Consider the following 57,671-nt stretch of genomic DNA (forward strand, 5'->3'; position numbering starts at 1 on the left):
GGAACACCGTGTTGGCGCCCATGTCAGCCATGCGCTGGATCAGTTTGCCGAGGTTGATTTCCTGCTGCGCCGGGTCCGGGTCGTAGACGTTGTCCAGATCGACGTGGACCACGCGCATGGTGAAATCCGATTGCACGCCGACCACGCTGTTGGCGAAGTGCTCGCCGTCAGGGTCAGAGGCGACCAGGAAACGCGGCCCGCTCATCAGGTTGTCGAGGGCATCGAGGCCGTCATCGAGGGTCAGGGCCATTTCATAGCCCTCTTCGCTGACCACGGTCAGCGACGTGCCGTCCGCCGTGCCGTAAGGCCAGACCCAGACGCGCGGTTTCTTACCGGTGTTCTTGCGGATCTTCTCCGAGATCGCCTGCACGTCGGCGCGGATCCGCGCCTGGAAATCGGCCTCGGATTCGTAGCGTTTGCTCACCGGATCGTAGCGGCGGGTCGCGGCCGCCGGCTGCAGGTTGCCTTGCGGGTTGGCGAGAATGCCTTTGTGATTGGCATCGGTGTGAGCGGCGATTTCCACCAGACCCGATTGCGAGATTTCCCGCACCTGAGCCCAGGTCAGGAAGTCGGAGCGCGCACGCGGTGTACCGGCGAAATCCACCGGCTGGTTCAGCGGCGTGTCGATCCAGGTGCCGACCGGCGCCAGCAGCGCATGCCAGTTGTAGGCGCGCAACACCGGCAACACGCGGGTGTAGAAGCTTGAGTAACCGTCGTCGAAGCTGAGCAGGATCGCCTTGGGCGGCAGTTCCGGCCCGCCTTTGCGCGCGGCCATGATCTGGTCGACCGTCACCGGTTTGTAGTTGTTTTCCCGCAGCCAGGCGAGTTGCTCAAGCAGGCGCTCGGTGCGCACCGCCACCACCGCCTGATCGGGGTCACGATCTTCGACGTCATGGTAGGCAATGCCCAGCACGTGGTTTTTCGGCCAGGGCTTTTCATTGGCTGCCAGCGGTCGCTCGGACGGCGGCACGAAGGCCGGGGCTTGCTGGGCGCAGGCGCTGACCAGCAGCACTCCCAGCAGAAGGAAGAAACGCGAAATCAAAGGCATCTTCAAACTCTTCTAGAAGCGGAAAGTGAGGTCGACGAGCAGACGCAGATCGGTTTCCCGGTCACCGTCGTAGGGCCGGTTGATCACGCTGAACAAACCGCCCACCTCGAACACGTCGTTCCAGGCGTAGCGCTGGCCGTAACCGAGCAATGCCATGCCGCCGGTGCCGTGATCACGCTGGCTGTAAGTGCCCGCTCCGGCCTGGAACTGCTGGCTCCAGACGGTTTCGTAGCGGTGGTACAGCACGTGATTGACGTTGAGCAGCGGCATGACGCTGAAGTCCGACTTCGGGTTGAAGTACGGCACGTCATCGGACTTGGAGTTGTGGCTGGTGCCCACTTCCAGGCCCGCATCGACTTGCAGGTTCGGCGCGCTGTAGACGCCCTCTTTTCCGGTCAGCAAGGCTTCGACACGGTTGTTGCCGTCGCTGAAGTGCGACGGGCTGACCGCCAGCCGCCACTCGCGGCTCTCGTTGGCGCGCCAGCGGATGAAACCGCTGCCGCCGTTGGCCTTGATGTCGCTGTTCAATGCCCGCAGCGGGGTTTCGGCCGAGAGGTATTCGAGGCTGCCGCCGTATTGCCAGTGATCGTCGATGTCGCGGGCAATCGCCAGGCGCGCACCCTGCTTGTCGCCGAAACCATAGGAATGGTTCGACACTTCGGCTTCGAGGGTCATGTCGCGGGTGCGACGCTCCAGACCGACACGCTGGAAGCGATGGTGGCCGGTGCCTTCGGCAAAATCGCCGGTGGCGTAACCGGCCCCGGCGAACACTCGCCAGTCTTCATCGATTGGCGGGCTGTAGAGGGTGGTCTGGATGCCGAAATCCCGGCTGCCGGTGACCGCGCCGGCATCGCCACCGCTGCCACCGTTGGCCTTGCCGCCATAGGCCTCGACGCGCAGCTCGGACATGTCGTGCACTTCACGTTCACGGGCCAGACGCTGGACCTGACGGTTGTCGGGAAAACGCGCCACCACGTCATCGGTCAGCGCATCCATCTGCCGCCATTCCTGCAAGTCCATGGCGGTGCGGGCCTGCGCGACTTCCAGGCCCATGTCGCGCGGCGCGATGCTCTCGGTTTCCTTGAGCTGGTTTTCCGCGCGGCGCGGCCAATTGCGAGCCAGGTACAGGTCGGCCTGGGCCAGGCGCAGGCCGATGTTGCCCGGCGCCTGGTCCACCAGGGTCTGCAAGCGCTCTTCGCCGTGAGGCAGGTCGGAACCGTAGGTGCCGGCCTGTGCCGCCAGTTGCTGGGCGTCCATCCATTCATCGTTGGGGTTGCCGATCGGCAAGCCCTTGAGTTCGACACGCGGCTTCTGCGCCTTGGCCTGATCCTCAGCGACCTTGCGCGCCTCTTCGGCGCGGTCGCTTTCCAGCAGCGCGTAATACAGCGCCGTGGTGTCTTCGAGTCGGTCGCCGACATCGGCGTCCGGCGCCGCCAGCACCTGACGGTAGAGATCGGTGGCGATTTCCGGCTGGCGCTGATCCAGATAGGACGCTGCCACCCAGCGCAGGGCGTAGGTCGGGATCTTCACGCCTTCGGCTTGCAGCTTCTGGTATTCGCTGATGACTTCGGCGGTGCGCGCCCGGGCCTTGAGTGCGCCCATGCGGTCGATGCGCCAGCGGGTCACGTCATCGTGGGCGCTGGCGTCCGGGGTCCAGGTGGCGAGCAACTGGTCGTAGTCGGCCAGGGCGCGGTCGGCGATCACGTAGCGTTCTTTTTCGCTGCGGGTGGCCAGTTCGGCCAGGCGCACGCGTTCGGCGGCCAGATCACCTTCCAGTCGACGCAAGGTAACGGGATCGATCAACCCCGGACGCTGCCTGGCAAGCCGCAGCGCCGGTTCCGGCAGACGCGCCTTTTGCAGGGCGACCACGTATTCGCGGGCGACCTCCGGTTTGTTGCCGGCGCGCATGAAGGCCTGGTCGTATTCGAACAGCGCGTCGTACGGCTTGCCGGCGCGATTCAGGGCGTAGCCCAGCGCCAGTCGGCGGGAGGGATCATCGGGTTTGGCGGCGACCAGCGAACGGGCGCGGATCACCCCTTCGTCGGGCTTGCCGGAGTCGGCCTGGGTCAGCGCCAGACCGAGTTGCAGGTCGGCGTTGTCCGGCTCCAGCGTCAGGGCCTTGTTGTAGACCTGGATCGCCTGATCCCAGCGCTTGAGGTTGCGATAGGCCCGGGCGGTGGCGGTCAGTGCCTGGATCGGCAGCACGCGGCCACGACCCTGGGTCTCGTAGACCTGCACCACTTCGGCGTCGAGCCCGGCCCAACTGGCGATTTGCAGGTGATCGCTGACCTGGCCGGTGGTGGCCTGGGCCGGCGGCACCTGACGCAAAACGGTCAGCGCGGGCGTGTAATGCCCGGCCCGGGCGTCGAGCACCATTTGATCGTAGGCCGTATCGGCGAACGCGAACGCCGGCCAGAGCAACTGGCTGCACAGCGCGACTCGAAACAAAGGGCGTAAACCACGATGTAATACAGGACCATCAATACGCGGCATTCGTCAGCATCCTTACATGGCCAGCCGGGTAGCAGTGCCCCCCCTTGCCCAATTCGTAACGGAGGCCAGGTAGATCACCTGGCCAAGCTATCCAAGCAGTCTTGCACGCAAGCGTAGATCAATATTCAGAACACAATAATTGTTCAGATTCGTGACGATGACTGGCCCCGGCTAACCGTTGACCCGGATGCCAGACAGCAAAACGCCCGGCGTCTGCGGGTGCAGAGGCCGGGCGTTTCGGTGAAGCGCGGGGCGTTTACTGAGGCTGTTCGATACTGCCGAACTTGCTCATCAGGAAGCCCACGAACTGCTCGACGGTCATCTTCTGGCCGTTGAATTCAACCTGATTGGCGGCGTAATGCAGCTTGGTGACAACGTTGGTGCCATCCAGTGTCGCCAACTGCGAACCAACGGCCATGCCGGCGAACATGTCAGCGCCAGCGCTGGCCTGGTCGACGATGGCCTTGGCATCGGTCTGGCCATCGATTTGCGCCTGCACGCTGAGCAGGTCGACCAGCATCGGCTTGGACACCAACACATTGATGTCCAGCAGCGCGATCAACTGTTTGCCCAGTTGATCCGGTGGCAGGTCCATCGACGCAGGCTTGGTCAGATCAAGCACCAGATTCGCCCGGCTTTCGCCGTTGGCGGTTTTCAGCGACAGGTCTTCCAGCGCCAGTTGCGGCCCGGCCGCCAGCAGTTTCTGCAGGTCGGCCTTGACCTGGGTCGACTCGGCCTCGGTCAGGTTCAGCTCCGGTGCCGGCAGGCCGGCGGCGGTGGCTTCGGCAGCGGCTTTTTCGTAAGGCTGCAGCTTGGTCTGGTAGATCTGCATCAGCGACATCGCCGACGGAATGTCGAGGTTTTTCAGGCTCATGGCCAGGTTGGCCGAACCGATTTTCTTGTCGTTGAGGGTCACTTCAGCGACCTTGTAGTCGGCACGGCCGGAGGCGTTGCTGCCGTTCTCTTCGGTACGGTTCTTCATTTCGAAGTTCTTCACGCCCAGCACCGACTGCTTGGCGCCGAAGGTGGTCTTGCTGCTGGTCAGCTCCAGGGTGTTCTCGCCGGTGTAGTAGCCGTAGGTGCTCTTGGCGAGGTTGCTGGCCAGGGTCAGGCCATTGAGTTCGATCTGCACCGGCGTCTGGTCTTCGGCGACCGTGGTCAGGCGCAGGCTGTCCATGTAGCCGTCGGCCTTGACTTTCTGGGCCTGGGCGCTGGCGGAAATATCCATGTTCAAGCCGGAAAACTTCAGGTTCGACTTGTCATCCAGCGCAGCTTCCAGTGGCAGCAGTTCGAGGTTGCCGGTGGTGGACTGGTCGTAGCCGATGTTGACCACACCTTTGAGCGGCGCCGCGCCCTTGGTGGCGGCAAACCATTTTTCGGTGATCGGGGTCTTTTCCAGCTCAAAGTGACTGGTGGCCATGACCGGAAGCCATTTCAGCGAAACCAGACGCGAGAACGGCAGCGGGCCATGTTCGATGCGGTCGACGAACAGCAGCTCGACCGGCGCTTCGCCGAACATTTCACCCTCGCCCTTGAGGCGATAGTGCGCGGTGCTGCTGAAGGTGTTGCGCTCCAGCGACACCAGTTCCAGCGACGCACTGCCGTTGGAGCCGGCCATGGCGGTCTGCAACTCGCTGTTGGCATTGGCGACGGCATTGTTCAACACGCCTTCGATTTTGGTGCCGGTGTACCAGGCCCCGCCTACGCTGATGGCGCCAATGGCCACAACAATTCCGAGAAGCACGCCTGCTGATTTATTCATGAATGACCTGATCGATTTCCGTGGCTGAAAGTGTGGTCGTCTTCCCTGAACCCGTGACCGGGCCGTGGCGCGACTCCGCTGAATTTAGCGGTGGAGATTAGCACCGGGCGCGCCTGGCAGCCCAATGTTTAAAGGTTAAAGAATGTCGACAAGACATGGACAAACAAAAAGATCGCCGGGTTCGGCGATCTTTTCGGGATCAGGAATATTGCACCTCGATCTCGTCGAGCTGATGGTCGAAGCTTTTCAGCCGCGCGGTCCAGGTGTACACCAGCACTTCGAAATCCCGGTCGATCACTGCTCCGCCCGGCCCGTCGCTGCGCGGGTCGCAGAAATCCAGTTGATAACGCTCGCGGGCCATGGCCGTGGCGACGTCCGACAGTTCGCGGGCGTTGTTGAGCCAGTGCCAGCCATCGCCGGCGACTTGTCGGTCGAGGGCCAGACATTGTTTTTTCAGGGCTTCGAGGCTTTTTTCCAGCGGCGTGCCGGTGAGCTCGCCCATGACTTCGGCGAAGGTACGCCCCGGCTGCCAGTAGCCGCCCCAGAAGTAGCGGTCGAATACGGTTTCGACTTTACGCAGCGCGACCTTGGTGTCCCAGATCAGCAGCAGCGTCTTGCTTTGCTCAAGCTGGCGTTTTTTGAGTCGCTGGGTCTGCACCAGCGCCGACGCCACGACCACGATCGCCATGACCGCGATCAGCGCCACGGTGCTGTCGAGGAAGACCATTGCCTTGTCAATCTGATGAGCCAGCATGATGCCGTAGAAATAGGTGGCCGACAGCAGCACCAGGGCTACGAGGGCGCACCAGAAGCCAAGAGCGTAAGGGTTTTTCATTATTGGTTTCCCCTAGACCTGCGCTAGCGATGTGCACTGAAAAGGCGCCTGGTTCGGGGCGCCCTTTCAATACTTCAAAGCATAGCAACGGCCTCAGGGTTTGCTGGCGCTCGAGGCTTGCGTTCGTCCGCTTTCCCAACCGCCGCCCAGGGCGAGGAACAAATCGATCTGGCTCATGGCAACCTGGGTGTTGGCGGCGGCCAGTTGCGCGGTGACGTCGGTGTAGGTGCGGGTGGCCTGGAGATCGGCGAGAAACGACTCGCGGCCGGCCTGGAAGAAGCGGTGCGTCTGGTCCGCCGCCAGTTTCGCCGACTGCTCGGCATCGGCCAGCGCATCGCGGCGTTGCAGCAGCGCGGAGTACTGGGACAGGCCGGTCTGGGTTTCGCGGATGGCGTTGAGCACCACGCCGTCAAAGTGCGCCAGCGCACCCTGGGTGGTGGCTTCGGCTTCGCGGATCCGGGCCCGGGCGCCGTTGGTCGGCACGCTCCAGCTCAGCGACGGGCCGAAGCCCCAGCGGTTGGTGGACGGTTTGCCAAGGTTGTCCAGAATGCCGACGGTGCCGATGGTTGCGCCGAAACTGATGTCCGGGTACAGCTCGCCGGTGGCGATGCCGATCCCGGCGGTCGCGGCCGCCAGACGCCGCTCGGCCTGGCGGATGTCCGGCCGGCGCTTGAGCAGCGCGGCGCCATCGCCCACCGGCACCAGTTGAGCGATTTTCGGCAGTTCGGCACAGGTCGCGGTGCCGGCCGGCAGTTGATCGACAGGCTTGGCCAGCAACATCGACAGACGGAACAACCCGGCCTGCCGCGCCGCTTCATAGCGCGGCATGTCGGCGCGCAGGGATTTGAACTGGGTCTGCGAACGGGTGACCTGGGTTTCGTCGCCACGGCCGGCATCGCGCAGGCGCTGGATCAGGGTGGTGCTCTGGGATTGCAGGTCGAGGGAATGCTGGGCGATTTCCCGCTCCTCGTTCGCCGCGCAGACCTGGGTGTAAGCCCGCACCACGTCGGCGACCAGAGTGATGCGCGCGGTATCGGCAGCGGCCTGGGTCGCGTCGGCGTTGGCCTTCGCCGCTTCAATCCCGCGTTGCAGGGTGCCCCACAGGTCGAACTGGTAGGACGCGCTGATGCCGATATCGCCGATGTTGGCCACCGGCACTTTCTCCGGCAGCAGGAATGCCTCGCCGGATTCCTGCAAGCGTTGCGCGCCCATCTTCACGCCGCCGCTCCAGCCACCGGCCGCCTCGGCTTCATCGACCTGGGCACGGGCCCGCGACAGGTTCGCCGCCGCCACCCTCAGATCGGTGTTGGATGCCATGGCCTGCTGCACCAGTTGATCCAGACGCGGATCCTGATACAGCCGCCACCAGTCCGCCGGCACCGGGGCCGACACCACCGGTTTGCCGGCCACCGCCAGGTCGCCCTGGAAATCCTTGCGCTGGATCGCCGCGTCTTCGGGCACGTGGTAGTCCGGCCCGACCATCGAGCAGGCCGACAGCATCATGCCCAGCCCGGCGACCATCAGGGCCCTGTTCATTGCGCGGGCTCCTGCGGTTGATCGTCGATGATCGACACGGTGGCGGTACGCCCGGCGATCATGCGGAAGTCATCCGGCACGTCGTCGAAGGCAATGCGCACCGGAATCCGTTGCGCCAGACGTACCCAGCTGAACGCCGGATTGACGTTGGGCAGCAGGTTGCTGCCGCTCGAACGGTCACGGTCTTCGATACCGGCGACGATGCTTTCGACGTGCCCGCGCAAGCGGGCGCGGTCGCCGATCACGCGGATATCCACCGACTGCCCGATGTGGATGCCGTCGAGTTTGGTCTCTTCGAAATAGCCATCGATGTGGAACGAATTGCTGTCGACCACCGACAACACCGGACGCCCGGCGGTGACGAACTCCTGCGAACGCGGCGCACGGTCGTTGACGTAGCCGTCCACCGGACTGCGGATCACCGAGCGGTCGAGGTTGAGCTGAGCGCTGTCCACCGCCACCAGCGCTTCGGCCAGGGCCGATTGCGCGCGGGCCACTTTCGACAGGCTTTCTTCCAGCTGTTCGGCCGGCACCAGATTGCCCAGACCACGGTTACGCTTGGCTTCACGCTGCGCCTGAGCCAGGGTTTCTTCGCGATCGGCTACCGCGGCCTTAGCCTGGCGCAGCGCCAGTTTGAAACGGTCCTGGTCGATGCTGAACAGCACCTGGCCGCGTTTCACCAACTGGTTGTCCTTCACTTCGACCTGCTGGATCAGCCCGGACACGTCCGGGGCGATCTGCACGATGTCGGCGCGAATGTGGCCGTCGCGGGTCCAGGGCGCGAACATGTAATACATCACCATGCGCCAGACCACGACGACGGCGAAAGTCACGATCAGCAGCGTCAGGACGACGCGACCGAGGGTCAGAAACGGTTTTTTCATGTCATCAGGTATCGACTGAGTGAATCCACGCCGTACAGCATCACGGCGTAGAGAGCCACGTTGAACAATGCCCGGTGCCAGACCAGACGGTAGAAATGCAGGCGTGTGAGCACGCCGTGTACCAACACAAACAGCACATAAGTGATGCCCATCAACACCAACAGGGTCGGCAGGAAAATGCCGCTGATATCCAGATCACCGATCATAGGGGCGCTCCTTCGGGCAGCGGTTCTTCGGGCTCTGCATTGGAAACGAATTCCACGCCGGGCAACAGCGCCAGGCGCAAACCGCTCAAGGCGTGCAACAGGTTGAGCCGGGTTTCTTCATCGCCGTGGCCGTTGAGCGCACGGCGGGTGCGATCCATGGTCATCAGCAAGGCGCTTGGCGCCGGCAGGCGTTCGCCAGCCTTGAGGCAGGCCCGGAAATATTCGCCGACCTCTGCCACCACTTGCTTGAGCAGCGCGTTCGGCGCGCCCGTCACTCGCGGTGTGTAGGCGAGCAGGTCGAGCAGGTTCAGCCCCACGCGCACTTCGCGCATGGCGATGCCAGTGTCCTGGCCGGTCAGCGCCAGACGCGGCAGGTGCTGCATCAGGCGGTCGAGCAGTTGCACGCCCAGCTGTCGATGTTCGGCAAGGTTCGCTGGCTCGGTCATGCTGACGATGTCTTTCCAGCTGAAACGGGTCAGACGCTTGGCCGCCAGTTCGGCGCCGAACGGCCGGGCGATCAGGGTCCAGATAAACGCGAACAACAACCCAATCGGGCCCGCCAGGTTGGAATTGACGAAGGCAAAGAAGTCCGCGTCGTAAGCACCGGAAATGCTGATGAACGACGAGGTGTTGACCAGCGTCAGCAGCATGCCGAGGTAGAAGCGTGGCTGCACCGTCAGGGTGCCGACACAGATGAACGGCACCGCGAACGCCAGCACCAGCATCGGAAAGTCATGCAGGTTTGGCAGCACCAGAAACAGGTACAGACTGGCAAACAGCACCGACATTCCGGTCCAGAAAAAGAACCGGTAAATCTGCGGCGCCGGGTCGTCCATCGAGGCGAAGAAGCTGCACGACACCGCCGCCAGAATCACCGCGCTGCCACCGTCGGTCCAGCCCAGCAGGATCCACAACACCGAGGCAACGATGATCGCCAGAATGGTCGAGGCCACCGAATACAGCATCAGCCCGCGGTCGATGAATGGCGTCAGGCGACCGAGGCGCCAGTGACGATACACCGCGCGCCAGCTGTCCTGGCGCTCGCACAGGATTGCGTCCTGCAGACTGCGGCAGTCCTGCCACAGATCGATGAATTCGCCGAGGCGATACAGCGCGTTGGAAAACAGCAACTGCTTGCGATCTTCCAGGGCTTCGGCGCTCGGTTGCAGTGCTTCGAGCTGATCCCGCAGCGCTTGCCAGCGTTCCAGATCGGCGTCTTTGTGGCCGAGCCATTCGCGGGTCGCGGTGAGCAGTGGTGCGAACTTTTCCACTAGCTCGGGCGTGCGCCGTTCGAGGGCGTACAGCGAATCTTCAAGGGCATCGATCACCGGCAGCAGGTGAATCATCCGGCCGCGCAGTTCCTTGGTGTTGCGTACGGTTTGCGGCCGCGCACCTTCGTGCGGCAACTGGCCGATCATCAATTCCAGGCTGTTGAAACTGCCGACCATCGCCATGCGCAGGGCGGTGACTTCTTCAGGCTGGACGTCGCGGCTGAGGAATTTCAGGCTGTAAGTCGTGGCGTCGGCGAACCATTTGCCCACGGCATCGTTGAACACCGGTGCCAGGCGTCGTGGCCAGAACATCGCGCCGACCACCGCCGCCACGGCGATGCCGAGAAAGATCTCTTCAGTCCGCGACTCGGCCACGTCCCACACCGCCAACGGGTTATCCACCACCGGCAGGGCGATCAACGGCAAGGTGTAGCCGGCCAGCATCAGCGCGTAGTTGTTGGCGGTGCGCAAATGCAGGGACAGGAACAGCAGAATCCCCGTCCACAAGGCGATGACCACCACCAGCACATAAGGGCTCTGGACGAACATCGGCACGAACAGCACCGCCGCCGCTGCACCGAGAAACGTGCCGATCGCCCGATACAGCGCCTTGGAACTGGTCGGGCCGAGGAACGGGCTGGAAACGATGTACACCGTGGCCATCGCCCAGTACGGACGCGGCATCTGCATGAGCAAGGCGATATACAGCGCGGTCATCGAAGCCGCAAACGTGCGGATCCCGTAGAACCAGTCCCGCGCCGGGGGCATGCCGGAAAAGAACCCGTTCACGGATTGATCACCGTTGGCGGAGTGGCCGCCTCAAAAGCTCTCAGTACTCGAAGCGTAGCCTCCAGATCGCGCTGGTCGATGCCTTCGAGCACTTCATGACGCAGACGCACCAGTTGCGCCTCCACCGCTTGCACCAGCTCACGGCCGGCGTCGGTCAGGCTCAGGCATTTGGCGCGACGGTCCTGGGCATCTTCGGTGCGGCAGACAAACCCGGCGTGACACAACTGATCGAGCAGGCGCACCAGCGACGGCGACTCCATCCCCGCCGCCTGCGCCACCTGCACCTGGCGCACACCCTCGCCCAACCGCCCGATCATCAACAACGGGACGGCGCAGGCTTCGGAAATTCCATAGTTGACCAGCGTGGTCTGGCAGATCTTCCGCCAATGCCTGGCGGCCACCACCATGGCACTGCTGATGTTCATCTGGAGAGCGTCGAGGTTATTCGGCACGAGGGAATGCACACACTGTTAGTTTGCTAACTATCAATATCGCATTGGAGGGGAAATTCAGTCAAGTTTTGAAACAAATCTCCTCGAAGGTTTTTTACAGTTGATCCAGCTCGATGGGTTTTCCAATTTCATTGCGTCGCGAGTGAATGATCAACGCCAAATACTGATCGTCCAGCCGTTCAATAACCGCCTCATACAATGATGCGGAAAGCAGGACAGCTAAAACTTGACTGTGCTTTTGTAAAACGACTGGCTCATATTTGACATCCTTGATTACCGCATCAAAATTTTCTTTAAAAGCCTCGACACTGATCATTTTTACCGGGGGGAATCTTTGCATTTTTCAGCTTCCAGTCTTCTTTGAAATCGGAAGCTACCCCAGATAGAGAGGGCGATTGAGGATATCCTGTGACGAAATTTTACGCTGACTAAGCGCCCCGCCCCTTCCTCAACATCACATCCAGCTGATCCACCACCTCCGCCCAATCCGCATCATCGAGAATCTCGTCCCGCAGGAAATCCGCCTGGCTCTTGCTCCAGAAAAACGCGTCGCACAAGTGCAGTTCGGGTTTGAGCGGGGAATGGGTGGCGATGAACTGGTCGATGCTGACCGGGTCGTTGTCCAGACCGAGTTGCTTGAACAGGGATGGGAGGCTGTGCGTCGGGTTTTCCATGTCGGAACTCCTGCGAGATTTATAGGGTGGGAAAGATTTTTCGCGAGCAAGCCCGCTCCCACAGGCTCAGTGCAAAACCCGTGGGAGCGAGCCTGCTCGCGATTGGCGTCCTCATAAACGCCACAAAGCTACTGACTCAACTCCCGCACCTGCGCATGCGGCACCATTTTCAGGAATTCGGGCATGCTCATGTGCAGCAGGTTGTTGTGGTTGCCGGCTTCCAGGTAGACGTCTTTCTGCCGGGTCAGCAGCGGGTCGATGACCATGTCCAGTCCGTAGGAATCCCCCAGTGGCGGTACGGCGCCGCGTTCGCAGTCGTCGAAAATGTGCGCCAGATTGCTTTCGCGGGTGATTTGCCATTCGCCGCTGCTGCGCACCTTGCTCAAGTCCAGGTGGCGGCTGGCGGGCAGCACCGCCATCAGGTAGTGCCCGTGGCGGTCGTCCAGAATCACCGATTTGGCCACCCGTTCTGCGGCAATCCCGGAGACCCGCGCCGTTTCCAGGCTGCTGGACGAGTGCGGGTGGGTGACGATGTCATATTCGCATTGCGCCCGGTTGAGGCTGCTCTGCACTTTCTTGGCCATACGCATGATGCACCTCGGTGCCCGCCGACGCTGCGCGGCGGACGGTAATGAAACGCTGTGGCTGTCCTTCAAAGTCTAGTCCCGTCGGCCGCGCACACAGGGAAATCCGCCCACTGGCGGGGCGGGGAGAATTGATCAAAATTCATCCAGCCACAGCCTCAACTAGACTGTAAGAACAACCCCTGACTCTCGCGGAGGGTCACGTGAACATCCGTTGCTGTGCGTTTGCCCTGGTGCTGCTGAGTGGAACGGTGGTTGCGGCAGACACCCCGTTTACCGCTGTCAGCCCGGTCGGTCTTTGGCTGATCACCCTGGGCATCGCGTTTCTGATCGCCGAAGCCGCGCTGCCCAACTACGGGGTGATCGGCCTCGGCGGCATCGTCATGTTCGTGATCGGCGCGCTGATTCTGAGCAACGCCGAACTGCCGGTACCGATGATGATCGGCCTCGGCCTGGTCAGCGCCCTGTTGCTGATCGCGCTGCTGGTCCGCGCCCTGAAAACCCGACCGCGCCAACCGGTCAGCGGCGATGCCGGCCTGCTCGGCAGTGTCACGGCGGTGACCGTGGTGCAACCGGAAGACAGCCGCAACGGCTGGGTGCAGTTGCAGGGAGAACGCTGGCAGGTGCTGAGCGCCACGCCGCTGCACACCGGGCAACCGGTGCGGGTGGTCGGGCGCAAGGGTCTGTTGCTGCAAGTGGCCGCGACTGACGCGGCACCGCTCGGAGAGTGATCATGGGTCTGCAAATCGGTTTTGTCGCGCTGCTGCTGTTGCTGATCGCCCTGGCTGGCTCGACGTTCCGCATCCTGCGCGAATACGAACGCGGCGTGGTGTTCCAGCTCGGACGCTTCTGGCAGGTCAAGGGGCCGGGGCTGATCCTGCTGATTCCGGTGGTGCAGCAAATGGTCCGGGTCGATCTGCGCACCATCGTCCTCGACGTGCCGCCGCAGGACGTGATCACCCGCGACAACGTGTCGGTAAAGGTCAACGCGGTGCTGTACTTTCGCGTGCTCGACCCGCAGAAAGCGATCATCCAGGTCGAGGATTTCCTCATGGCCACCAGCCAACTGGCCCAGACCACCCTGCGCGCGGTCCTCGGCAAACATGAGCTGGACGAACTGCTGGCAGAACGCGAACGCCTGAACATCGACATCCAGCAAGTGCTCGACGCCCAGACCGACGCCTGGGGCATCAAGGTCGCCAACGTCGAAATCAAGCACGTTGACCTCAACGAGTCGATGGTGCGCGCCATCGCCAAGCAGGCCGAAGCCGAGCGCGAACGGCGAGCCAAGGTGATCCACGCCGAAGGCGAATTGCAGGCCTCGGAAAAACTCATGCAGGCCGCCGAAATGCTCGGCCGCCAGCCCGGCGCCATGCAGCTGCGCTACATGCAGACCTTGAGTTCGATTGCCGGCGACAAGAGCTCGACCATCGTGTTTCCGTTGCCGATCGAACTGCTCAAGGGGATGGCAGATTTGTCAGGTAAATCCTGAGGCAAAAGCTCGCAGTCGACAGCGGCGTTTATAGAGGTGCGGTTTTAGTCGAGTGGTGGCTGGGGGATGAACAGGCGTGCCTTGGCGCCGCCGGCATGGATTTCGGCGCCGGGCTGCCAGGTTGCGGGTAAGGGTGAGAATTCTTCCGCAGCGCCAAACGTCCCGACCAGCCAGACCCGTCCATGCCCCGGCAATTGCGCGAGGCTGTCCAGATAGACCTCGCGGCTCACCAGTGTGCCGAAGCCGTACTCATTCGGTTGTGTCGAACGGCCGTCCGCTGTCGGCGGAGTAAAGAGGCGCACCTGCGCACCGCTGCGGTCGTAATAGACGTAGCTCAAGTACCAGAGCATGTCGCTGGTGACGATACGATCGCCTGGCAGGAAATGCTGATTGACGTAATTCACCACGCGATCGAACTGATCATCGCTGTCGACGTTGGCGTTGTTGTTCACGCCGAGCAGTTCCACGCCGATCAGTGAGACCAACACCGCCAAAGCGAGCAACCGTGCGTGGCTGTACAAACGGTCAATGGCAGACGCCGCCAGCATCGGCAACCCCAGGGCGTACGCCGTCAAATAGCGCTCGACGAAGACCGGCGTGATGAACGACACCGCAAATACCAGCAGCAGCGGCAGTCCGGTGTACAGCGCCAACAGCATACTGCCGCGCGACACGCTGCGATCGCGCATCACCGCGACAGCCGCCAGTGCCAGCAATGCCAGGGGCAACGCTGCGAACGTCAGCAGCGGTAACGTATCGCCATCGTCCTGCATCAACCACGACCAGATCATCGACGGCAGCGAACTCAAGGTGACGGCCGGCTCCCAGCCGACATCGCCGCCGGCCCTGAGCTGTTCCATGTGCTGCATCAAGTCGAGCAGATTGGGCAGCCAGGGCAGGTACAGCACGATGATGGCCAGGTTCGCCAGCCACCAGTTCCAGCGCTGGATATGGCGGAATCGATAACCGCGCTGTACGCGGATCGCGATCAGGTAGAGCCAGTGACACAAAACCGCGAGAACGGCGAAGTAGTGGGTGTAGAAGGCCGCGCTCATCAACAACGCGTAAATCACCAGATAGCGGTTTCGCTGGGGGCGCCTGATCCAGTAAACCAGCGCCAGGCTCGCGGCGAGCAACAGCCCTCCGAGCAACGCGTACATGCGCACTTCCTGGCTGTAGCGCACCGCTGTCGGCAGCAGCGCCAGCAACAGACCGGCGATGAAGGCCGCCCGGCGTGTGGCCAGGCGATCCACCAGCCAGACGCCCAACCCGACCGCCGCGATGCCGGCCAGCGCACTCAGGCAGCGGATCGCGAAGATGCCGTCACCGAACAGCTCGATCCAGCCATGCAGCAGTATGAAGTACAGCGGCGGATGCACATCGAAGGCCGCGTGCTTCCAGATTTCGCTCAACGGATAGCGCGCCAACAGCAGACTGGACCCTTCATCGCCCCAGATCGCCGCCGCCGTCAGGTCATAAAAACGCACGAACGCCGCCAGCGCGAGGATCGGCCACAGCCAATGATGTTTTACCCAGCGCACCCAGCGCAGACTGCCGAACCAGGAGCCGGGTGCGGCAAAGGGATCTTGCGTGTCGCCCATTGGCGTGACTCTGTTAACCGCCATCGCTTCCTCTTGCCGCGCCGTTGCGCCACGAGAGTATGACGCGCCAACCTGCTCATCACTTTAGGTCAGCCACAGCAGAATCGTCGACGCCGGCTGGCGCTTTCGCGACATCCGGCAACACGGCGGTCCGGTTCTCGTCTGGGTACACCGACTCCCATCCCCCACCCAGCGCCCGGTACAGCCCGACCATCGCCAGTGAAACGCCGGTGGAGCTTTCCACCCATTGTTCCTGGGTGGCGAGCAGTGCGCCTTGCACGGTGAGGACGTTGACGAAGTCGACCACGCCTTCGACGTATTGCTGTTGCGCAGTGCGCAGGGCGATCTGGTTCTGGCGCACGGCTTCGGCGAGGCTGTCGCGGCGGCGCTGGCTGGCGTTGTAGGCGGTCAGTTGGTCGTCGATTTCGTGCCAGGCGCGCAGGACGGTCTGTTGATAACCGATCGCCGCTTCCTGCTGCTGGGCTTCGCGCAGTTGCAGCACGCCGCGCAAGCGGCCGCCGTCGAACAGCGGCAGGCTGAATTGCGGGCCGATGCCGAAGGCGCGTGAGCCCCAGGAACCGAAATCGCTGAGCTGCATGGCTTGCGAGCCGAGATTGCCGGACAGGGTGATGCGCGGATAGAAATCGCCCTTGGCCACGCCGATGTTGGCGGTGGCGGCATGCAGACGAGCTTCGGCCTGGCGAATGTCCGGGCGGCGTTCGGCCAGTTGCGACGGCAGGCCGATGGCGACGGTCAATGGCGACTGCGGCACCGGCGCGTCTGTGGATAACTCTTGAGCCAAGGCCTGTGGCGGTTCGCCCATCAACAGGCTGATGGCGTTGATCAGTTGCGCCTGACGTTGCTCCAGCGCCGGCAGGCGCGATTCGATGGCCGCCACTTGCGCGGCGGCTTCGGCGACGTCGAGATCAGTGGCCACGCCATCGTTGAGGCGCAGTTGCGAGAGCTTCAGGCTGTGCCGCGCCACGTCGAGGTTCTGCTCGGTGACCGCGCGGGTGTTCTGCACACCACGCAGTTGGATGTAGTTCTGCGCGGTGTCCGCGAGCACCGCCAGCAGCACACCGCGACGGTCGTTTTCCGCGACTTCGAGGTTGGCATCGGCCGCTTCGGTTTCCCGGCGCACACGGCCCCAGAAATCCAGTTCCCAGGAGGCGGAGAAACCGGCGTCCCACAGGTTGAACGCGGAATCGCCATTGTGCCCGGACGGGTCGTTCAAGCCTTCGCCGCTGTTGCGTTTGCGGGCGTAGCTGCCGGTGGCGGCGGTCGTCGGATAGCGGTCGGCGCTGATCACCTGACGGGCAGCGCGGCTTTGTTGCAGACGGCTGCTGGCCAGTTGCAGGTCAAGGTTGCTGCGCAAGGCGCGCTGGGTCAGGGCCGAGAGCTGCGCGTCGTGAAAGACTTCCCACCAGCGCTCGTTCAACGGTTCGCTGACGGCCTGGCTGGGGGCACTTTTTGACGGTTTTGCCCACTCGGCAATCCGGGTGGTTTCGGGTTTCTGGAAGTCCGGGCCGACGGTGCACGCCGCCAACGCCGACAGACTCAGGACAACCGTCATGGACTGAAAGCGCTTCATCGCTGCGTCACCTCACGCACCGATGTCATCGAGCTTTCGGTATCGATGCTCGCTTCCACCGACATCCCGACCCGCAAGCGTTCGGCCAGCGGCTGCCCCGGATCCAGCAAAACCTTCACCGGAATCCGCTGCACGACTTTGGTGAAGTTGCCGGTGGCGTTGTCCGGTTTGACCGCCGCGAAGGTCACGCCGGTAGCCGGGGCGATGCTTTCGACACGGCCGGTGAGGGCTTCGCCGCCGAGGCTGTCGACCCGCACGACCACATCCTGCCCCGGCTGCACGTCGGTGAGCTGGGTTTCCTGGAAGTTGGCGACCACATAGGCCTGTTTCAGCGGCACCACCGCCAGCAGTTTGCTGCCCGGCGTCACATAGGCGCCGACCCGTACGGCGCGCTCGCCGATCATGCCGTCCTGGGGCGCGGTGATGCGCGTGTAGGACAGCTCGAAACTGGCGATTTCCAGCGCGGCCTGAGCGTGCTTCAAACTGCCTTCGGCAGCATCGCGCTGCGCCGTCAGAATCTCGACCTGCTTACGTTCCGCTGCCAGTTTCGCGGTGGCCGTGTCCAGCCGCGCAGAAGCCTGATCGATCCGGGTGCGCGCCTGCTGCGCGTTCTGCACGGTGCCGGCACCGACGCCGGCCAAGTGGTTGTAGCGGTTCAATTCCTGCTGGGCGAAGGCCATTTCAGCCTTGGCCGATACCACCGACGCCTGCGCCTGTGCGATCACCGAAGTTTGGCGCTCCAGAGTGGCCTTGGCGTTCTGCAACTGCGCGCGGGCCACCAGGGTTTGCGCATCGGCGGCTTCGGCGGCGGCGCGCAGGTCGCGGTCATCGATCAGCGCCAGCAACTGCCCGGCCTTGACCTGCTGGTTGTCTTCCACCAGCACCTCTTTGATGAATCCGGCCACACGCGGCACCACCAGGGTGAAGTCGGCAGAAACGAATGCATCGTTGGTGTTCTGCTGGGTGCGTTTGCCGAACAGGCCGGGCATCGCCAGATACACCAGCACACCAACCGCCAGCGCAGCGGCTACGGCCACCGCGAGTTTTTGCTTTGCTTGAGTCGTCATAAAAACCTTCTGTTTCAGTCAGGTCGGCGCGCGCGGCGGAAAGATCCGCGTCGGCAGCCAGAAAATCAGCAGGATCAGCGCCACCGCGACGCCGGCCATGCACAGATAAAGATCCGAGGAAGTCAGCACCACCGCCTGTTCGTGCAGACGATGGGCGAGGCCGGGGTCATTGCTTGCGGCCAGCGGTGAGTTGCCGAGGCGATCGACCAGCATCGTCGAATGAAAATGCAGGCGCGAAGTGGTCAGCGCTTCGATCACGCCGGTGGCGACCACCGCCGCCAAGCCTTTCACGGTGTTGAACCAGGCCGAGGCGAACGGCCCGTCCTGGGGCTGGATGCTGCCGGTCGACAACATCAACAGCGGCAGCACCGCCATCGGCTGGCCGAAAATCTGCAGCCATTGCAGGACGTAGAAATCGTCGCGAATCCATTCCGAGGTCAGCTGCGAGCCACCGAGGCATGACAGCGTCAACATGCTCAAACCGATGCCGAGCACCCAGCGGCAATCGACCCAGCGCAGGTTGCACAGCGCCGCCACCAGCGGCAGCGCGATCAACTGCGGCAACGCCGCGATCAGCATGATCGGCGCAGTCTGTACCGGCCGGTAACCCTGCACCTGAGCCAGATAACTCGATGGAATCAGCACCACCGCCAGCAGCACCACCAGCACGCCGGCCAATGTCATCAGCGCGAACGACAGGTTGCGGATGCCGAGCATCTGCAACTTGAAAAACGGGATTGGCTGCGACCATTCATTGATCAGAAACGCCACCAGCAACAGCGAACCGGCGCCGAGCAAAGCGCAGATCAGGTTGGATTCGAACCAGTCCAGGCGATTGCCCTGCAACAGGCCGATCACCAGCATGCAGATCGCCGGAAAGCCCAGCAGCAGGCCTTTCCAGTTGAACGATTTGAGGCGCTCCAGACGCAGCGGATCCTGTGGAATGCCCCAGGCAACCATCGCCATGGCAATCAGGCACGGCACGATGATTTGCCAGAACGTCCATTGCCAGCCGACGTACTCGGTCCACAACCCCGCCAGCGGCGTGCCGAGACCGGGGCCGAACGTCGCGGTCAGGGCGTAACCGGCCAGACCGTAAAGCTTGATGTTGGCCGGCAGGAATCGGAGCGCGACGGTCATCAGCATCGGCGGCAACGCGCCGCCAGCCAGGCCTTGCAGGATGCGCATCAGCAACAGGCTTTCGTAGTTCGGGGCGAACGGACAGAGCACCCCAAGCAGGGTGAACACGCCGATGGCGCACAGGGTGAAGCGACGCAGGGAAAAGGTCACCGAGCACCACGGCGCGAATGCCATGGCCGCCACCGAGGTCGCGGTGTAGCTGGCGACCAGCCAGGTGCCTTCGTCGTAGCCGATGCTCAGGGCGCCGCGAATGTCGGCCAGGGCGACCTTGGTCACCATCTCGTTGAGACCCGACACCAGCACCGCCAGCAGCACGCCGACCAGACCGATGATGATCCGCGCCCCGAACACCGGTGGCGCGGCTGCCATCGGAGCGGTTGCGGCGATCGGCGCCGTGACCGTCAGGGATGTCATGCAAGCAAACTCCGGAGGGAAAAATACCGGAGCATGTTAGTAGGGCTTAGTGCTGACGAAAATTGACTTATTGGCAGTTTATAAGTGCACCAGACGCAATTGTCAGGGCTGTGCCGCCAGCCAGGTTTCGTCGCAGCAGGTCTTGAGGGTTTCCCGCAGCCAGCGGTGGGCCGGGTCCTTGTCGAAACGCGGGTGCCAGGCCTGGGTCAGCATCAGGGTCGGAAGCGGAATCGGCAGGTCGAACGAGCGCAGCTTCAAGCCCAGCCGCCGCACGCTGAGCAGCGCTTCCTTGGGCACCGGCAAAATCAGGTCGGAGTCTGGCAGGGCGAACATCGCCGCGTGAAAACTCGGCGCTATCACTGCCACCCGCCGCTCCAGCCCCAGAGCATTCAAAGCGGTGTCGATGGGCCCACGGGCGATGCCCCGGCGGGACATGCTGATGTGGGAAAAACCGGCGTAACGTTCGGCCGTGATCTCGCCATCCAGCAGCGGATGATCCTCGCGCACCAGACCGACAAAGTGGGTGGAAAACAGGTTCTGCACTTTGACTTCCGGCGTCACCGGGCGGGTGTTGCTCACGCTCAGATCGATCCGCCCTTCGCGCAGGGCTTCATCGTCACCGTCACCTTCGGGCACGAAGCGCAGCTCACAGTGCGGCGCCAGTTGATCGAGGGTGTCGAACAGCTTGCCGCCGTACACGCCGACGAAAAAATCGTTGGCACGAATGCTGAAGCGCCGGCGCAACGTGCCCAGCTCCACCGCATCGGCCGAGCGAAACAGCAACGCCGCCTGCTCGACCACATCGCGCACCTGCTCGCGCAGCTCCAGTGCCTTGGGCGTCGGCACCAGACCGCGACCGGCGCGCACCAGAATCGGATCGCCAATGGCTTCGCGGATCCGCGTCAGCGTGCGGCTCATGGCCGCCGGGCTGAGGTTCATCCGCCGCGCGGCGCCGACCACGCTGCCCTCGTCGAGCAAGGCGTCGAGGGCGACCAACAGGTTCATGTCCGGGAGTTGCATGCTGAGCACTCGTGGCCGATCAGGATTGATTCGCACGCAATGCTAGCAGATCAGAAAATCAGCGCTGCATGCCCCAGCGCTTCACCGTCACCCGCTCCAGCGTGTCGAACACCAGGTTCTCCACCAGCAGACCGATGAGGATCACCACGGCCAGACCGGCAAACACCTTGTCGGTGTACAACTCATTGCGGTTCTGGAAGATGTACCAGCCCAAACCACCCTTACCGCTGGTGGCACCGAACACCAGCTCGGCGGCGATCAGGGTACGCCAGGCGAAAGCCCAGCCGATTTTCAGCCCGGCGAGGATTGATGGCAGCGCCGCCGGAATCAGGATGAACAGCACGAAGCGCATGCCCTTCAAACCGTAGTTGCGCCCGGCCATGCGCAGGGTTTCCGAGACGCCGAGGAACCCGGCGTAAGTGTTCAGCGCCAGCGCCCACAGCACCGAATGCACCAGCACGAAAATCAGGCTGTTCTGGCCCAGGCCGAACCACAGCAACGCCAGCGGCAACAGGGCAATCGCCGGCAGCGGGTTGAACATCGAGGTCAGGGTGCTGAGCAAGTCCCGACCAACCTGGGTCGAAACCGCCAGCGTGGTCAGGGCGAAGGCCAGGACAATGCCGATCAGGTAACCCTTGATCAGCACCACCAGCGAGATCCACACCTTGCCCAGCAGTTCGCCGCTGAGCAGGCCGTCATACAGCGCGTGACTGGTCTGCAAGAAGCTCGGCAGCAGCAGGTCGTTGTTCTGCACCCGGGCCACAACCTCCCAGAGCACGGCGAGCAAAATCAGAATCACGCTTTTGCGCAACCAGCCCTGTTGCCACAAGCGCTGGCCCAGCGGCAGCTCGCGCTCCACCGGAACGCTGGTCAGCGGTTGCAGATCGTTTTCGAATTCTTGACGTACGGATGATGAATGGCTCATCGGGCAATCCTCCAGGCGGCTCAATAAGCGATGCGGATATCAGTGAAATCCAGTTCGCGCTCGGTTTCCGGCGACTGTCCTTCATCGAACAGCAACCGGTGAATGCGCCGCGCCGATTCCTGAAACGCTACACCGCCGAGGCTGTGCAAATCGTATTGATGACTGTGCACTTCCGCCCTCACCCGCCCCGGATGCGGCGACAACAGCAGGATCCGATTGCCGACCACCAGCGCTTCTTCAATCGAGTGGGTGACGAACAGCAAGGTGAACCGCACCTCCTCCCAGAGCAGCAGCAATTCCTCCTGCATCTTGCGCCGGGTCAGGGCATCCAGCGCGGCGAACGGCTCGTCCATCAGCAGGATTTTCGGCTGCATCGCCAGCGCCCGGGCAATCGCCACCCGCGCTTTCATGCCGCCGGACAAGGTGTGCGGGTAGGCATCGGCGAACGCCGCCAGACCGACTTTCTCCAGGTAATGCAGCGCACGCTCTTCAGCTTCCTTTTTCTTCAGCGTGCGCGAAGCCAGCAGCGGAAACATCACGTTCTGTTTGACGGTTTTCCACGGTGGCAGTTGATCGAACTCCTGAAACACCACGATCCGGTCCGGTCCCGGCGCGTCGACGCGCTGGCCCTGCAGACGGATCTCGCCCTCACACGGCGCAATGAACCCCGCGACAGCTTTGAGCAAGGTGGATTTACCGCAGCCGGACGGGCCGAGCAGCACGAAGCGATCCTGTTGATCGACTTCGAAACTGACCTGGTGGGTGGCGCGCACGACGCGCTGCGGCGTGCGGTATTCGAGGCTGACCTGATCGACCGCCAACAGCGCTTGCGCGGTGGCGATCGGGTTGCTGGCCGCGTGGCCTTGCAAAGGGGCGTTCATGTCGATCAGCTCCCCTGCAACGGTTTGGCGTCCTGGAAGAAGTAGTCCTTCCACGATTCCGGTTTGTTCTTGATCGCGCCGACGCGGTAGAGGAATTCGGCGAGCGGGTAGGTGTTTTTCGGCGTAACGCTGAATTCAAACTGCGGGTTGTCGATGATTTTCAGCAACGCGGCGCGGTCGATCTTGGCCTTGGTCACGCGGATATAAGTGTCCGCCGCCGCGCCTTTATCGTTCTGCGCAAATTGCGCGGCTTCGGTCAGCGCTTCGACGAACGCCTTGTAGGTTTTCGGGTTCTCGTTGCGGAATTTCTCGGTGGCGAACAGCACGGTCGGCGAGTTCGGGCCGAGCACGTCATAGGAGTTGAGCACCACGTGCACATTCGGATTTTCCAGCGCCTGATCCTGGAACGGCGGGTTGGAGAAGTGCCCGGTCAGCTCGGTGCCGCCGGCAATCAGCGCAGCGGTGGCGTCCGGGTGCGGAACGGCGATGGTGTACTTGTCGAGGCGATTGAATTCCTTGTCGCCCCACTGCTTGGCCGCCGCGTATTGCAGGAAGCGCGACTGCACGGAAACGCCCACTGCCGGCACCGCAATGCGGTCCTTCTCGGTGAAGTCGGCGATGGTTTTGACCTTGGGATTGTTGCTGACGAGGTAGTACGGGAAGTTGCCCAGCGAGGCCACGGCTTTGACGTTCTGCTTGCCGTGGGTGCGATCCCAGATGGTCAGCAGCGGCCCGACACCGGCGCCGGCAATGTCGATGGAGCCGGAGAGCAGTGCATCGTTGACCGCCGCGCCGCCGGACAACTGGGTCCAGTCGACCTTGATGTCGAGGCCTTCCTGCTTGCCGTACTTCTCGATCAGACCCTGATCGCGCACCACATTGAGCAATAAATAGACAATGCCGAACTGCTCGGCGATGCGGATTTCACCTTCGGCGTGGGCCACAGTCGGCGCCACCAGGCTGCCGGCGATCAGGCTGAACCCGAGGCCGATGGCCGCCGCCAGCGGCGCGAATGGAAGACGTTTGGACATGATCGGATCTCCGGCAAATCAGAAAGGCGCGTCGCCCTGAATGGTGGTGCGATACAGCTTGCGGCGCAGGTGCGCAGGGCAACCGGCGGCAAGGTGGATCAGCGAGCGGTTGTCCCAGAACACCAGATCGTGGGGCTGCCATTGATGGCGATAGATGTTCTGCGGCAGCACGCTGTGGGCGTAGAGCTCGTCGAGCAGTTGTTTGCTCTCGTCCTCCGGCAGACCGACGATGCGGGTGGTGAAGCCTTCGCTGACGAACAACGCCTTGCGGCCGTTTTCCGGATGGGTGCGGACCACCGGGTGCACGACCTCGGCGACCTGGGCCAGTTGCTCCGGGGTCAGGGTCGGGCGCCAGTTGCCTTCGAATTTGGTTTCGCTGTAGCGCGCGGTGTAGGAATGCGCAGCCGAGCGGCCTTCAACGGCTTTGCGCAGCGCGTCGGGCAGGCTGTCCCAGGCTTTGTGCATGTCGGCGAACAGGGTGTCGCCGCCTTCGGACGGCAGCTCTTGGGCGTGCAGCATCGAGCCAAGGCTCGGCAGCTCTTTATAGGAAAGGTCCGAGTGCCAGAACTTGCCGGCATCGCCGAGGCCGATGTTCTGGCCGTTTTCGACAATGTTGGAAACGATGAGGATTTCCGGGTGATTGGCCAGCAGGAACTGCTTGAGCACGTGGATCTGCAACACGCCGAAGCGGCGGCTGAAGTCGATCTGCTGTTGCGGGGTGATGCGCTGGTCGCGGAACACCACGACGTGGTGATCGAGGTGCGCGCGGTGGATGCGGGCGAAGTCTTCGTCGTTGACCGGACGGGTCAGGTCGAGGCCGATGATCTCGGCGCCGACGGCACCGCTGAACGGGCGGACTTCGAAGGTTTGCGGCGCGGCAGTCGCGGCGCTTGGGGTAGCAGTAGCTGCGGACATCAATCAATCTCCCACGCACGGCGCGCTCGATGGCGCGCGCGTCGATCAGAAACTCACGCTGGATTGCGTGTTGGTTCGTGTCGTGCGGCGCGCCGATTGGTCGGCAGGTACGCAGGAGGCTGACTTTATAGCTATAAGAAGCGGAATTTAAATACTGTTAACGAATAACGATATGGCGAATGCTTAGGAATGGACTGGATGGTGAGTGACCATTTGTGTCACTTCTGGACGGAATGTGTTGTTCCGACAGACGCCTTCGTCGGATCGCCGCCCGGAGCAAGCCCGCTCCCGCACTCGATCGCGTGTCTCTGGAAAAACGCAGTCGAGTGTGGGAGCGGGCTTGCTCGCGAAGAGGCCGGAAAGGCCAATAAAGATCTAGCGTTCGTGCAACGCCTCGGCGCGGGCCCGGATGATCGGCTTGAGCAGATAGCTCAGCACGGTCTTCTTGCCGGTGATGATGTCCACCGACGCCACCATCCCCGGGATGATCAGCAACGGCTTCTCGTCAGTGCCGAGATGGCTGCGCTCGGTGCGCAGCTTGATGACGTAGTAGGTGGTTTTCTTGTCTTCGTCGGTGATGGTGTCGGCGCCGATCTGTTCCAGCTTGGCCTTGAGACCACCGTAGATGGTGTAGTCGTACGCGGTGAATTTCACCGTGGCCTCCTGGCCCGGATGCAGGAACGCGATGTCCTGCGGGCGGATCTTCGCTTCGACCAGCAGGGTGTCGTCCAGCGGCACGATTTCCAGCAGGTCGCTGCCCGGCTGGATCACGCCGCCGATGGTGTTGACCAGCATCTTGTTAACGATGCCCCGTACCGGCGAGGTGACGAGCGTACGGCTGACCCGGTCTTCCAGCGCCTTGCCGGTGGCCTGGGCCTTGTTCAGGTCGGTGCGCGCCTCGTTCAACTGAGTCAGGGCTTCGCTGCGGAATTTGCCGCGGGTCTCGTCGATCTTGCGCTGTACTTCCTTGATCGCCGATTCGGCGCGCGGGATCGCCAGGGTGGTGGCGTCGAGCTGACCACGGGTTTCCACTTCGGCACGCTTGAGTCGCAGCACTTCCACCGGCGATACCGCGCCCTGAGCCACCAGCGGCTCGGACATGTTGATTTCCTGGCGTTGCAGACCCAGTTGCTGACGGTACTGCGCCTGCTTCGAGGTGAACTCGCGCAGCTCTTGCTGGCGCTGAATCAACTGTTCCTGCAGGCCACCGACCTCGTCGTGCAATTGCTGACGACGGCTGATGTACAGCGATTCTTCACTTTTCGCCTGACCCGGCACGGCTTTGAGCACGTCCTCGGGAAAATTCAGCGGCCGGTCATCGACCTCGGCGCTCAGGCGCTCGACCCGCAGCAGCATCGACAGCCGATCAGCCTCGGTTTCACCGACGTTGGAGGCGAATCGCGTGTCATCCAGGCGTACCAGCGGTGCGCCGGCCTCGACGATCTGGCCTTCCTTGACGAACAGCTCGGAGACGATACCGCCCTCGAGGTTCTGGATTTTCTGGATCTTCGACGAGGGAATCGCCTTGCCGTCGCCCTTGGTCACTTCGTCGATGACGGCGAAGTTGGCCCACAGCATCAGGAACACGAAGAAACCGATGATCGCCCAGATCGTCAGCCGCACCACGCGCGGCGCGTCCTCGATCAAGGCCTTGTTGACCTCTGGCAGCGGCTGGCCCTGCAGCGATGCCGAGCCCTTGAAGTAGCGGCGGATCGAATCCTTGAAACCCGACTTAAGCAACACTGATCTGCCCCTTCTTCAACGCTTCCATCACGGCCGCTTTCGGGCCATCGGCGAGAATCTGCCCACGGTCGACCACCAGCAGGCGATCGACCAGCGACAGCAGCGATGCCCGGTGCGTCACCAGCACCACGGTCTTGTTTTCCACCACCGCCGCGAGGCGTTGCTTGAGGCGTTCTTCGCCGGTGTTGTCCATCGCGCTGGTCGGTTCGTCGAGCAACAGAATCGGCGGATTGAGCAACAGCGCCCGGGCCAGGGCGACGTTCTGGCGCTGACCACCGGACAGGTTCTGCCCGCGCTCGCCGACTTGCAGCTCATAACCCTGCGGGTGCAGTCGGGCGAATTCGTGGACGCCGGCCAGTTCAGCGGCCTGCAGGACAAGTTCGTCTTCGACGTAACGAGCGCCGGAAATCAGGTTGTCGCGCAGGGTGCCGGCCAGCAGCTGGATGTCCTGGGGCACGTAGCCGATGTTGTAGCGCAGCTCGCTGACGTCGATCTGGCGGATGTCGACGCCGTCCACCAGCAACGCACCGTCGTCCGGCTGATAGAGGCCGACCAGCAGTTTCGCCAGTGAGCTCTTGCCGGAACCGCTGCGGCCGATGATGCCGATCTTCTCGCCGGGACGGATCACCAGGTTGATGTTCTTCAGCGCCGGGTTCTGTTGTTCCGGGTAGGTGAAGCTGAGCTGGCGGCATTCGATCGCGCCTTGCAGCACCTTGCGGCTCAGTGGGCGTTCTTCGAAATTGCGCTCTTGCGGCAACTCCATCATCTGGTCGACCGAGGTCATGGTCACCCGCGCCTGCTGGTAGCGGGTCAGCAGACCGGACAGCGACGCCAGCGGGCTGAGGGCGCGGCCACTGAGCATGTAGCAGGCGATCAGGCCGCCCATGCTCAGGTTGCCGGCGATGATCTGGTACACGCCGAAGACGATCATGATCACCCCGGCCAGTTGCTGGATCAGCAGGGTGATGTTCATCGCCAGACCGGAGAGCATTTTCACCCGCAGCTCGAGACGGCTGAGGGTGCCGATGGTCTGCTCCCATTGATACTGGCGTTCGCTTTCGGCGTTGTTGACCTTCACCGCGTCGAGGCCGGCGAGGGTTTCGATCAGGCTCGACTGACGCTCGGCGCCGAGGGCCATGGTGCGTTCCATGGTTGCCACCAGCGGCTTCTGCAAGGCGTAGCCGATCAGCAGCGCAATCGGGAAGGCCAGCACCGGAATCCACACCAGATGCCCGCCGAGAATCGCGATGACAATGAAGATCAGGATGGTGAACGGCAGGTCGATCAGGCTGGTCAGGGTCAGCGAGGCGAGGAAGTCGCGCAGACTCTGGAACTCATGAATGTTCTGGGCAAAGCTGCCGACCCGCGCCGGGCGGTATTTCATGGCCATGCCGACGATGCGTTCAAACAGCGTGGCGGAGATGATCAGGTCGGTTTTCTTGCCGGCCAGATCCAGGCACAGGCTGCGCAGGCTCTTGAGGATCAGGTCGAACAGATAGGCGCCGGTGATGCCCAGCGCGAGCACCCACAGGGTCGCTTCGGCCTGGTTCGGCACCACGCGGTCGTAGACATTCATCACGAACAGCGGCGCGGCCATGGCGATGATGTTGATCAGGAAACTGGCGGCGATGGCGTCGGCGTACAGCCAGCGCGAACGCTTGAGGGTGTCGCGAAACCACGAGCGCGCACGCGGGATCAGCGTGCCGTGGTTGACGTCGAATTTGTGCTGGGGCTGGGCGAAGAACACTTTGCCGATGTAGTCGTCGGCCAGCAGCTCGCGGCTGACCAGGGATTCGCCGCCGTCGCTTTCGCTGAGCAGCACCCGTGCTTCGTTCTCACCCTGCCAGCCGAGCAGGACGGCACTGCGGCCATCCTTGAGCAGCAACAGCGCCGGCATGGCAATCGCCGGAATTTCTTCGAGCTTGCGCTGCAGCACCCGCCCTTGCAGCCCGGCGCGCGCCGCTGCACGGGGCAGCAGCTCGACACTCAGGCGTTGTTTGGGCAGCGGCAGGCCGGTGGTCAGCATCGCCGCGCTGGCAGGTTTCTGGTGGAGCATGCAAAGAGCGAGCAGACCATCCAGTAAAGGATCGTCGTGCAACGCGCGTGGATCATGACTGAGATGAACTCGACTGACTTCTGATTCCACGCTCGACACTCTTTAGCAGTTGAAAAGGGACAACTCAATTCATCCCAGGCAGCTGAACCTTGGGCTTCACGTCGTTCTGCACAACGGATGCCAAGGGTGCGACCACTCCCTGGCTCTTGAGCAATTCGCCCATGGTCGCCTTGATTCGATACTGAGTAAATAACTGAATGTTTTTGATTTCAGCCAGACGCCGCGAAGCGGTGAACAGCTCGTTTTCGCTGTCGAGCAAATCCAGCAGGGTCCGTTCGCCGAGGCTGAACTGGCGCTGGTAAGCAGTGCGCACCGAGGTGCTGTGATCAACGTACTGCTGAGCGATCGGCACCTGGGCGTTGGCGTTGTTCAGGGCGTTCCAGGCCAGGCCCAGCTCTTCATTCAATTGGCGCAAGGCGTTGTTGCGGATGTCCAGCGCCTGGTTCGACAGGTAGGACTTGGATTCCAGATCCGCCTTGTTGCTGCCGCCCGAATACAGGTTGAAGCGCATGCGCAACATGGCCTGCCATTCGTTGTTGTGACCGTTCTGGCCGTCGAGGTCGTTGTCGGCAGTGCGGCCCAGCTCGGCGTCGAAGCGCGGGTAGAAGGTCGACTTGGCAGTCTCGTATTGCTTCTCGGCCGCGGCGATATCGGACTCGGCCGAACGCAGGATCGGGCTGTTTTCCAGCATCTGCTGGCGCGCTTCATTCAGGTTGGCCGGCATCATCGCCATGAACGGCGCCGGACGCTCCAACTGATCGGGCATCTGGCCGACGGCGCTGAGGAAATTGGTTTCCGAGTCGGCGAGGTTGGTCTGCTCGGTGATCAGGTTGTTGCGGGCCTGGGCCATCCGCGCTTCGGCCTGATCGAGGTCGGCACCGCTGCCGACGCCGCGCTGGGTGCGCAGCTGGATCTGGTCGTAGATACGTTGGTGGCTTTTGAGGTTTTCTTCGGCCAGACGCACGAATTCGCGACGGGTCAGCACATCCAGATAAACCTGGGCCACGGTCAGCGCGGTGCGCTCGGAAGTGCCGAGCAGGGAATACGCGCGGGAGTTGACGGTGGCTTGTTGACGCCCGACTTCGCTGGACGTCGCAAAACCGTCAAAAACCATTTGCGACAGACGTAAACTTGACTCGCTGCGGTTCAGGGTTTCCCAGTGATTGCCGCCACCATTGGCGCGGGTGGTCACGCTGTCGGTGCCTTCACGACCATAACCGCCCAGCAGATCGACCTTGGGCAGGTATCCACCTTTTGCAGCCTTTAATTGATAATCCGCGGCCAGCCGACTGTTGACCCCTGCCTGGATTTCCGGATGGACATCCAGCGCCTGCTGCATGGCTTCTGGTAAGGATTGTGCTTGTACGAAAGAGGCGGCGAGAGCGAAGGGTAGAGCCTTGAGCAGGTGCGAACGCATGGTAAAGATTTCCCAGAACTTCTTGTCTTGAATCACAGCAAATTGGTGAGCTGCGTCGGAAGATGGCAACCGGAATGACCGTATGTCGGAAAGTTTAAAACCGGAACTGGATCACACGCTGAAGGGCAGGTCGCCGCATAAATATCAATGTGACATTACTGGGACGATTGTTTAGGATGGCACCCAGAAGGTCAATAGTTTGGCATAAAGTTAATAGCGAAAGAATCTAGCCAAAATATTGACGAACAGCAGCGTCAACTTTGTTTCCTCTTTTTTTAAAAGTACGTCCAGACTGAATCGGCGCAGACAGCCATCAGGTCTATGGAAGTCAACTGAACGTGACACCCGGAGAGTCTTCAATGAGCAGTGTTGTTGCCATCGTCAAAAGCATTGTCGGTCAGGTTTTCGTGGTGTCCCCAGAGGGCGTCCGTCGCGTACTCGTTGAAGGCGACCGGCTGTTTGCCGGCGATCAGGTCGACACCGGCGTTTCCGGCGCCGTGTCCCTGGAACTGGCCGATGGCCGCACGATCGATCTGGGCCGTGACACTCAGTGGAGCGCCGATACCCCGGATTCCAGCACCGACCTGGCCGAAGCCACCGCGCAAGCCGCGCCGTCGGTAGAAGAGCTGCAACAAGCCATCGCCGCCGGTGTCGACCCGACCACCGCTCTTGATGCCACCGCTGCCGGCCCGAGTGCCGCGGGGACTGGCGGTGCCGCCGGCGGTGGTCACAGCTTCGTGATGCTCGATGCGACCGCCGGCCGCGTCGACCCAACCATCGGTTTCCCGACTGCGGGCATCAACGCTGCAGGCCAGGCCGCGCAGAACATCCCCGGCGGCCAGACCACCGACACCAACGCCAATGCCCTGCGCGAATCGACCCTGAACCTCAGCGCCACGCCGAGCATCACCGAAGCCGGCGGCGTGCTGGTGTACACCGCAACGCTGACCCAGGCGCCGCTGACCGACCTGACCATCACCCTGTCCAACGGTGCGGTGATCGTGATTCCGGCCGGTTCCACCACCGGCACCGTCAACGTGCCCCTGGCGCCGAACGACACTGTTTATAACGACCCGACCCAGATCGACGTGACCGTCACCGGTACCACCGGCGGCAACGGCATCACCGTGACCCCGCCGACCACCCCGGCCACGACCCAGGTCACCGACACCATCGACACCACCACCGTCACCCTGACGGCCGGCCCAAGCGTGACCGAAGGCGGTCAGATCACCTACACCGCGACCCTGACCAACCCGGCGCAGACGCCGGTGACCGTCACGTTGTCCAACGGCTCGACCATCACCATCGGCGCCGGCCAGACCACCGGCACCGTCAACGTGCCGACCGCACCGAATGACGTCTATAACAACGGCAGCACCGTCACCACCACCATCACCGGTGCCACGGGCGGCAACTTCGAAAACCTGGTGCCGAACCCGACACCGGTGGTGACCACCATCACCGACTCGATCGACAATACCGGCCTGACCCTGACCGCTACCGGCACTGTGGTCGAAGGTGGCCAGATCACCTACACCGCGACCCTGACCAACCCGGCGCAGACGCCGGTGACCGTCACCCTGTCGAACGGTTCGACCATCACCATCGGCGCCGGCCAGACCACCGGCAGCGTCAACGTGCCGACCGCACCGAATGACGTCTACAACAACGGCGGCACCGTCAGCACCACGATTACCGGCGCTACCGGCGGCAATTTCGAGAATCTGGTGCCAAACACGACGCCAGCGACTACTACCGTCACCGACTCCATCGACACCACCAACCTGTCGCTGAGCGCCACCGGTTCCGTGGCGGAAGGCGGTTCGATCGTCTACACCGCGACGCTGAGCAATCCTGCGGGTACGCCGGTGACCGTGACGTTGAGCAACGGCGCCGTCATCACCATTGACGCCGGTAAAACCATCGGCACCGTGACCGTTCCGGCGCCTGCCGATGACGTCTACAAAGACGCGGGCAAGGTCGAAGTCACCATCAAGGACGCCACCGGCGGCAACTTCGAGAATCTGGTGCCAAGCACTGTTCCCGCTGTCACCGAAGTGACTGACACCATCGACACGTCGACGGTCAAACTGACGGCTGATACTTCGGTTGCAGAAGGCGGCACCGTTACTTATACCGCTACGGTTGGCGCACCAGTCACCGGTTCGCCGGTGACTGTCACTTTGTCCAACGGTCAGACCATCACCATCGAAGTGGGTAAAACCACCGGCACCGTGACCACCACCGCGCCGAACGACGCATTGGCTGGCAACGCACCGCTGACCAACTCGATCACCGGCGTTTCCGGCGGCAATTACGAAAATCTGGTGGCCGACAAGACCCCGGTCTCGACCACGGTTACCGACGTTGCCGACACCACCAACCTGACCCTGAGCGCCACCGGCACTGTCGCCGAGGGCGGTTCGATTGTTTACACCGCGACGCTGACCAATCCTGCGGGCACCCCGGTGACCGTGACGTTGAGCAACGGCTCCGTCATCACCATCGAAGCGGGTAAAACCACTGGCACCGTGACCGTTCCGGCGCCTGCCGATGACGTCTATAAAGACGCCGGCAAAGTCGAAGTGACCATCAAGGACGCCACCGGCGGCAACTTCGAGAACCTGGTGCCAAGCACTGTTCCGGCTGTCACTGAAGTCACCGACACCATCGACACCACCACGGTCAAACTGACCGCGACAGAGTCAGCGGCCGAGGGCGGCACCGTCACTTATACCGCGACAGTTGGAGCGCCCGTAACTGGCTCGCCGGTCACCGTAACCCTGGCTAACGGCCAAAGCATCACGATTGAAGTGGGCAAGACCACCGGCACCGTGACCACCACAGCACCGAACGACGCATTGGCCGGCAACGCACCGCTGACCAACGCGATCACCGGCGTGAGCGGCGGCAACTACGAGAATCTGGTCGCCGACAAAACCCCGGTCAGCACCACCGTGACCGACACCGTCGACACCACCAACCTGACCCTGAGCGCCACCGATTCCGTGGCCGAGGGCGGCTCGATCATCTACACCGCGACGCTGACAAATCCGGCCGGCACGCCGGTGACCGTGACCTTGAGCAACGGCGCGGTCATCACCATCGAAGCCGGCAAGACCACCGGCACCGTGACCGTTCCAGCGCCTGCCGATGACGTCTACAAGGATGCCGGCAAAGTCGAAGCGACCATCACCGGCGCAACCGGTGGCAACTTCGAAAACCTGGTGCCAAGCACTGTGCCGGCCGTGACCCAGGTCACCGATACCATCGACACGTCGACCGTCAAACTGACCGCGACCGAGTCGGCGGCGGAAGGCGGTACCGTTACTTACACCGCGACGGTGGGCGCCCCGGTAACCGGCTCGCCTGTGGTTGTGACCCTGGCCAACGGTCAGGCGATCACCATCGAAGTCGGCAAAACCACCGGCACCGTGACTACCACGGCGCCGAACGACGTACTGGCCGGCCATGAACCGCTGACCAACTCGATCACCGGTGTGAGCGGCGGTAACTACGAAAACCTCGTGGCCGACAAAACGCCGGTCAGCACCACCATCACCGACACCGTCGACACCACCACCGTATCGCTGACCGCCACCGGCAACGTCAACGAGGGCGGGCAGATCGTCTACACCGCGACCCTGACCAATCCGGCCGGCACCCCGGTGACCGTGACGTTGAGCAACGGCTCCGTCATCACCATCGAAGCCGGCAAAACCACTGGCACCGTGACCGTTCCCGCACCAGCCGATGACGTCTACAAAGACGCCGGCAAAGTCGAAGTGACCATCAAGGACACTTCCGGCGGCAACTTCGAAAACCTGGTGGCCAACCCGACGCCAGCGGTGACCAACGTCGCCGACACCATCAACACCACGCACCTGACCCTCAGCGCCGAAAGCTATGTGCTCGAAGGCACGTCGATCACTTACACCGCAACGCTGACCAACGCCGCGCAGACGCCGGTGACCGTCAACCTGAGCAACGGCCAGACCATCGTTATCGAGGCCGGCAAGACCAGCGGTTCGGTGACCATCCCGGCGCCGAGCGATGACGTCTACAAGGATGTCAGCAAGCTCACCGTGACCATGACCGATGCCAGCGGCGGCAACTTCGAGAAGCTCGACGTCAGCAAGACGCCGGTCAGCACCACGGTCAACGACACCATCGACAAGACCACGCTGACCCTGAGCGCCAGCGACACCGTCAGCGAAGGTGGCCAGATCACCTACACCGCGACCCTGAGCAACCCGGCCGGCACTGCCATGACCGTGACCCTGGCCAACGGCGCGGTGATCAACATCGCTGCCGGTGCCACCAGCGGTTCGGTGAATTTCCCTGCGCCGGCCAATACGCCTTACATTGATGGCGGCAAGGTGCAGACCGCGATTGCCAGCCACAGCGGCGGCAACTTCGAACAGGTCGATGCCAACCGTACGGCTGTGGTGACCAAAGTCACCGACACCGTCGACACCACCAACATCAGCCTGAGCGCCACCGGTTCGATCGCCGAGGGCGGTTCGATCGTCTACACCGCGACCCTGACCAACCCGGCCGGCACGGCCATGACCGTGACCCTGAGCAACGGCGCGGTGATCAACATCGCCAAAGGCGCGAGCACCGGCACCATCACCGTCGCCGCACCGAGCGACGACGTGTACAAGGACGCCGGCAAAGTCGACGCCAGCATCACCAAGACCACCGGCGGCAACTTTGAAAACCTGGTGGTCGACAAGACCCCGGCGGTGACCGACGTCACCGACACCATCGATACCAGTACCGTTTCCCTGAGCGCCACGGCCAGCACCGTTGAAGGCGGCGTGGTGGTTTACACCGCCTCCGTCACCGCACCGGTGACCGGCTCGCCAGTGGTCGTGACCCTGTCCAACGGCCAGACCATCACCATCCCGGTCGGCGCCAGCAGCGCCAGCGTCAACTACACCGCGCCGAACGATGCACTGGCCGGCGGCAACACGCTGAGCGTGAAAATCGACGGCACCAGCGGCGGCAATTACGAAAACCTGGTCGCCGACAAGACGCCGGCCGTGACGTCAGTCACCGACACCGTCGACACCACCAACCTGACCTTGAGCGCTACAGGTTCCGTGGCCGAAGGCGGTTCGATCGTTTACACCGCCACGCTGACCAATCCGGCTGGCACGCCAGTGACCGTGACCCTGAGCAACGGCTCGGTGATCACCATCGAAGCGGGTAAAACCACTGGCACCGTGACCGTTCCGGCTCCGGCCGATGACGTTTACAAAGACGCCGGCAAAGTCGAAGTGACCATCAAGGATGCGTCCGGCGGCAACTTCGAGAATCTGGTTCCGAGCACCGTTCCGGCCGTCACTGAAGTGACTGACACCATCGATACGTCGACCGTGAAACTGAGCGCCGATACGTCGGTGGCCGAGGGTGGCACCGTCACCTACACCGCCACTGTTGGCGCTCCGGTGACTGGCTCGCCGGTCACCGTGACTCTGGCCAACGGTCAGTCGATCACCATCGAAGTGGGCAAAACCTCCGGTACCATCACTACCACCGCGCCGAACGATGCACTCAACGGTCACACACCGCTGAGCAACTCGATCACTGGCGTGAGCGGCGGCAACTACGAAAACCTGGTGGCCGACAAGACTCCCGTCAGCACCACGGTAACCGACACCGTCGACACCACCGACCTGACACTGACCGCGACCGGCACCGTGGCCGAAGGTGGCTCGATCACCTACACCGCCACCCTGACCAATCCGGCCGGTACTCCGGTCACCGTGACGTTGAGCAACGGCTCCGTCATCACCATCGAGGCCGGTAAAACCACCGGCACCGTGACTGTCGATGCACCGAAAGACGATGTCTACAAAGACGCCGGCAAGGTCGAAGTCACCATCAAGGATGCAACTGGCGGCAACTTCGAGAATCTGGTGCCGAGCACTGTTCCGGCCGTTACCGAAGTCACCGACACCATCGACACCACCACAGTCAAACTGACTGCGACCGAGTCGGCGGCGGAAGGTGGCACTGTCACTTACACCGCCACCGTGGGCGCTCCGGTGACGGGCTCGCCTGTGACCGTGACCCTGGCCAACGGTCAGTCGATCACCATCGAAGTCGGCAAGACCACCGGTACCGTCACCACCACCGCGCCGAACGATGCACTCAACGGCCATGCGCCGCTGAGCAACTCGATCACCGGTGTGAGCGGCGGTAACTACGAAAACCTCGTGGCCGACAAAACGCCGGTCAGCACCACTGTGACTGACACCGTCGACACCACCAACCTGACTCTGAGCGCCACTGACTCGGTGGCCGAAGGTGGCTCGATCACCTACACCGCCACCCTGACCAACCCGGCTGGAACCCCGGTCACCGTGACGTTGAGCAACGGCTCCGTCATCACCATCGAGGCCGGTAAAACCACCGGCACCGTGACCGTCGATGCGCCGAAAGATGACGTCTATAAGGACGCCGGCAAAGTCGAAGTCACGATCAAGGATGCCTCCGGCGGCAACTTCGAGAACCTGGTGCCGAGCACTGTTCCGGCTGTTACCGAAGTCACCGATACCATCGACACCACCACGGTGAAACTGACCGCGACCGAGTCCGCAGTTGAAGGCGGCACTGTCACTTACACCGCCACCGTTGGCGCCCCGGTAACCGGCTCGCCTGTGACCGTGACCCTGGGAAATGGTCAGTCGATCACCATCGAAGTGGGCAAAACCACCGGTACCGTCACCACCACCGCGCCGAACGACGCGTTGAACGGTCACACCCCACTGACCAACTCGATTACTGGCGTGTCTGGCGGTAACTACGAAAACCTCGTAGCCGACAAGACCCCGGTTTCGACCACCGTCACCGACACCGTCGACACGACCAACCTGACCCTGAGCGCCACTGACTCGGTAGCCGAGGGCGGTTCAATCGTTTACACCGCGACCTTGACCAACCCGGCCGGCACACCGGTCACCGTGACCCTGTCGAACGGCGCCGTGATCACCATCGAAGCCGGTAAAACCACCGGCACCGTGACTGTCGATGCACCGAAAGACGATGTCTACAAAGACGCCGGCAAGGTCGAAGTCACCATCAAGGATGCAACTGGCGGCAACTTCGAGAACCTGGTGCCGAGCACCGTTCCGGCCGTGACCAACGTCACCGACACCATCGACACCACCACGGTGAAACTGACCGCGACCGAGTCGGCAGCTGAAGGCGGCACCGTTACCTATACCGCCACCGTTGGTGCCCCGGTAACCGGCTCGCCTGTGACCGTGACCCTGGCCAATGGTCAGTCGATCACCATCGAAGTCGGCAAAACCACCGGCACCGTCACCACCACCGCGCCGAACGATGCGCTCAACGGCCATGCGCCGCTGACCAACGCGATCACTGGGGTGACTGGCGGTAACTACGAAAACCTCGTGGCCGACAAGACCCCGGTTTCGACCACCGTCACGGATACCGTCGACACCACCAACCTGACCCTGAGCGCAACGGGCTCGGTGGCCGAGGGTGGTTCGATCGTTTACACCGCGACCCTGACCAACCCGGCTGGAACCCCGGTCACCGTGACGTTGAGCAACGGCTCCGTCATCACCATCGAGGCCGGTAAAACCACCGGCACCGTGACCGTCGATGCGCCGAAAGATGACGTCTATAAGGACGCCGGCAAAGTCGAAGTCACGATCAAGGATGCCTCCGGCGGCAACTTCGAGAACCTGGTGCCGAGCACCGTTCCGGCCGTGACCGAAGTCACCGACACCATCGATACCACTACGGTGAAACTGACCGCGACTGAATCGGCAGCTGAAGGTGGCACCGTCACTTACACCGCGACCGTGGGCGCACCTGTGACCGGTTCGCCAGTCACCGTGACGCTGTCCAACGGTCAGTCGATCACCATCGAGGTGGGCAAGACCACCGGCACCGTGACCACCACTGCGCCAAACGATGCGCTCAACGGCCACACGCCGCTGACCAACGCGATCACCGGCGTGAGCGGTGGCAACTACGAAAATCTGGTCGCTGACAAAACCCCGGTCAGCACTACCGTGACCGACACCGTCGACACCACTAATCTGTCGCTGAGCGCGACCGACAGCGTGGCCGAAGGTGGCTCGATCGTTTACACCGCGACCCTGACCAACCCGGCCGGCACCCCGCTGACCGTGACCCTGTCGAACGGCGCTGTCATCACCATCGAGGCCGGTAAAACCACCGGCACCGTGACCGTTCCTGCGCCTGCCGATGACGTCTACAAAGACGCCGGCAAAGTCGAAGTCACGATCAAGGACGCAACCGGTGGCAACTTCGAGAACCTGGTTCCGAGCACCGTTCCAGCCGTAACGGAAGTCACCGACACCGTCGACACGACGACCGTGAAGCTGACCGCTTCCGAAACGGCCGCTGAAGGTGGCACCGTCACTTACACCGCGACTGTTGGCGCGCCAGTGACCGGTTCGCCTGTGACTGTGACCCTGGCCAATGGTCAGTCGATCACCATCGAAGTCGGCAAAACCTCTGGCACTGTCACCACCACCGCGCCGAACGATGCGCTCAACGGCCATGCGCCGCTGACCAACGCGATCACTGGCGTGTCTGGCGGCAACTACGAAAACCTTGTAGCCGACAAGACCCCGGTTTCGACCACCGTCACTGACACCGTCGACACCACCAATCTGACCCTCAGCGCCACCAACTCGGTGGCCGAAGGCGGTTCGATCACTTACACCGCCACCCTGACTAACGCTGCGGGCACCCCCGTGACCGTGACCTTGTCGAACGGCGCCGTGATCACCATCGAGGCCGGCAAAACCACGGGCACCGTGACCGTCGATGCACCGAAAGACGACGTCTATAAAGATGCCGGCAAAGTCGAAGCGACCATTTCGACCGCCACCGGTGGCAACTTCGAGAATCTGGTGCCGAGCACTGTTCCGGCTGTCACTGAAGTCACCGACACCATCGACACCACCACGGTCAAACTGACCGCGACCGAGTCGGCGGCTGAGGGCGGCACCGTTACTTACACCGCGACTGTTGGCGCACCTGTCACCGGTTCGCCTGTGACCGTGACCCTGGCCAACGGTCAGTCGATTACCATCGAGGTCGGCAAAACCACCGGCACCGTCACCACCACCGCGCCGAACGATGCGTTGAACGGTCACACACCGCTGACCAACGCGATCACTGGCGTGACTGGCGGGAACTACGAAAACCTCGTGGCTGACAAAACCCCGGTCAGCACTACCGTGACTGACACCGTCGACACCACCAACCTGACCCTGAGCGCCACCAACTCGGTCGCCGAGGGTGGTTCGATCGTTTACACCGCGACCCTGACCAACCCGGCCGGCACTCCGGTGACCGTGACCCTGTCGAACGGCGCTGTCATCACCATCGAGGCCGGCAAAACCACCGGCACCGTGACCGTCGACGCACCGAAAGACGACGTCTACAAAGATGCGGGCAAAGTTGAAGCAACCATTTCGACCGCCACCGGTGGCAACTTCGAGAATCTGGTGCCGAGCACCGTTCCGGCCGTGACCGAAGTCACCGACACCATCGACACCACCACGGTGAAACTCACCGCCACCGAGTCGGCGGCTGAAGGCGGCACTGTCACTTACACCGCCACCGTGGGCGCTCCTGTGACTGGCTCGCCAGTGACCGTGAACCTGTCGAACGGCCAGAGCATTACCATCGAAGTCGGCAAAACCACCGGCACCGTGACGACCACGGCGCCTAACGATGCACTCAACGGCCACACGCCGCTGACCAACGCCATCACCAACGTGACGGGCGGCAACTACGAAAATCTGGTGGCCGACAAGACGCCGGTCAGCACTACCGTCACCGACACCGTCGACACCACCAACCTGTCGCTCAGCGCGACCGGCACCGTGGCCGAAGGTGGTTCGATCACCTACACCGCGACCCTCACCAACGCTGCGGGCACGCCGGTGACCGTGACCTTGAGCAATGGCGCCGTGATCACCATCGAAGCCGGCAAAACCACCGGCACTGTGACCGTTCCTGCACCAGCTGATGACGTCTACAAAGACGCCGGCAACGTACAGGCCACGATCACCAACGCCACCGGTGGCAACTTCGAGAACCTGGTCACCAGCACCACGCCAGCGGTAACCAGCGTCACCGACACCATCGACACCACCACCGTGAAGCTGACCGCGACCGCAACAGCGGCCGAGGGTGGCACCGTCACCTACACCGCTACCGTAGGTGCACCGGTGACCGGCTCGCCTGTGACCGTGAACCTGTCGAACGGTCAGTCGATCACCATCGAAGTCGGCAAAACCACCGGCACCGTGACCACCACCGCGCCGAACGACGTGTTGACCGGTCATGCGCCGCTGACCAACGCCATCACCGGCGTGAGCGGTGGTAACTACGAAAATCTGGTTGCGGATAAAACCCCGGTCTCGACTACCGTCACCGACACCGTCGACACCACCAACCTGTCGCTCAGCGCGACTGGCATCGTGGCCGAAGGTGGTTCGATCACCTACACCGCGACACTGACCAACGCTGCTGGCTCGCCAGTCACCGTGACCCTGTCGAACGGCGCCGTGATCACCATCGAGGCAGGTAAAACCACCGGCACCGTGACCGTTCCTGCGCCAGCCGAAGACGTCTACAAGGACGCCGGCAACGTGCAGGCCACCATCACCAATGCCAGCGGTGGCAACTTCGAGAACCTGGTCACCAGCACCACGCCAGCGGTGACCAGCGTCACTGACACCATCGACACCACCACCGTGAAGCTGACCGCGACCGCGACAGCTGCTGAAGGTGGCACCGTCACCTACACCGCTACCGTGGGGGCGCCGGTGACTGGCTCGCCAGTGACCGTAAACCTGTCCAACGGTCAGTCGATCACTATCGAAGTAGGTAAAACCACCGGCACCGTCACCACCACCGCGCCTAACGACGTATTGAATGGTCATGCACCACTGACCAACGCGATCACCGGCGTGAGCGGCGGTAACTACGAGAATCTGGTGGCCGACAAGACCCCGGTCAGCACCACCGTGACCGACACCGTCGACACTACCAACCTGACCCTGAGCGCCACCAATTCGGTCGCCGAAGGCGGTTCGATCGTTTACACCGCGACCCTGACCAACGCTGCGGGCACTCCGGTGACCGTGACCTTGAGCAACGGCGCCGTGATCACCATCGAGGCCGGTAAAACCACGGGCACCGTGACCGTTCCTGCCCCGGCGGACGACGTCTACAAAGACGCCGGCAACGTACAGGCCACGATCACCAACGCCACCGGTGGCAACTTCGAGAACCTGGTAACCAGCACCACGCCAGCCGTGACCAGCGTCAGCGACACCATCGACACCACCACCGTGAAACTGACCGCGACCACGACGGCGGCCGAAGGTGGCAACGTGGTCTACACCGCGACCGTCGGCGCACCAGTGACTGGCTCGCCGGTAACCGTGAATCTGGCCAACGGTCAGTCGATCACCATCGAAGTCGGCAAAACCACCGGCACCGTGACCACCACCGCGCCGAACGACGCGTTGACCGGCCATACACCGCTGACCAACTCGATCACCAACGTCAGCGGCGGCAACTACGAAAACCTCGTAGCCGACAAGACGCCGGTCTCGACCACCGTCACCGACACCATCGACACCACCAACCTGTCGCTCAGCGCGACCGGCACCGTGGCCGAGGGTGGCTCGATCACTTACACCGCAACCCTGACCAACGCCGCTGGCTCGCCAGTGACCGTGACCTTGTCCAACGGCTCGGTGATTACCATCGAAGCGGGCAAGACCACCGGCACCGTGACAGTTCCTGCACCAGCCGATGACGTCTACAAAGACGCCGGCAACGTGCAGGCCACGATCAAATCCGCCACCGGTGGCAACTTCGAGAACCTGGTCACCAGCACCACGCCAGCCGTAACCAGCGTTACCGACACCATCGACACCACCACCGTGAAGCTGACCGCGACCACGACGGCAGCCGAGGGTGGCAACGTTGTCTACACCGCGACCGTCGGCGCACCAGTGACGGGCTCGCCTGTGACTGTGACCCTGGCCAACGGTCAGTCGATCACCATCGAAGTCGGCAAAACCACCGGCAGTGTGACCACCACCGCGCCGAACGACGTGTTGAATGGTCATGCGCCACTGACCAACGCGATCACCGGCGTAAGCGGCGGCAACTACGAGAATCTGGTGGCAGACAAGACCCCGGTCAGCACCACCGTCACCGACACCGTCGACACCACCAACCTGTCCCTCAGCGCGACCAGCACCGTGGCCGAGGGTGGCTCGATCACCTACACCGCAACCCTGACCAACGCCGCTGGCTCGCCAGTGACCGTCACCCTGAGCAACGGTTCGGTGATCACCATCGAAGCCGGCAAAACCACCGGCACCGTGACCGTTCCTGCGCCAGCCGATGACGTCTACAAAGACGCCGGCAACGTACAGGCCACGATCACCAACGCTACCGGCGGCAATTTCGAAAACCTGGTCACCAGCAACACACCAGCCGTGACCAGCGTCACCGACACCGTCGACACCACCACCGTCAGCATCACCGGCAGCACCTCGGTGACCGAAGGCCAGACCGCAACCTACACCGTCAGCCTGACCAACCCGGCGCAAACCGAGGTCACCCTGAAAATCGTCTACAGCGGCACCGCCGCCGACGGTTCGGACTTCACCGGCGTGTACACCGTGAAGATCCCGGCGGGGGCCAGCAGTGCGCAGTTCAACGTCGCGACCATCGATGACAAGATCACCGAAGGCACCGAAAACTTCGTGGTCAAGATCGACTCGGCCACCGGTGGCAACTTCGAAAACCTGGCGGTCAGCAGCACCAATGGCAGCGTCAGCACCTCGATCATCGACAACGATGCTCCGCCGGTCATCGACCTCGACGCCAACAACTCCAGCGGTGCAACGGGTGCCGACTACAAGGTGACCTTCACCGAGAACACCCCGGGCGCAGGCGTGTCGATTGCCGACACCGACATCAAGATCACCGACCCGGACAGCACCATGCTGACCGGCGCCACCGTCGTGCTGACCAACCGCCAGGACGGCGATGCGCTGAACCTGGGCAACAGCGTCAACGGCATCACCATCAATGCCAACAGCACCAACGGCACCGTCACCCTGACCCTGTCGGGTAACGCGACGCTCGCCGACTACATGCAGGCCATCAAGAACATCAGCTTCACCAACAGCAGTGAAGATCCGAGCACCGTGCCACGGATCATCACCGTGACCGTGACCGATGGCGGCAACTACTCCAACACCGCGACCACCACGGTCAACGTAGTGGCGGTCAACGATGCGCCGGTCGCTGCACCGGTCAACGTCACCGGCACCGAAGACACCCCGCTGGTTCTCGGCTGGTCGACCTTCGGCGTCAGCGACGTCGACAGCCCGGCCAGCAGCCTGGGCGTGAAAATCACCCAGCTGCCGGGCGAAGGCAAACTGCAGTATCTGGACGGTTCGACCTGGAAAGACGTCGCCACCAACCAGACTTTCAGCAAGGCCGATATCGACGCCGGCAAGTTGCGCTTCCTGCCGGATGCCAACGAGTCGGGCGTGAACGGTTACGGCGGCACCGGCCTGGGCAACAACCAGGCTGACTACGCACAGATCAAGTTCCAGCCAACCGACGGCCAGTTGCTGGGCAACACCGGCACCATCAAGATCGACATCACCCCGGTGGCGGATGCACCGACCCTGTCGGTGGCCGACAACAGCGTGAAGTCCACCGGGCTGATCAAGGAAGTCTGGACCGGTCTGTCGGGCCTGGGCACCGACGGCAGCGGCGCGAATTCGACCACCCTGAAAAACGTGATCGACGGTGCCGGCAAGCCGAACACCAGCGGCACCGTGAATAACGTGCAGTCCGACGGCAGCGTGACCGCCGGCACTGCGTCGAAAACCTCGGGCCTGATTTATCTGGAAGCCGGCAAGACCTACACCTTCAGCGGCACCGGTGACGACAGCCTGCTGGTGACCATCGGCGGCAAGAACGTGGCCTCGACCACGTGGGGCGCGGGTGGCAACCTCAACGGTTCGTTCACCCCGACCACCAGCGGCTACTACACCCTGGACATCTACCACCACAACCAGAGCGGCCCGGGCAGCTACGACGTCAACCTGTCGGTCAACGGCAGCACGCCGATCGACCTGAGCAGTGCCGGCGTGCCGATCTATACCGGCGTGCAGGATCTGGTGAATGCCGGCGTGACCGTCTCCGATCTGCACGGCAGCAACGGCGAAGGCTATTACGACGGCTACAAACTCAACACCGGCGCCGAAGGCACCACCGTGAAACTGTCGTCGATCAGCACCGCGCTGACCGACACCGACGGCTCGGAAACCCTGAGCATCAAGATCAGCGGCGCACCGGTCGGTTCGGTACTCAGCGACGGCGCAGGCCACAGCTTCACCGTGACCGCCACCAGCGGCGACGCCAACGTCACCGGCTGGAACCTCGGCACCCTGACCGTGACCCCGCCGACCTACTACAACGGCCAGTTCAACCTGACCGTGACCTCGACCTCAACCGAACAGGTCGGCGGCTCGGCCAGCACCACCGCGACCATCCCGGTCACCGTGGTGCCGGCGGTGTATAACGCGGTGGTCGCCACCTCGGCGGACGACACCGTCACCGGCACCGACGGCAACGACATCATCGTCGCCGACATCGGCGGCCTGACCGTGGTGCCGGGCACCAACTACAACATCGCGTTCATGGTCGACAGCTCGGGCAGTATGAGCGCCTCGTCGATCAACGCCGCCAAGGACTCGCTGACGTCGGTGTTCAACACCCTCAAACAGAGCCTGGGCAGCAACTCCGGCACGGTGAACATCTTCCTGGTGGACTTCGACACCCAGGTCAACAAGTCGGTGTCGGTGAACCTCAACGACCCGAACGCACTGACCTTGCTCAAGGCCGTGCTGGACTCGATGTCGTCCGGCGGCGGCACCAACTATGAGGACGTGTTCAAGGCCACGGCGAACTTCTTCCAGAGCGCCGAAGCGCTGGCCAACACCGGGGCGAAGAACCTTACGTACTTCATCACCGACGGCCAGCCGACCTACTACCAGAGCAACGAGCAGACCAACCCGACGCTGTACGGTAACGTGAAGCTCGATGATGTGGTGAAAACCAGCAACTACAAACTGGGCGACAGCTTCAGCACCTACATCGACAACACCCACTACCTGAGTATCAACACGGCCGGCGCCGTGGTATTGCAGACGTACAAGAACGGCAGCTGGAGCTGGAACAGCCTGGGTACCATCCACGCTCAGGGTGACGGCACCTACGAGATCTCGAGCCTGGCGGGCAACGGCAGCAGCACCACGACCACGACCACCGATAACGCCAGCAGCGGTTTCGCCTTGCTCAACGGTTTGTCGAACGTGGAGGCCATCGGCATCAACAGCGGTGTCAGCCTCAACGACCTGAAACCGTACGATTCGGACAAGACGCCGCAGACCAACATCGATCCGAAGGACCTGGCCAACTCGATCATCGGCCACACCGAAGCGACGATGCCGGGCAACGACACCGTCAGCGGTGGCGACGGCAACGACATCCTGTTCGGCGACCTGGTGAGCTTCAACGGCATTGCCGGCGAGGGTTATCAGGCAATGCAGGCGTTCGTGGCCAAGGAAACCGGGGTCGACGTCAGCAAAGTCACCACCAGCAACGTGCACCAGTACATCACCGAGCACTATCAGGCGTTCGATGTGTCCGGTGCCCACGACGGCAACGACACGCTGCTGGGCGGCGCGGGCAATGACATTCTGTTCGGCTCGGGCGGCAACGACCTGCTCGACGGTGGCAAGGGCAATGACATCCTGCTCGGCGGCACCGGCAACGACACGCTGATCGGCGGTCAGGGCAACGACATCCTGATCGGTGGTTCCGGTGCCGACACCTTCGTCTGGAAGGCAGGCGACACCGGCAACGACGTGATCAAGGACTTCAAGGCCAGCGAAGGCGACCGCATCGACCTGCGTGACCTGTTGCAGGGCGAGACCGGCAGCACCATCGACAACTTCCTGAAGATCACCACGGTCGACGGCGTGTCGTCGCTGCAAGTCAGCTCGGGCGGCAAGTTCAACTCGGGCGATGCCGCAGCCGCCACCCCGGACGTGACGATCAAACTGGAAGGCAACAACTGGTCCACGGTCAACATTCACAACCTGATTGCCGGCAGCGATCCGACCATCAAGGTCGACCACAACAACAGCTGATGCGTGAACAACGGCCGCCCCACTGGGGCGGCCGTCGCGTTTTCGGCGCTTGAACCGGTGACGATTTCGTCGGCGCACCGCATACTCGCGCGCAGTTGGCTATGCTGCTGACAGCATGACGCTGGTCCATTTCCGAGGGATGCTCAATGTTTTACGTGCAACGCGATGCGCAGGGTCAGTTGATTCGCGTGGAAGCTGCGGCCTACGCCGAGGCCACGGAAACGCTGCCGGCCGACCACCACGAAATCCAGGCCTGGTACGCCAACGAAGCCGTGGAGAACAGCCTCAAACAGCTCAAGCAGAGCGACCTGGAAATGATCCGGGTACTCGACGACCTGATTCAGGTGCTGACCCAGAAAGGCGTGATCCGCGTCACCGACCTGCCGCCGGCGGCCCAGGCCAAGTTGATGGACCGGACCCAGGCTCGGGAAGCGCTGGGCGGGTTGAGTCAGTTGATTGATGAGGATGAGGGCGGGTTGATCTAATCCAGGATCTTCGATGAAGTTTGATCGTTCCCACGCTCTGCGTGGGAATGCCGCCCATGACGCTCCGCGTCACAACGGTGTCTGACGCGACACCGACGGTGTGACTGGAACGCAGAGCGTCCCTTTGTGCATTCCCACGCAGAGCGTGGGAACGATCAGTCAGCCCCAGGGTTTTGGCTCACCGAACAGTTGCCCCTGAACCCCATACAACCCCATCTCGCGAATCACCGACAATTCCCCTTGCGTCTCGACCCGCTCGGCAATCAGCGGCAGATCGATGCTGTGCGCCGCACGCTGGATCGCCTCGATGAACAGACGCTTGTCGCTTTCCTGATCGATCGCCCGGATGTAGCTGCCATCGATCTTCAGGTACGCCAGCCCCAGCCGCGCCAGGTTGCCGATCATGCTGAAGCGTCCGCCGAAGCGCTGCAGGCTCAGGGAGAAACCGAGTTCACGCAGGCGCCGGGTCAATTGTTCCAGCACCGCTTGCTCCGGCAATTGTTCCTCGCCGATTTCCAGGGTCAGGCGCGCACCGAGGTTGGAATGCGCCCGCAGAATCTCGAACACTTTGTTCAACGCCTGCGGATCGGCGAGGGTCGCCGATGACAGGTTCAGCGCCAGCGATTCTTCATGGCCGGCCATCTGCTCCAGCACCTGCTCGAGCATCAACCGGTCCAGCCGTGCGGTCCAGCCGAAGCGCTCCAGCCACGGCAGGAAGCGTCCGGCTGGAATGGTCTGGCCCTGCTCGTCGAGCAAGCGCGACAGCACTTTGTAATGCAGCACCAGTTGCGTGTCCTGCGCCGCCACTACCGGCTGGAAGAACAGCTCGAAACGCCGCTGATTCAACGCCTGATCGAGCAAACGGTGCCAGGCGTGGTGATCGTCGCCGACCTCCGCCACCAGGCTCTGATCGAGGCACGCCCAGTTCTGCTCGCCCTGCCCTTCGGCCTGGGCCAGCGCCTGATCGCCGAGGCTGAGGACCGCTTGCGGCGAATCGCCGTGAGCGAACGGTGCCAGGCCGATAGAAGCCACGGCGGGCACGTCGGTGGCGCCTGTCGCGTGCAGGCTGCTCAACGCACTGTCGAGGCTCTGCGCCAGTTGCAGCGCTTCTTCACGGGTCAACCCCGGCGCCAGCACGGCGAATTCACCGCCGCGAATCCGGGTGACGAGGTTCTGGGTTTCCGGGTATTTGGCGCACTCGCGGGACAGTTGCTCGCCGACCGCTTTCAACAATTCATCGGTGCGCTGACCGCCGAGGCGCTGGTTGAGACCGGCCAGATCCTTGACCCGCAACAGCAGCAGATAACCGGAACTGGCCTGCTCCGGGTTGCTCACCCGCGCATTCAGCTGCATCTCGAAATAACGCCGGTTGGCCAGCCCCGTGAGGTTGTCCTGATAGGACTCGGTGCGCAGTTTTTCACTGCGTTCGGCCTGCTCCTGGAACAGCGCCTTGAGCTTCTCGACCATCTGGTTCATCGCCAGCACCACGCGGCGCAATTCAGGCGTGCGCGGCAGATCCGGCAGACTCAGGAACTCACGACGGGCGATGGCGTGGGATTGCTTGACCATGTAATCCAACGGCTTCAGTTGCCGGCGCAGCAACAGCGCACCCAGCACCGCACTCACCGCCCCGCAGACCAGCAACCAGCCAAGGCTGCCGAGCGCGCTCTGCCAGAGCTTGGCCAGGGCGAACATCGGGTGGCTGACCACCTCGACCCGCGCCGCCTGCTCCCAGCCACGGCTGACCAGCGCATCGCCACCGGCCGGTTCCAGGCCGATCAGTCTGACGAACCAGTCCGGCACGTTGGTGACCGCCGGAATTCCGTTGCGCTCGACAATGGTCTGGTCGGTCTTCAGATCGACCACGCGGATGCTCGAGTAATAACCGCTGTCGAAGATCGAGCTGACCAGCAACTCGACCATCGCCGGGTCATCGATGTTCGGCGTCAACGACAGCGCCAGCGCCGTGGCCGCATCCTGGGCGTGGGAGCGCAACTGGTTGACGTACTGGGTGCGCGAGCTCTCCAGACTGACCATGAAGCTGCCGGTGAAGGCAACCACCAGGAACAGACAGATAGCGATCAACAGCTGTTTGAACAAAGACATCTGAGCGCGTGCTCCTAGTTAGTCGTCTCGACCGGAAATCCTTCGGCCTGCATTTTCTTCAACACATCCTGCCAGCGTGACAGGCGTTTGGTGTCACCGACCTTCTTGTTGCCCTTGGCGCCCGGCAGGTACAGCCCTTCGGCATTGAAAGAGTAGACCGGCAGCAAATCGGTTCGCTCGGCGGCCGGCTTGATCGGGTCGATCAGGCTGTCGAGCACCAGCGGCATGGCGTCAGGGCTGGAATAGTAAGTCAGGACCATGTGCGCGCGGTTCTGGCGCAGGGCCTTGACGTAGGTGATGCGCAACTTGTCACTGGCCACACCGAGGTGGCGCAGGCTGAAATACTTGGCGATCGCATAGTCTTCGCAGTCGCCGGCGCCTTTCCACAAGGCTTCGATGGGGGTTTCCCAATAGTCGACCTCGTGCCACAGATCGATGTCTTCGACGTAGCGCATCTGTTTGTTGAAAAACAGGTTCACCACTTTGAGCTTTTCCATCTCGCTGACCTGCTTCTGCGTGGCCAGCAGATTCTGCCAGGCATCGATCCGCTGTTGCCCGGCGCCCAATGGCCCGTACAGTGCCGTGGCCTTGCGGCTGATCGCGGAAAAATCCCAATCGGCATGCAGACCGCCCAGCATGATGCCGGCCAGCAGCAGCGCGCAGGCAAGCCAGCGCGCAATCCGTGGGATTGCGAAACGTACCGCCAATGCAAGGCATCCAGGGCAGAGAGGAAAGCGCTTGATGGTGAAGGTTAGCCCAGCAAAAAACAATGGCACCATGAGATCATCGCTGCCGCGCTAAACTTCAGATGTGACAGGGTTCTTCTACACGGTTTGACAACCTGTAGAGCAATCACTAGTGTCCTTTGGATCCAAATCCGCAGTCATAGGGTGTGCAGTTGTGACCCAAAAGCCCAAGCCACTCCACAGCATCAAAGTCGACGGCCCGATTCCCGCGCATCTGGCGCGCTCGGTCATCGAAGAAACCCTGCGCGCCGCCATTCTCGACGGGCGCCTGCCCTGCGGCACCGCCGTGCGCCAGCAGGATCTGGCCGACCTGTTCGGTGTCAGCCGCATGCCGGTGCGCGAAGCCTTGCGCCAGCTCGAGGCCCAGGGCCTGCTGAACGTCACTGCCCACAAGGGCGCCGTGGTGGCGCCGCTGATCCAGGGTGACGCAACGGAAACCTATGAGCTGCGCATTCTGCTGGAGTCCGAAGCACTGCGCCAGTCGATCCCGCTGCTGACCCCGGTCGACCACGAACGCGCGGCCGGTTTCATCGAAGAACTGGAAAACGAACACGACTACACCGAAATCGGTCGGCTCAACCGTCTGTTTCACATGGCGCTTTACGGCAAGGCGCCCAATGGCCGACTGTTGCGGCTGGTGGAAGACGGCTTGAACGAAGAAGAGCGCTTCCTGCGCTTCAACCTCGAGGCCATGGGCCTGGGCAAAATCTCCCAGGACGATCACCGCGCGCTGTTGCAGGCGGTGAAAGAGCGTGACACCGCGCACGCCGTGACACTGCTGGAGCAGCACCTCAACCGCGGTGTCGAGGTCATCACCCGTTACCTCGCCAGCTCCGCCGGCCAAAGCCGCAAAGCGGCGCACTGAATCCTCCCTCCCGGGTGAGCCTCCACTCACCCGGCGAATAACCCGCTTACAAATCCCCCCACCCGTCACGGTCATTTGCCGTGGCACATCGACGCCTGCGCTCTAACCTCCCTTCTGCTTTGAACAGCCCGGAATTTGCACCGCAAGGAAGTCATTTTCGACGATAGCCGCGGCGCCGATTTACGCGCACCCTTGAATCGCCAACCCAATATAGAACGGGGACGCGCCGCCCCGGCAGCAGTCCCCGCACCAGGAACCTACGGAAGGAGCCTTGTCACGGGAACAGGAAGAAACGGCGCTCTCACAGCCCGACTTCATCCCCTCATATCAATTCGATTACTTAATTTGAAAGTTGCTTCGAGTGAGGCATTCACTCTTGTCGTTCAATTTTGGCCATTAAACGCCGAAAGGAGCAACTACGCCCAAATAAAACTTAACTTATAAGTTTTATCAGCCCCACTCATACTTCAAAAACAGCCAACTAAAAATAATTAAAAATAAACTTGTTAAGTTGTTTTGCGATGTATTAGTTTTTCTTCGCCGAGTTTGGATCCGAAATCACCAACCCGGCACAACCTTGCGCTACGGCCAGGTTCGCAGCGGTTTATCCGTCCGCTGCTGTCCCGGGCCCTTCAGACATTGCCTGTTTTCATCGAAACCGAATGAGGCTGTCGTTCGCCTGGAGAAACTTGCTCAACGTTGTTAGCGATTAATTGAGCAATCCTTATTCCCTATTAACCAGAGTCTCGCAACCATGCCAACTAAAGAGCAACTTATACTGAAGAAAGCCGAACTCAGCATTCATCCGATCTTCTCCGAGATCGATTCTTTGGCGACATTGCGCCGGTTCATGGAGTCCCATGTATTTGCTGTCTGGGACTTCATGTCGCTGACCAAACGCCTGCAGCAGGAACTGACTTGCACTCGCCTGCCGTGGTTACCGCCACGAGATCCGCACGCAGCAAGACTGATCAACGAAATCGTGCTCGGGGAAGAATCGGACGATCGGCTGTCACACGGGCATTACAGTCACTTCGAACTGTACCTCGATGCGATGCGCGAAGTCGGTGCGGACACGACAGCGGTGGAGCGCTTCGTGACGCTGCAACAGGAAGGCGTGAGTTACGACGTCGCCCTGCAAAGCGTCGAGGTCGATCCGGCCGCTGCGCGGTTCGTCCGCGACACTTTGCACACCGCACTGCATGCACCCGGTCACAGCGTTGCCGCCGCCTTCCTGCACGGTCGCGAGAGCGTCATCCCGACCATGTTCCAGCGCATGCTCGATGCCTGGGGCATCGGCGTCGAGCAGGCGCCGACCTTCCGTTACTACCTGGAGCGACACATCGAAGTCGACTCCGAAGACCACGGCCCCGCCGCAGAACAACTGCTGGATCGACTGGTGGACGGCGATCCGCAGCGCGAAGCGGAGGTCTACGCCAGCGCCATCGCCGCCGTGGAAAGCCGCATCGCTCTGTGGGACGGCCTGCGCCTGAGCATGCGCGAACCGTTGGCGGAGGTGGCCCAATGAACGCCGCCGACTACCAGTCTTTCGCCGACGCCTGGGAAAGCCGCGCGACCATCCGCACCCGGCCACGCCGCGTGCTGGAGGACGACGCGCGACTGATCTATCCGCTCAGCCGCCAGCCATTGGTGCTCAGCGAAACCTTCCTGCGCGAATGCCCGCAGCAGCGTGATTTCGCCCTGGTGCAGACGCTGTACAAATTCATCAACGACGTGGTGATTTTTGAAACCGAGATCGTCGACAAGACCGCCCGCAGCATCGCCAAGAACCGCTTCGCCGTGGCCTTCCCGTTCGCCTGTCGCTACGACGCCATGACCGTGGTGGTGGACGAGGATTACCACGCGCTGGTGGCGATGGATTTCATGCAGCAGACCGTGGCCATGACCGGCATCGAGCCGATCGAGCTGCCGAATGAAATCGAACTGAGCCGGGCGATTCCGGCCGCGGTCGAACTGGCCCCGCAACACTTGCGCAGCGCCGTGGAGCTGATCTGCGTGGCCATCGCCGAAAACACCGTGACTGGCGATGTCGCGGCGTTCGCCCGGGACGACACGGTCAAGCCGTCGATCAAGGGCCTGATGGCCGACCACTTGCTCGACGAGGGCCGGCACTCGAGTTTCTGGGCGCGGATGGTGCGCATCTACTGGCACACCGCGAGTGATGCGGATCGCGACTGCATCGCGCAGATCCTGCCGGTGTTCATCGGCCATTACCTGACCAACGACATCCAGAAGGCCTTCGACCTGCGCCTGATCGACGCCCTGCCGGTCAACGATGCCACCCGCCGCGCACTGAAAGACGAGATGGCCGGGCTGGCCTTCCCGATCAATCGCCACCACCCGCTGGTGGGCAACATCGTGCGGTTTTTCCACAACAGTTCGCTGCTCGACACACCGTGCGTGCAGCACGCCCTGCGCGACTACCTGGTTTGACAAGGAGGCTGACATGAGACGTCTCGACATTTTGCTGAGGGGCCGTAGTCAGGCCTTGACCGACCTGACGCAGGAGCTCGAACAACACGGTCATTCGTTGCTGACGGAGGTTGCTCCGTCGGTGGATCTGGTGATCGATGACGGCAGTCTTGCGCCACAGGATTACGGCACGACAGCGCAGCTGAACTTGCGCCTGGGCATTGGTGCAACGGGCATCGGCGGATTGCCGGTGCTCGATCTGCTATGCCTCTGCAACTCGACGCTGCTGAGCCGCGTGCCCATCGCCGACGAACCGTCCGGCAATGGGCAGGCCCTGCGCCAGCGAACACTGGCGCAAGTGGTGGACGAAGTGGCGCTGCTGGTCAGCCGTTTTTCCCGCGATGCCGAGTATTTCCAGCACGCGACAGCGGCCCGTGCGCCGGACTTCGAGCTGGTGGAAAACCTGCTGTTCCTCGACAGCCTGGCTTACATCCATCGCCTCAATGCCACGGCCCATCCGGCCTTGCTGCAACAGGCGCAAATCCCGGTGATCGAGCGGCTGCAACAGAGTCTGATCGAACACGCGGAGCGCCCGGCGCTGCACCTCGCCGAGCAGTCGATCAGCTATCGCCAGTTGCATGATCACAGCCGTGCAATCCAGCAACGGTTGCTGACAATGCTGGAGACACAGCAGCAACCGTGGGTGGTGGGGATTTGTCTGCCGAAATGCGATGCGCTGTTTGCTTCGATCCTGGCGATTCTCGGCAGCGGTGCGGTGTACCTGCCGCTGGAGCCGAGCCATCCGCTTCAGCGCCAGCAGTACATTCTGGAAAACGCCGGGGCGGTGCTGTTGCTGCACGACGGCGAACACCCGCTGAGCGCTTCGATGCCGGGGCTGGATGTCTGCCGCATCGACCGCACTGACGTCGATCTGTCGCAACCGTTGGTTCGTCACCGGATCGAGCTCGGCGCGCCGTGCATGGCGCTCTACACCTCAGGCACCACCGGGCATCCGAAGGGTGTGCTGCTGAGTCAGGCAAACCTTGCCCACTTCACCGCGTGGTACGCCAGCTATGTGCAGTTGCGGGCCGAGAGCCGGGTGCTGCAGTTCTCGTCGCTGAGTTTTGACTCGTCGCTGATCGACATCTTCCCGACCCTGCTCGAAGGCGCGGAACTGGTGGTGCCCGATGACAACCAGCGGCGTGATCCGCTGCAACTGGTGGCGCTGATCCGCCGTCGGCAACTAACCCACGCGTTCCTGCCGCCGGCGCTGTTGAGCATCCTGCCGCTGGAGCAACTGCAAAACGTCGGGCAGATCATGACCGGCGGCGACGTCTGCGAGCCGTTCGTGATCGAGCAACTGACGCGCCAGGGCAAGCTGCATAACCTCTACGGTCCGACCGAAGCCACGGTGCTGATCACCGCGCGGCAACTGCAACCGGGGGACAGCAATCGCACCCTCGGCGGGCCGATTGCCAACAGTCAGGTGCTGATCCTCGATGACGATCTGCAACCGGTGCCGGAGCAAACGGTGGGCGAATTGTTCATCGTCGGCCCCGGCGTATGCCTGGGTTACCTGAACAATCCACAGCAGACGGCGGAGCGCTATCTGGACTTGGAGTTGCCGGACGGCCAACGTCTGCGCGCCTACCGCAGCGGCGACATGGCCAAGTGGGGCGAGGATGGCATCGAGCTGTGCGGACGCCGCGACAATCAGGTGAAGATTCGCGGCTTCCGGGTCGAGCCGGAAGAGATCGAACGGTGCCTGCGCGAGAGTCAGCTGTATCGGCAGATCGCCGTGGTGATCGACAGTCAGCGACGGATTCTGGCGTTCCTTGCCCAGCCGCAATCGGATGCCGCGCGCGAGTCGTTGAAAGCTCACGCGCAGCAGTTTTTGCCTGACTACATGCAACCGGTGGCGTGGACGGAACTGCCGAACATGCCGTTCGCCGCCAACGGCAAAGTCGACCGAAAAGCCTTGCTGGAGTTGCCGGTCAGCGTGCAGGACAGCGGCCCGAAATGCCTGCCGGCCAACGCCGAAGAAGCGCTGCTGTTGGAGATCTGGGGCGAGTTGCTGGAGCTGCCGACCAGCGACATTTCCACCGACGAAAGCTTCTTCAATCTCGGCGGTCACTCGATTCTGCTGTCACGCATGCTCCTGCGTCTGCGGGAGGAATTCGGCCGCAGCATTTCGATCAACCGCTTCATCGAACTGCCGACCATCGCCAAGCTCGCCACGCTGGTGCGCGGCACCGACGACAGCGCGGTGCTCAGCGCCCAGGCAATGGCCGACGCCGAGCGAGCGCTGGACATCGAGCCGCTGCCGATCAGCCGCATGGGCGATGTGCACAAGGTGATCGTCACCGGCGCCAACAGTTTTGTCGGCGTGCATATCGTCGAGGCGCTGCTGGGATGGGGCGCCAGCGAGGTGGCGTGCCTGGTGCGCGACGGCGGCGGGCAAACCGCGGCGCAGCGCTTTGCCCAAGCGCTGCGAGAGAACCGGCTGGAGCATCTGGACCTGAGCCGGGTGCGGGTCTATTCGGCGGACATCAGCCGGCCGCAACTGGGCTTGGCCGATGACGATTTCGAGCGGCTGGATCGTGAATTCGGCGCGCTGGTGCACAACGCTGCCAACGTCAATCACGTACTCGACTACGAGTCGCTGGCGGCGGACAACGTCGAGCCGATTTTCGAACTGCTGCGGCTGTGCGAAGGGCGCAGCAAAAAGGTGTTCAATTTCGTCTCGACGCTGTCGGCCTCCAGCACCGTCGACGACGCAGGCCGGGTGCTGGAACTGCCCGCCGCACCGACGCCGCCGATCTACATCCGCAACGGCTACAACCTGTCGAAATGGGTCGGCGAGCGCATCCTCGAACGGGCCCGGGAGCGTGGGGTGGGGGTCAATCTGTATCGGCCCGGCAACATCAGTTTCAACAGCCTCAGCGGCGTGTGCCAGCCGCACAAGAACCGTTTGATGCTGATGCTCAAGGGCTCGATCCAGCTGGGTCAGGTGCCGGCCTTCGCGCTGAATTTCGACCTGATGCCGGTGGACTTTCTTGCCCGTTTCATCGCCTTCCACGCCAGCCGTTATTCGGCCGAACGGGCGGTGTTCAACCTGCACAACCCGGAGCCTCTGAGCTGGGATGCCTACGTCGCGTCGTTCCGCGAAACCGGCAGCGAGTTTTCGCTGGTCAGCGTCGCCGACTGGCAACAACAACTGGACCGGGTCGATGCCGACAACGCGCTGTTCGGCGTGCTCGGTTTTTACCTCAACGGCTTCGAGGAAGACATCGGCGACATCTCCCTGATCGGCCACGCCAACGCCCAGGCCGGCGTGCAGCAGATGGGCGCGCACTACCCGGAAAAATCCCCGGCGCTGCTGCGTCGCGGCTGCGACTACCTGAAAGAAATCAACTTCATCTGACTCATCAACCAAGGAGCAACACCATGAGCAATCTTCAACCCGACACCCTGATCAAAAACCCTCACGGCTGCCACGTCGTGTCTTCGGTGGAAGTACCGGTGGACGCCAGGCAAGTGTGGGCAGTGGTCGGTAAATTCGACGGTTTCGACCGTTTCATTCCGGCGCTGTCGCACATTGAAATGACCGGCGAAGGCGTGTCGTCGCTGCGCAAGAAGTTCTTCAAGGATGGCAACATCGTGGTCGAGCAACTCAACTCCCGGGACGACCAGGCGCTGAGCATGACCTGGACCACCATCTACAACACCCTGGGCGTGGCCAACCTGTGGGCGGCGATGAATGTGGAGTCGCTGGGCGCGGGCAAGTCGCGGGCGACCTGGACGATCATTGCCGAGCCGGCCAGCGGTGGGCCCGAGGCGCTGCCGGGGTTCAAGGATTTCGTGCAGGGGTTTGCCGATGACGCGATGGGCAATGTGCTGAAGCTGTTTGTGTAGGCATGAAAAAGCCCGCTGCGGATCACTCCGCAGCGGGCTGTTTTTTACCGCAAGCGATCAGATCTTGAAGCTGTCGACCAGCTGTTTCAAACGGTTGGCCTGCTGCGACAACGCATCGCAATCCTTCAACGTTTCATTGAGGTTGGCCACGCTCTGCTGGTTCAGCAGGTTGATCTGGTTGACGTCGACGTTGAGGGTTTCCACCACGGCAGTCTGCTCCTCGGTAGCGGCGGCCACCGACTGGTTCATGCCGTCGATTTCGCCGATGCGCTGGGTCACGCTGACCAGGCGCAGACCGGCCTGGTTCGCCACTTCAACGGTCTCCTCGCTGGACGCCTGACTGGCGTTCATGGTGGTCACCGCTTCGCGGGAGCCGACCTGCAGCGAAGTGATCATCTTGTGGATCTCTTCCGCCGACTCCTGGGTGCGGTGAGCGAGGTTACGCACTTCGTCCGCCACCACCGCAAAACCGCGTCCGGCTTCACCGGCACGGGCCGCTTCGATGGCCGCGTTGAGCGCCAGCAGGTTGGTCTGCTGGGAGATGCCTTTGATCACATCGAGAATGTGGCCGATGTTGTCGGTGCTCGCGTTCAGGGTTTCGATCTGGGTGCACGACAGGCTGATCTTCTGCGACAGCTCGGTCATGGCCTGAATCGTCTGCTCGACCACCTGACGACCGTCATCGGCCTGCTCGCTCGCGCCGCTGGCGTGTTGCGAAGCGTCGGCGGCGTTGCGGGCGATTTCCTGAGTGGCGGCACCCAGTTGATTGATCGCGGCGGCCACGCTGTTGGTGCGCGCGCTTTGCTCGTCGGAACCGATGATCGAGGCGTTGGACGATGCCATCACCCGTTGCGACAGGTCGTGTACGTGGCGAGTCGCGGAAGACACTTCGGAAATGGAAGCGTGAATCCGCTCCACGAACTGGTTGAACGAACTGCCCAG

Annotated in this window: 36 protein-coding genes (2 of these 36 cut by a window edge); 9 read left to right on the top strand and 27 right to left on the bottom strand. The window is 62.5% G+C overall.

The genetic code is table 11. The features are described from left to right. The 12 genes from pgaB to CAF80_RS19235 form a co-directional block, all read right to left on the bottom strand. Positions 1–1,048 carry the 5' portion of a poly-beta-1,6-N-acetyl-D-glucosamine N-deacetylase PgaB gene (gene pgaB / locus CAF80_RS19180; protein WP_085667628.1) on the bottom strand. The gene continues 950 nt to the left of window position 1, outside the view, so the window shows 1,048 of its 1,998 coding nt (coding positions 1–1,048); it begins with the start codon at positions 1,046–1,048; its stop codon lies off the left edge, out of view. Between the two features lie 12 nt (positions 1,049–1,060). After that, the gene (gene pgaA, locus CAF80_RS19185; protein ID WP_085667627.1) at positions 1,061–3,541 is read right to left on the bottom strand and encodes a poly-beta-1,6 N-acetyl-D-glucosamine export porin PgaA; all 2,481 of its coding nucleotides are present in this window, start codon (positions 3,539–3,541) and stop codon (positions 1,061–1,063) included. Between the two features lie 256 nt (positions 3,542–3,797). Beyond that, positions 3,798–5,303 carry a YdgA family protein gene (locus tag CAF80_RS19190; RefSeq protein WP_039773001.1) on the bottom strand — a complete coding sequence of 502 codons (1,506 nt, stop codon included), beginning with the start codon at positions 5,301–5,303 and terminating at the stop codon, positions 3,798–3,800. Positions 5,304–5,502: 199 nt separating this feature from the next. Next, positions 5,503–6,138, bottom strand: a complete 636-nt coding sequence (locus CAF80_RS19195; RefSeq protein WP_011331886.1) for a hypothetical protein — start codon at positions 6,136–6,138, stop codon at positions 5,503–5,505. 93 nt (positions 6,139–6,231) lie between these two features. Then, positions 6,232–7,674 (bottom strand): efflux transporter outer membrane subunit, encoded by a 1,443-nt coding sequence (locus tag CAF80_RS19200; RefSeq protein ID WP_085613322.1) that lies wholly within the window; start codon positions 7,672–7,674, stop codon positions 6,232–6,234. Further along, positions 7,671–8,558: an HlyD family secretion protein gene (locus tag CAF80_RS19205; RefSeq protein WP_085667626.1), complete on the bottom strand. Its 888-nt coding sequence runs from the start codon at positions 8,556–8,558 to the stop codon at positions 7,671–7,673. The genes CAF80_RS19200 and CAF80_RS19205 overlap by 4 nt, the downstream gene beginning before the upstream one ends. Next, entirely contained in the window at positions 8,555–8,764 is a 210-nt protein-coding gene (locus CAF80_RS19210) for a DUF1656 domain-containing protein (protein ID WP_007957657.1), read from the bottom strand. The genes CAF80_RS19205 and CAF80_RS19210 overlap by 4 nt, the downstream gene beginning before the upstream one ends. After that, the gene (locus tag CAF80_RS19215; protein WP_074689351.1) at positions 8,761–10,824 is read right to left on the bottom strand and encodes an FUSC family protein; all 2,064 of its coding nucleotides are present in this window, start codon (positions 10,822–10,824) and stop codon (positions 8,761–8,763) included. Before CAF80_RS19215 ends, CAF80_RS19210 begins: the two co-directional genes overlap by 4 nt. Continuing rightward, positions 10,821–11,249, bottom strand: a complete 429-nt coding sequence (locus tag CAF80_RS19220; RefSeq protein ID WP_039773010.1) for a MarR family winged helix-turn-helix transcriptional regulator — start codon at positions 11,247–11,249, stop codon at positions 10,821–10,823. Before CAF80_RS19220 ends, CAF80_RS19215 begins: the two co-directional genes overlap by 4 nt. A gap of 121 nt (positions 11,250–11,370) precedes the next feature. After that, positions 11,371–11,616: a type II toxin-antitoxin system Phd/YefM family antitoxin gene (locus CAF80_RS19225; RefSeq protein ID WP_081353107.1), complete on the bottom strand. Its 246-nt coding sequence runs from the start codon at positions 11,614–11,616 to the stop codon at positions 11,371–11,373. An 88-nt stretch (positions 11,617–11,704) separates the two neighbouring features. Then, a complete protein-coding gene (locus tag CAF80_RS19230; RefSeq protein WP_074689349.1) occupies positions 11,705–11,950 on the bottom strand; it encodes a DUF2789 domain-containing protein in 246 nt (81 codons plus the stop codon). 128 nt (positions 11,951–12,078) lie between these two features. Continuing rightward, positions 12,079–12,540 carry an aminoacyl-tRNA deacylase gene (locus CAF80_RS19235; RefSeq protein WP_085667625.1) on the bottom strand — a complete coding sequence of 154 codons (462 nt, stop codon included), beginning with the start codon at positions 12,538–12,540 and terminating at the stop codon, positions 12,079–12,081. A gap of 197 nt (positions 12,541–12,737) precedes the next feature. Between CAF80_RS19235 and CAF80_RS19240 the strand changes: the two genes are divergently transcribed. Together CAF80_RS19240 and CAF80_RS19245 are read left to right on the top strand one after the other, a co-directional pair. After that, a complete protein-coding gene (locus CAF80_RS19240) occupies positions 12,738–13,265 on the top strand; it encodes an NfeD family protein (RefSeq protein WP_085667624.1) in 528 nt (175 codons plus the stop codon). A 2-nt stretch (positions 13,266–13,267) separates the two neighbouring features. Beyond that, positions 13,268–14,026, top strand: a complete 759-nt coding sequence (locus tag CAF80_RS19245; RefSeq protein WP_039773021.1) for a slipin family protein — start codon at positions 13,268–13,270, stop codon at positions 14,024–14,026. A gap of 44 nt (positions 14,027–14,070) precedes the next feature. Here CAF80_RS19245 and CAF80_RS19250 read toward each other — a convergent pair whose 3' ends face one another. The 12 genes from CAF80_RS19250 to CAF80_RS19305 form a co-directional block, all read right to left on the bottom strand. Continuing rightward, entirely contained in the window at positions 14,071–15,651 is a 1,581-nt protein-coding gene (locus CAF80_RS19250; protein ID WP_085667623.1) for a glycosyltransferase family 39 protein, read from the bottom strand. Positions 15,652–15,706: 55 nt separating this feature from the next. Further along, positions 15,707–17,218 (bottom strand): efflux transporter outer membrane subunit, encoded by a 1,512-nt coding sequence (locus CAF80_RS19255; RefSeq protein ID WP_256578183.1) that lies wholly within the window; start codon positions 17,216–17,218, stop codon positions 15,707–15,709. Continuing rightward, positions 17,215–18,285, bottom strand: coding sequence for an HlyD family secretion protein (locus CAF80_RS19260; RefSeq protein WP_074689345.1), 1,071 nt, complete (start codon positions 18,283–18,285; stop codon positions 17,215–17,217). The genes CAF80_RS19255 and CAF80_RS19260 overlap by 4 nt, the downstream gene beginning before the upstream one ends. Positions 18,286–18,303: 18 nt before the next feature. Next, positions 18,304–19,839: an MFS transporter gene (locus CAF80_RS19265; protein ID WP_085667622.1), complete on the bottom strand. Its 1,536-nt coding sequence runs from the start codon at positions 19,837–19,839 to the stop codon at positions 18,304–18,306. A 102-nt stretch (positions 19,840–19,941) separates the two neighbouring features. Then, positions 19,942–20,859: a LysR family transcriptional regulator gene (locus CAF80_RS19270; protein WP_011331856.1), complete on the bottom strand. Its 918-nt coding sequence runs from the start codon at positions 20,857–20,859 to the stop codon at positions 19,942–19,944. Between the two features lie 58 nt (positions 20,860–20,917). Continuing rightward, a complete protein-coding gene (locus CAF80_RS19275) occupies positions 20,918–21,784 on the bottom strand; it encodes an ABC transporter permease (RefSeq protein WP_011331855.1) in 867 nt (288 codons plus the stop codon). 20 nt (positions 21,785–21,804) lie between these two features. After that, the gene (locus CAF80_RS19280; RefSeq protein WP_007957720.1) at positions 21,805–22,665 is read right to left on the bottom strand and encodes an ABC transporter ATP-binding protein; all 861 of its coding nucleotides are present in this window, start codon (positions 22,663–22,665) and stop codon (positions 21,805–21,807) included. Positions 22,666–22,670: 5 nt separating this feature from the next. After that, positions 22,671–23,696, bottom strand: a complete 1,026-nt coding sequence (locus tag CAF80_RS19285) for an ABC transporter substrate-binding protein (RefSeq protein ID WP_007957722.1) — start codon at positions 23,694–23,696, stop codon at positions 22,671–22,673. An 18-nt stretch (positions 23,697–23,714) separates the two neighbouring features. Beyond that, complete coding sequence (locus CAF80_RS19290; protein ID WP_039773033.1) at positions 23,715–24,611, bottom strand: TauD/TfdA family dioxygenase; 897 nt, start codon at positions 24,609–24,611, stop codon at positions 23,715–23,717. A 375-nt stretch (positions 24,612–24,986) separates the two neighbouring features. Further along, a complete protein-coding gene (locus CAF80_RS19295) occupies positions 24,987–26,354 on the bottom strand; it encodes an HlyD family type I secretion periplasmic adaptor subunit (RefSeq protein ID WP_011331851.1) in 1,368 nt (455 codons plus the stop codon). Continuing rightward, the gene (locus tag CAF80_RS19300) at positions 26,344–28,500 is read right to left on the bottom strand and encodes a type I secretion system permease/ATPase (RefSeq protein WP_074689339.1); all 2,157 of its coding nucleotides are present in this window, start codon (positions 28,498–28,500) and stop codon (positions 26,344–26,346) included. Before CAF80_RS19300 ends, CAF80_RS19295 begins: the two co-directional genes overlap by 11 nt. 34 nt (positions 28,501–28,534) lie before the next feature. Continuing rightward, entirely contained in the window at positions 28,535–29,887 is a 1,353-nt protein-coding gene (locus tag CAF80_RS19305) for a TolC family outer membrane protein (RefSeq protein ID WP_085667779.1), read from the bottom strand. Positions 29,888–30,246: 359 nt separating this feature from the next. Here CAF80_RS19305 and CAF80_RS19310 point away from each other — a divergent pair, with 359 nt between their 5' ends. Together CAF80_RS19310 and CAF80_RS19315 are read left to right on the top strand one after the other, a co-directional pair. After that, positions 30,247–46,179 (top strand): LapA family giant adhesin, encoded by a 15,933-nt coding sequence (locus tag CAF80_RS19310; RefSeq protein WP_085667621.1) that lies wholly within the window; start codon positions 30,247–30,249, stop codon positions 46,177–46,179. Positions 46,180–46,325: 146 nt separating this feature from the next. Further along, positions 46,326–46,664, top strand: coding sequence for a hypothetical protein (locus tag CAF80_RS19315; protein WP_039773037.1), 339 nt, complete (start codon positions 46,326–46,328; stop codon positions 46,662–46,664). Positions 46,665–46,823: 159 nt separating this feature from the next. Here the strand turns inward: CAF80_RS19315 and lapD are convergent, their stop codons facing one another. Together lapD and lapG are read right to left on the bottom strand one after the other, a co-directional pair. After that, a complete protein-coding gene (gene lapD, locus CAF80_RS19320; protein ID WP_085667620.1) occupies positions 46,824–48,770 on the bottom strand; it encodes a cyclic di-GMP receptor LapD in 1,947 nt (648 codons plus the stop codon). Positions 48,771–48,784: 14 nt separating this feature from the next. Beyond that, positions 48,785–49,477, bottom strand: coding sequence for a cysteine protease LapG (lapG, locus tag CAF80_RS19325; RefSeq protein ID WP_007960234.1), 693 nt, complete (start codon positions 49,475–49,477; stop codon positions 48,785–48,787). A gap of 193 nt (positions 49,478–49,670) precedes the next feature. Between lapG and CAF80_RS19330 the strand changes: the two genes are divergently transcribed. The 5 genes from CAF80_RS19330 (at position 49,671) to CAF80_RS19350 (ending at position 56,729) form a co-directional block, all read left to right on the top strand. Then, the gene (locus tag CAF80_RS19330) at positions 49,671–50,381 is read left to right on the top strand and encodes a GntR family transcriptional regulator (RefSeq protein ID WP_039773042.1); all 711 of its coding nucleotides are present in this window, start codon (positions 49,671–49,673) and stop codon (positions 50,379–50,381) included. A 754-nt stretch (positions 50,382–51,135) separates the two neighbouring features. Beyond that, positions 51,136–51,909 carry a DUF3050 domain-containing protein gene (locus tag CAF80_RS19335; RefSeq protein WP_074689335.1) on the top strand — a complete coding sequence of 258 codons (774 nt, stop codon included), beginning with the start codon at positions 51,136–51,138 and terminating at the stop codon, positions 51,907–51,909. Next, a complete protein-coding gene (locus tag CAF80_RS19340) occupies positions 51,906–52,835 on the top strand; it encodes a diiron oxygenase (protein WP_039773046.1) in 930 nt (309 codons plus the stop codon). The genes CAF80_RS19335 and CAF80_RS19340 overlap by 4 nt, the downstream gene beginning before the upstream one ends. Before the next feature lie 13 nt (positions 52,836–52,848). Continuing rightward, complete coding sequence (locus tag CAF80_RS19345) at positions 52,849–56,238, top strand: amino acid adenylation domain-containing protein (protein WP_085667619.1); 3,390 nt, start codon at positions 52,849–52,851, stop codon at positions 56,236–56,238. Positions 56,239–56,261: 23 nt separating this feature from the next. Further along, positions 56,262–56,729 carry an SRPBCC family protein gene (locus CAF80_RS19350; RefSeq protein WP_039773050.1) on the top strand — a complete coding sequence of 156 codons (468 nt, stop codon included), beginning with the start codon at positions 56,262–56,264 and terminating at the stop codon, positions 56,727–56,729. A 57-nt stretch (positions 56,730–56,786) separates the two neighbouring features. Here the strand turns inward: CAF80_RS19350 and CAF80_RS19355 are convergent, their stop codons facing one another. Then, a protein-coding gene (locus CAF80_RS19355; protein WP_011331841.1) for a methyl-accepting chemotaxis protein crosses the window boundary here: on the bottom strand, positions 56,787–57,671 show its end. Its footprint extends 996 nt past the window's final position; the window shows 885 of its 1,881 coding nt (coding positions 997–1,881); the start codon falls outside the window, past its right edge; the stop codon is at positions 56,787–56,789.

Source organism: Pseudomonas sp. B34(2017), from assembly GCF_002112915.1.
GTDB classification, from domain to species: Bacteria; Pseudomonadota; Gammaproteobacteria; order Pseudomonadales; family Pseudomonadaceae; genus Aquipseudomonas; species Aquipseudomonas pharyngis.

Coding starts and splice junctions, on each gene's coding strand:
- CAF80_RS19190 (WP_039773001.1), bottom strand. CDS start 5,303: ATGAATAAATCAGCAGGCGTGCTTCTCGGAATTGTTGTGGCCATTGGC.
- CAF80_RS19225 (WP_081353107.1), bottom strand. CDS start 11,616: ATGCAAAGATTCCCCCCGGTAAAAATGATCAGTGTCGAGGCTTTTAAA.
- lapD (WP_085667620.1), bottom strand. CDS start 48,770: ATGTCTTTGTTCAAACAGCTGTTGATCGCTATCTGTCTGTTCCTGGTG.
- CAF80_RS19220 (WP_039773010.1), bottom strand. CDS start 11,249: ATGAACATCAGCAGTGCCATGGTGGTGGCCGCCAGGCATTGGCGGAAG.
- CAF80_RS19310 (WP_085667621.1), top strand. CDS start 30,247: ATGAGCAGTGTTGTTGCCATCGTCAAAAGCATTGTCGGTCAGGTTTTC.
- CAF80_RS19210 (WP_007957657.1), bottom strand. CDS start 8,764: ATGATCGGTGATCTGGATATCAGCGGCATTTTCCTGCCGACCCTGTTG.
- pgaA (WP_085667627.1), bottom strand. CDS start 3,541: ATGCCGCGTATTGATGGTCCTGTATTACATCGTGGTTTACGCCCTTTG.
- CAF80_RS19305 (WP_085667779.1), bottom strand. CDS start 29,887: ATGCGTTCGCACCTGCTCAAGGCTCTACCCTTCGCTCTCGCCGCCTCT.
- CAF80_RS19290 (WP_039773033.1), bottom strand. CDS start 24,611: ATGTCCGCAGCTACTGCTACCCCAAGCGCCGCGACTGCCGCGCCGCAA.
- CAF80_RS19205 (WP_085667626.1), bottom strand. CDS start 8,558: ATGAAAAAACCGTTTCTGACCCTCGGTCGCGTCGTCCTGACGCTGCTG.
- CAF80_RS19345 (WP_085667619.1), top strand. CDS start 52,849: ATGAGACGTCTCGACATTTTGCTGAGGGGCCGTAGTCAGGCCTTGACC.
- CAF80_RS19195 (WP_011331886.1), bottom strand. CDS start 6,138: ATGAAAAACCCTTACGCTCTTGGCTTCTGGTGCGCCCTCGTAGCCCTG.
- CAF80_RS19245 (WP_039773021.1), top strand. CDS start 13,268: ATGGGTCTGCAAATCGGTTTTGTCGCGCTGCTGCTGTTGCTGATCGCC.
- CAF80_RS19265 (WP_085667622.1), bottom strand. CDS start 19,839: ATGACATCCCTGACGGTCACGGCGCCGATCGCCGCAACCGCTCCGATG.
- CAF80_RS19350 (WP_039773050.1), top strand. CDS start 56,262: ATGAGCAATCTTCAACCCGACACCCTGATCAAAAACCCTCACGGCTGC.
- CAF80_RS19270 (WP_011331856.1), bottom strand. CDS start 20,859: ATGCAACTCCCGGACATGAACCTGTTGGTCGCCCTCGACGCCTTGCTC.
- CAF80_RS19200 (WP_085613322.1), bottom strand. CDS start 7,674: ATGAACAGGGCCCTGATGGTCGCCGGGCTGGGCATGATGCTGTCGGCC.
- CAF80_RS19280 (WP_007957720.1), bottom strand. CDS start 22,665: ATGAACGCCCCTTTGCAAGGCCACGCGGCCAGCAACCCGATCGCCACC.
- CAF80_RS19250 (WP_085667623.1), bottom strand. CDS start 15,651: ATGGCGGTTAACAGAGTCACGCCAATGGGCGACACGCAAGATCCCTTT.
- CAF80_RS19285 (WP_007957722.1), bottom strand. CDS start 23,696: ATGTCCAAACGTCTTCCATTCGCGCCGCTGGCGGCGGCCATCGGCCTC.
- CAF80_RS19260 (WP_074689345.1), bottom strand. CDS start 18,285: ATGACGACTCAAGCAAAGCAAAAACTCGCGGTGGCCGTAGCCGCTGCG.
- CAF80_RS19255 (WP_256578183.1), bottom strand. CDS start 17,218: ATGAAGCGCTTTCAGTCCATGACGGTTGTCCTGAGTCTGTCGGCGTTG.
- CAF80_RS19335 (WP_074689335.1), top strand. CDS start 51,136: ATGCCAACTAAAGAGCAACTTATACTGAAGAAAGCCGAACTCAGCATT.
- CAF80_RS19315 (WP_039773037.1), top strand. CDS start 46,326: ATGTTTTACGTGCAACGCGATGCGCAGGGTCAGTTGATTCGCGTGGAA.
- CAF80_RS19230 (WP_074689349.1), bottom strand. CDS start 11,950: ATGGAAAACCCGACGCACAGCCTCCCATCCCTGTTCAAGCAACTCGGT.
- CAF80_RS19340 (WP_039773046.1), top strand. CDS start 51,906: ATGAACGCCGCCGACTACCAGTCTTTCGCCGACGCCTGGGAAAGCCGC.
- CAF80_RS19235 (WP_085667625.1), bottom strand. CDS start 12,540: ATGCGTATGGCCAAGAAAGTGCAGAGCAGCCTCAACCGGGCGCAATGC.
- CAF80_RS19275 (WP_011331855.1), bottom strand. CDS start 21,784: ATGAGCCATTCATCATCCGTACGTCAAGAATTCGAAAACGATCTGCAA.